The sequence below is a fragment of the Brachyspira alvinipulli ATCC 51933 genome, from assembly GCF_000518245.1.
GTDB classification, from domain to species: Bacteria; Spirochaetota; Brachyspiria; order Brachyspirales; family Brachyspiraceae; genus Brachyspira; species Brachyspira alvinipulli.
Genome location: NZ_KI912403.1, coordinates 57,672 through 115,342 on the forward strand (window position 1 = coordinate 57,672; position 57,671 = coordinate 115,342).

The window sequence follows — 57,671 nt, forward strand, 5'->3', positions numbered from 1 at the left end:
CATTTAAAAGCGGTAAATAAGATGCCGCTATCTGCATAGGAGTAACACTTAAATCATATCCTATAGCTAAATAACCTCTTGAGAATCTGTGCCATTTATTTAAAGGATGATATATTCCGCTCCATTCATTCTTATAAGGTCCAACTCCTGTAGGTTCTCCAAATCCGAATCTCTTTAAATAATCATAAAAAAACTGTTTATCTATTCTCTCAGCTATAGTTACAATAGCAAAATTACAACTGTATTTTAATATGTCATTAAAAGCCACATCTCCATGAGGATAATCGCAATGTATGCGTGTTTGTTTGCTATAATCATAATACCCTTTACAATGAAAAATTTCATCGCTATTAACAACACCCTGTTCTATAGCAGCAAGCTCTGCAAATATCTTCATTGTACTTCCTGGATATATTGTGCTCATTATACTTCTATCCATTCTTTCATTATTAACATAGTCAAAAGGATTATTCGGGTCAAAAGAAGGATAAGAATAATTTGCTATTATAGCCCCTGTATTTACATCAGATACTATAACAGTTACAGACTGAGGAGATTTCTCAGCAACCGTTTTCAATACTTCATTTCGCACTATTGTTTGAACATCTCTGTCTAAAGTTAATACTAAGTCTTTAGGATTATCATTTTCAGATGAAAGCATATATTCATATGTAGCTTCAAGTCCAGCATATCCTTCCGTTTCAGTTTTATTCATATAACCTATAACATGAGCAAAAACATCCTCATAAGGATAAAATCTCTTATAACTTTCTATGCCGTATATACTTCTAACATTATATTTATCTTTAATATTCTTTATTTTTTTATATGAATCTAAATTAATGTTTTGTGATAACATTATAGTTCTTCTTTTAGTTTTAAGAAGTTCTGCAAATTTTTCTTTAGTTATGCCTATAATATTAAATATTTGACTATAAGCCTCATTTATATCTGTTTCTTCATTTCCATCCAATGAAACAGATTCAGTATCAAGATATATTGTATATGCTGGTATATTTATTGTAAGAGGACGCATTTTTGAATCATATATAGTTCCTCTTGGCTTATCAAGACCATTTAATGAAGATATTGATTTCCTATTTTTTATAGTTAAATTAAATAATTGTATGAGTATTGCTATAGTTCCTATGACAAAACAAATAAGAAACAAATATAATCTTTTAACTCGGCTATCATTCATAGTTAGAAAATGAGGCGGCGAACGGATTTGAACCGATGATAAGAGTTTTGCAGACTCCTGCCTTACCACTTGGCGACGCCGCCATATTTATAGATGTCATTAATAATATATCAAAATAAATAAAAAGTCAATATGTTAACAATTTAATTTAATTTAATAATAAAATATTTATTTTTTTCAATACATTTAATATTTACATACTCAAGTTCATAATTCAATATATTTTTATCTAGTATAAAAAATATAATTATATTTACACATAAATATTGTCTTTACAAATAATATATTTCTTATATAATATAGGCGTTAAAATTACTTATAACAAAAGGAATAATATGTATATAGATAAGTTATGGGGAGAATATTTCGGTGACTGTGATGACTCATTAGTATTATTAGATTATTTTGATGAGAATGATAATACTCAATATAGCGTTAAGCAAATATTTACTGACTTTAATGTATATAATGAATATTCTCCAATAGAAGTTGATTCATTTAGAAAAAGTAAAGATATAAAATATGTTTGTAATGGTATTGAACATAATATAGATATAGTAATAGATTTAATATTAGATTTATCAGTATTAATTTTAGAATGTCTTCATAACAAAAAAATATATTTAAAAGATTTATATAGTAACTCTGAAAAAGATAAATATATATCAATAAATGCTGATAAGGAAGATATAGAATTATTTATAAATATATTAAATGACTTTTCTGTTAATGGTTCTAAGTATGATTTAGCTGATATGTGTGATGATGAAACTATTAATAATATTGCAAAAAAGACAAAATATATAGCAAATGAAATGTCAAAATTTACATATTAATAAATTGATAAAAAATAAATAAAAAAATATTAATAACTTTACATAATTTTTTTATAAAAAGTTTTATTTAAATATATTGAGATTTTTACATTTAAATATACAATATATATATATAATAAAATCAGGAGTATATATGAGTATAGGCTCTAGCAGAAGCAAATTAGAAGATGGAATAAAATTTTTTAGAAATGAAAATTATAAAGAAGCTATAGATTCACTAGAAAAAATTTTCTCAGAAAAAAATGATGTGGAATCAGGATACCATTTAGCATTAGCCTATGCCCAAATTCAGGATTATGATAATACTCTTGAAGTATTTGATAAAATAATGAGAAGATTAGATAATCCGCTTAGACTCATGCAGGCACATATTATTGTCGGATATATTTATGCAGTAAAAGAAATGTATGATCTTGCCGAATTTGAACTTATAGATGCATTATCATCTGGAGTGGAAAATACTCAAATACATGCGGCATTAGGATATGTTTATTATAAAAAAGGAAATATAAGAAAAGCTATAGAACATCTAAAAAAAGCAGTAACTCTTGATCCTAAAAGTGCCAATGCTAGAAACTCACTTGGATTTATTTTAGCAGATACTGGTACAGACATAGATGAAGGAATAGAAGAGATAAAAAAAGCTATAGCAATAGACCCTACTAATCCTGCATATTTAGATTCTTTAGGATGGGCATTTCTCAAAAAAAATGATTTGGTACATGCTAAAGAATTTTTAACTAAAGCATTTGAATTGGCTCCAACAAACAGAGATATTAAGGAACATTTACTTCAGTTGGATCAAGCATCATATAAAAAATAAAATCTTAATTTAAAGGAAGTTTATGAAATACATCATTACAGTTATTTTTTTAATTTCAATATCTTTATATGCAGAATATGATTTTCAATATACAGGCAGCATTATAGTAAAAAGAGATGGTAAAGATATTAATACAAAAGGATTAGATAAAGTAAATGACAATGACATTATAGAAACTAAAAAAAAGACATCAGCAGAAGTGAAAATAAAAAATAAATATTATTATATAGCTCAAAACAGCAAAGTAAAAATTACTGAAAAAGGTGCTGAACTTATAAATGGAGCGGTTTATACTAGAAGCAGCAGTTTTGATTCTTTAAAAGATTTTGAAGTTTATGACAACAATTTACAAATATATGCTGACCCTTTCCCATTTTATGCAGGAAAAGTTTCAACTATATTTATAACATCTAAGGATGATATAAAAATAAAATCTTCAAAACTTTTAGGAAGTGCAAGACCAATAGTAAAATTTTTTGAAGTTAAAGATGCTGATGAAAAAATGAAAGTATATAAAAGTATATTCGGAATATATGTAGGTGCTCAGGATGAAAAATATCAATTTGTTTCAAATATTGAATTAAATGATAAAACAATACTTGATGTAGCTTTAAACATAAAATTAGATTTTACTCCTCCCCCTCCTAAGCCTAAACAAATACCAGGTGTTACTTCAACTATGAAAAATATTATAAGTAATCCACAAAAATCAAGAGAAGAAAGAGAATTATTAAACGGCAAAATTTATGTAAGCTATACGCCTACTAATTATGCTGATAAAGTTTATATAATGCCTTCTCAAGGAAGATATTCTTCAGGTTTCGGAGCATTCAGAGGATATACAAAAGACTATGCTAGATATCATCAAGGATTTGATATAGCAAATACAAATGGTACTCCTATAATTGCTGCAAATAATGGAGTTGTAAGAGTATCAAGAGAATTATTTGTACGCGGAAATTGTGTTGTTATAGATCATGGAGAAGGAGTATACAGCTCATACTTCCACATGTCAAAACTAATAGCAAAAGAAGGACAGTATGTTAAAAAAGGAGAAGTTATAGGACTTATAGGTTCTACAGGAATGTCAACAGGTCCTCATTGTCATTGGGAGATGAGAGCTGGAAACATGACTTTTGATCCTTTAAGCATATTGGAAAAACCTGTTTCATTTAATACTAAAGTTCTAACTAAAATAAAATAGCTAGGATAAAAAATAATAAATGAAAATAAAAGATAAGCCAATAATAAATTCAGAAAATGTACATCAAATAGAGCCTTTTTTTATTAGGTATTTAACTATTATAAGTTCTATTATTCTTATAATATTGTTTATTTTTTTCTTCGGTACAAACAGATTAAATGAAGAATATAATATTATAAATATTTGGAATAAATCTGTTTCTTCAATAGAATCTCCGTCGCATGATAATAATTTTAATATAGACGGAATATTCAAACATAATTTTTTCACTCAGCCGGAAGGAATTATACATTATTTCGATTTTAACGGAGATACAATATACAGCACAAATTTATCCAGAGGTGAATTAGCAACATTAAATAATGAAAATTTCATTATATATAAAAGGTATGGTAATTATATAGATGCTTATAATAATATGGGTATTATTATATGGCGTACAAATACATCCGTTTATCCGGAAATAGCTCCTTATGCTAAAAGAACTATATACCATTCAAGCGACAATTCAAAAATACAAATGTTTGACTTTAACAATAATCCATTAAGCAAACATATTCAATATGGAGAAATTATAACAGATGGTGCATTTGCCCTTAATACAGGTGATTATATAGCAGGATTTTCAAGCGGAGATATTGCATATATAAATAGAAATGGAAATTTAGATTTTGCTATATCTACAATACTAAGCGAAATAAATATAGTTAAATCTGTAGCCATAAGCGAATACGGAAGTTTTGCCCTATCTGTAAGCGGAATAAGACCGGAATATATTACACTTTATGACGCTAAAGGAAGCACAATATGGTATTCAGATACACAATTAAATAGAAGACGTCATGTATCATCTTATGTAAGCGAAAGATCAATGACTGCATTTATGCTTGCAGATAGAGATATTGTTTTATACTCTTTAAATAAAGGAAAAGAAATAGATAGAATTAATTTAGAAAAATATAATATGCAAAATGCTATTAATATGAAATTAAACAGTGAAACTAATTCTACAATTATGAGTATATCAAAAGATTCTAAGAGTATAATTTTCATATATGATAATAAATCTAAAGAAATAATATTTGAAAAACCTGTAAGCGGATGGGTTTATTATCTTGATATATCAAGCATACAAAATGAATATATGATAGTAAGCGACAAAATGATTTATACATATAAGAGGATAAAACTATGAAAAAATATATATTTTTATTATTTATTCTATCATCAATTTTATTTGCAAGAATTCCTATAGATAATACAAGAATAAGAATAACAAGTACATTTGGAGAATTTAGAACAGATCATTTCCATAACGGTGTAGATTTTGGAGGAAACGGTATGGAAATTTATCCTATACAAGATGGAGAAATAGTTTATTATCATGATGAATATGAAGACCCTACAAGACCTATATACGGAGTTGGAAACATACTTATGATAGAACATCCGGATAGCGTTAGAAGTTACTATTATCATATAGAACCAGGTACAATAGAAAAATCTTATGCAAAAGTAACAGAAAAAGATGTTGTAGCACTTACAGGAAACAGCGGAAGATCTGGAGGAGCTCATTTGCATTTAACTATAGAAAATATGAAGGAAGGATTAGTTGTAGATCCATTAGAATATTTAAATATATCTAAAGGCTCAGACCAAGCACCTTTAATTCATGGTATATATTTAAGAACAGAAAACAGATTAATACAAATAAAAGATCAAATGTCTATGAGATACAATGGAGAAATAAAATTATTTGTTAAAGCTTATGATTTGCTTGGAAGCATTCCTATGGGGCTAAAAAGGGTCAAAATATATATGAATGATGAATTATTGCGTGATTATGATTTTACATACTTTATAAAAAGAGATAATATTTATTATATATCTCCGAATTACACTTTTGAAGAGGTTTATGGTGTTGATTCACATTTTTATAGAGGTGGTACCTTTATCCCTAAAAGAGGAAAATATACATTCACAACAGAAGTAACTGATTTTGACAATAAATCTGTTATTTTAAGCAAAACTGTTAACTTCTATTAAAAATATTTATTATACATTAAATAGCATTTCCATTTATTATTGCTTTATATTAAATAACTACTTTGAAATTTATAATTTAAATAAATTTGCTAATATTTCCATTTTTAGCTTTACTCAAAGTTAGTTTCTTACTTTATTGTTCGTACTTGTTTTTTATAATTAATAAATTATCATATAAAATTATTTTGACACAAGGAGCATTTCATGGAAAAAATAAATTTGGCTAAAGTATCAAAAATAACTTCTCCAAATCCTGTTGCAATAGTATGCACTAACAAACCTGATGGAAGTACTAATCTTGCAACAGTATCTTGGTATACTTATCTTTCTTATAATCCCAATATGATAGCTTATGCAATGGCAAAAACTTCTTATAGCGGAGAGATGGTTCGTTTAAACAAAAAAGTTATAATTACAATTCCAAGCAAAAATATTAAAGAAGCTGTAATGGGTTGCGGAATGTATAGCGGAAAAGATACTGATAAAATAGAAAAATTTTCAATAGCAATGCAGGAAATTCCTACAAGCAATATAAAAATTCCACTCCATAGTGCGGCTGCAATACAATGCAACTTAAAAGAATTTATTGAAACAGGAGATCATTATTTATATATATGTAATGTAGAAGAAGTATATTCCAACAGTAAAGAAGAAGCAGTATTTGCATGGGAAAGTTATAGCAAGATAGCAGCAGCTAAAGAGGCATAATTATTATAACATTTTATGAATATTTTTTATTATTATATTGCTTAATAAATATAATGCCATTAGTAATATTTCATACTAATGGCATTACCTCAAAACTATATAAAGTAATTAAACTAAACCATAAGGAATCATTATATCAGCAACTTTAACAAATCCTGCTATATTGGCACCTTTCAAATAATCACCTTTGAATCCGTACTCTTCAGCAGTTTGATAACAAGTATTATGAATATTAGCCATAATATTTTTAAGTTTGTTATCAGTATAATCAAACTCCCATTTATCCATAGAAGCATTTTGCTGCATTTCTAAAGCAGAAGTAGCAACACCTCCGGCATTTGTAGCCTTTCCTGGTGCGAATAATACTCCGGCTTTTTGGAAAGCTTCAACGGCTTCAGGAGTAGCAGGCATATTAGCTCCCTCAGTAACAGCAATACATCCGTTTTTAATAAGAGTTTCAGCACTTTTAGCATCAAGTTCATTTTGAGTAGCACAAGGCAAAGCAATGTCGCATGCAATATCCCAAATATTTCCATTTTCTATATATTTAGCAGAAGAATGAGCATTAACATACTCTTTAATTCTTTTTCTTTCTACTTCTTTTAATCTTTTTACAGTATCTAAATTGATACCGTTTTCATCATAAACAACACCATTAGAGTCAGAACAAGCAACTACTTTAGCACCTAACTGAGAAGCTTTTTCCATAGCATATATAGCAACATTACCAGAACCTGAAACTACTACTTTTTTACCTTCAAAACCATTTTTACCATTAGTTTTAAGCATAAGATCAGTAAAGTATACAAGTCCGTATCCTGTAGCCTCTCTGCGTACTAATGAACCGCCATATCCTAAACCTTTACCTGTTAATACACCAGGTTCAAATCTATTTTTTAGTCTTTTGTATTGACCGAATAAATATCCAATCTCTCTAGCACCAACTCCTATATCTCCAGCAGGAACATCTATATCATATCCTATATGTCTTTGAAGCTCTGTCATAAAGCTTTGGCAGAAACGCATAACTTCATTATCGCTTTTTCCTTTAGGGTCAAAGTCAGAACCGCCTTTACCTCCTCCTATAGGGAGTCCTGTGAGTGCATTTTTAAATATTTGTTCAAAACTTAAGAATTTGATAATTCCTAAATAAACAGATGGGTGAAAACGAAGTCCACCTTTGTATGGTCCTATAACACTTGAGAACTGTACACGGAAACCTCTGTTTACATGTATTTCTCCTTTATCATCCATCCAAGGAACTCTAAACATAATTTGTCTTTCAGGCTCGCATATTCTTTCTATTATTTTCTGTTCAATATAATGAGGCTTTTTCTTCAATACAACTTCTAAAGTACTTAACACTTCTTTTACCGCTTGATGAAATTCTGCTTCACCAGGGTTTCTTTTTACTATTTTGTTGTAAATGGCTTCTAACTGTTCATTCATTTGAGAAGACATAAATTAATCTCCTTTTTTTATTTTTTGTTTGTTGGAAATATTATATATCAAATAGTATTATTGTCAATAGTAATATTTTAAGTTTTTTAATTGAAATATAATTAAAAACATTATAGATTTTATATATAAACAATAAGGAAATTTTATGGCAAAAGAAAAATATAAACCAGAAACAAAAGATGAACTAATAGATTTGATAGAAAGAAAAATAAAGTTTAACAAAATAGATACAAGCCTTATAACAGATATGTCAAGTTTATTTGAAAATTCTATCCTAAGAAATTTCAGAGGTATTGAGACTTGGGACACATCAAAAGTAACAAATATGAAGAGTATGTTTGAAGGAGCTAAAAGTTTTAATCATGATATATCTAATTGGAATGTATCTAATGTTAAAGATATGAATAGTATATTTTGGAGTTGTAAAAAGTTTAATCAAGATTTAAATAATTGGAATGTGTCTAATGTTGAAAATATGAGTTTTATGTTTTATGGGGCGGTATCTTTCAATCAGTCATTGAATAATTGGAATGTAGGCAATGTTAAAAATATGTATGGAATGTTTAATGGATGTAAGGTATTTAATCAGGATTTAAACAATTGGAATGTATCTAGTGTTGAAAATATGAGTACTATGTTTTTTGAAGCAGAAAATTTCAATCAGCCTTTAAATAACTGGAATGTAAGTAATGTTAATAAGATGTATAGTATGTTTGGAAGATGTAAGAATTTTAATCAAAGTTTGAATGATTGGAATGTATCTAATGTTACCGATATTAATAGTATGTTTAAAGGTGCAGAAAGTTTTAATCAGCCATTAAACAATTGGGATACTTTCAATGTTGAAAATATGTCTGGTATGTTTGAGGAAGCAGTGAATTTTAATCAGAGTTTAAATGATTGGGATACCGGCAAAGTAAAAGATATGGCAAATATGTTTTGTAAATGTAAAAATTTTAATCAGCCATTAAATAATTGGAATACTTCAAATGTTACAAATATGCGATGTATGTTTTTTGAGGCAGAAAATTTTAATCAGGATATTAACAAATGGAATGTAACAAATATAGAAAATATGCTTTCTATGTTTGAGAATGCTTATAGTTTTAATCAGCCTTTAGATAATTGGGATACATCTAATGTTTTATATATGAATCGTATGTTTTTTAATGCAAAGAATTTCAATCAGCATCTTAATAATTGGAATGTGTCTAATGTTAAAAATATGAAAGATATGTTTTCCGGCTGTGAAAGTTTTAATCAGTCAATAGGGGATTGGAAAATAAATAAAACTTGTGTTATTGATAATATATTTGAAAATGCTGTTTCTTTAAAAAATGTTGAATCAATACTTAATATTTATTTTCTTGCTAGAGGAAATCATAAAAAAAGACTTTTATCTATGCTTGAAGAATGTGATATTAAAGAGGTTTATACAGAATCTATAAAATATACCAAATTAAAAGATTTTGTAAAAAAGCTTGAAAATGTATATTATGATGAATTAAAAGAATTGATTGATAAGAAAGAAGATATTATAAAATAGCATAAACAGAAGAATAAAAAATAAATAGTTAATATATTTATTATATTATACTATACTATTACAATATTTATATATTTGTAATAGTATAATTGTTTTATGTATTTAAAATATTTATATTAAACCTGAATACTTTTCAAAGAAAGACATCAATTTTTCTACAACAATTTGTTTTTTCTCAATTTTATTTCCCTGCTTGCTGAATCTTGATATTGGAGGAAGTATTTTATCAATGTCTGTTCCGGAAGTTCTTATTTCTCCATATTCAAAACAGCTAGTTATAAAATCATTTGTTTCTTTTTCTTTTAAATTTTCCTCTTTAATTATTTGTATTAAATCTTTTTCTTTTTCTTCTTTTACGTATTTGTAGAATTCATCTTGAATATCTGTGTCGGAAGCATTCATTTGATTAATAAAGTTTTCAATCAATTCTCTTTTGCTTCTTAATTCAATACCTGCATTAATTAATTTTCTAACATGTTCTATTATAGTATCTTTGTCTTTATTTTCATTTTTGTATCTTGCCACTATTAGAAGTATATAATCAATATTTACTTCAACTTGTTTAATGAGTTCTATTTCAAATACAACATCATCTTGAATATTTTCTATTTCAGAATTATTTTTATCTTTTTCTTTGCTTTGAGTAATCTCTGTATATAAATCAGAATATTTTCCGCTGTAATCCTGAAAATCTATATCAGACAGTATTTTTTCTCTGTCTTCTCTAAAACTATCGAAAGCAGAAAGAGTGTTTCTTATTTTTAATAAATCACCAAATAATTTAATAAATAATTTTTTGTCTTCTTCTGTAACAATAGCTTCATTAATAGGGAATTTAGTTTTTAGTAAATCAACAATTTCTGTGTATCCTAAAACATGTTCACCGTTTTCATCGTAGCCGTTAAAATAATCTTTATAAGTTTTAAGTAATGCTATAGAGTTGGCATCTTTATCACCGAAAACAGAAAGAGCTTTGTTTGTATTTTCTTCTAAGTTCATGAAAGAAACTATATTTCCGAAAGTTTTAACAGAGTTCAAAATTCTGTTCGTTCTAGAAAAGGCCTGTATAAGTCCATGCATTTGTAGTCTCTTATCAACCCATAAAGTATTTAAAGTAGGTGCATCAAAACCAGTTAAAAACATATTTACTACTATTAAAATATCAATTTGATTATTTTTCATCTGCAATGAAACATCTTTGTAGTAATTTTCAAATTTCTCATCAGATGTATCATAATTTGTTTTGAATATTTGATTATAATCTTTTATAGCACTTTCAAGAAACTCTCTTGAATCTTCATCAAGATTTTTAGGTTCAAAATTTTCTTCTTGAATTGTATCATCATAATTGTCATTGTTATCATTTTGTACAAAACTAAATATTGTAGCAACTTTTAAATTGCTTGAAGTTTCGCTTATTTGTTTTTGAAACTCTTTATAATATTTCTTAGCTGCTTTTATTGAAGATACGGCAAAAATGGAATTAAATCCTTTAACTGTATCTTTCTTCTTTATTTCTGCAACAGTATTATGCTTTGATTTAGCCATATCCTCTACATTTACAATAATATCATGACTATAAGCGGCATTATTGGAATTTCTGTAAGTTTTCTGATCAAAATGTTCTATTATGTATTTTACTATTAATCTTATTCTTTCATCATTTAAAAGTACATCATCTGTATTTATGCCTTTAACTTTTTTATCTTCAAAATCTTTAGCTTCTTTCACAGTATTAATATAATCTATTCTAAAAGGCAAAACATTTTTATCACGAATGGCGTCAACTATAGTATATGTGTGAAGTTTTTCTCCGAAAGCATTTTCAGTAGTTTTTAGATTCGGATATTTTTCATCGTCTTTTTCTTTTTTGAAAATAGGCGTGCCTGTAAATCCGAATATATTATAATTTTTAAAAGCCTTTTTTATTTTTTCATTCATCTCGCCAAATTGAGAACGATGACATTCATCAAAAATCATAACAATATGCTTTTTATAAACTTCATGATTTTCATTTTTCTGAATGAACCTTGATAATTTCTGAATGGTAGTAATAATTATTTTTACATCATCTTTTTCTAATTGCTCTTTCAATATTTTTGTAGAAGTGTTACTGTTGGCTGCACCTTTTTGAAATTTATCATATTCTTTCATAGTCTGATAATCTAGGTCTTTTCTATCAACTACAAAAAGTACTTTATCTACAAAATGAAGCGATCTAGCTAAAGTGGCAGTTTTAAAACTTGTAAGAGTTTTTCCGCTTCCTGTGGTATGCCAAATATAACCGCCTGATTCTTTTTTTGATCTTATTTTATGATTTTCAGATAGTATAATTTTGTTTATAATCTTCTCTGCTGCTGCAATCTGATAAGGACGCATAACTAAAAGTGCTTTGTCTGAAGTAAATACACAATATTTAGTTAATATATTTAATAGAGTAAATTTTGAAAAGAAAGTTTTAGTAAAATCCACCAAGTCTGGAATAATTTTATTTCTAGCATCAGCCCAAAAACTTGTAAACTCAAAAGTATTTGAAGTTTTTACTTGACGTTCACTATTCTTTATATGTCTATATCTTGTGGTATTTGAATAATATTTTGTATTAGTACCATTTGATATAACGAATAATTGTACATATTGATAAAGTCCAGAACCAACCCAGAAATTGTCTTCTCCGTATCTGTTTATTTGATTGAATGCCTCTCTTATATTAACGCCTCTTCTTTTCAGCTCAATATGAACCATAGGCAAGCCGTTTATTAAAATAGTAACATCGTATCTGGCTTTTTTCGCTGAACTTTCTTCTTTATATTGATTAATAACTTGTAAATTATTATTATATATATTATCAGCATCTATTAAATAAATATTTTTAGTTTCTCCATTGTCCTGTTTTAATATAAAAATGCGTTCTTCCTGTATCTTAAAAGTTTTATGTTCTATCTTCTCATTACCGTTTGCTATAGTGTTATGAAAGAAATTATCCCATTCATTTTCGGTAAAAGTATAATCGTTTAATTTTTCTAATTGCTTTCTAAGGTTTTTAATCAAATCATTTTCATTTTTTATATTTACATATTCATAACCCTGTTCGGTAAGCTGTTTGATAAATCCTTCTTCAAGTTCTTCTTCTGTTTGATATTTAGTTCTTGTTCTCTCTATAGGTGTATATTTAGCGACAACAGTACTTTCCTCAGACATTTTAATGATATCAATGTTTTCTTTATTTTCCATAAAATAACCTCTTATTTGTATTTTTATTATTACAAATCTATTTAATGATGTGTTCTTTTTTGCCTACACATACGCTCTGCGGACTTCATAAAAGAACCAAAAAATTTTATTTAAATAAAAAACGCAGGCTAAAGCCTTTTGTATAGAAATAAAAGTTTTACTAATACTTTCTACTTTTAGTATATAATTAAACTTTCTTCTCCTTAAAGTATTCGCCATACGGGCTTCCCGCACGGTAACGCTTTATATTATCAAATGTCAACTATACGCGACCGAACGAAGTGAGGAAGTACCCGAAGGGTATGCGGCTGATTACTTTTCATTTTTCAAAATTAGGGTATCCCGCCCGCCCACCCTTTAAAGTTAAACAAACATTTTTAAAGAATAAGCCTGCAAATCTAAATTTTTTAAAAAATAATTAAACTTTCTTCTCCTTAAAAGTTAATAACTTATCCCTATAATACTCATACTGTTTTTTACGCATTTCAATTTCCGCAGGCAGCCCTGAACTAATGTCATTACATAAAGCGTCAAAACGGTCAAGTATTTTAACGATTTGTTCCTGCTCCTTTAAATCTATAATAGGAAATTCAAATTTATTAAATTTAGTCATATCAACAGAAGCAAAATTTCCTTGATTCAGGCAATTTAAACAATATTCTTTTAATTTAAAACAATAATAAAATAGAAAAAATATATTAAATTTATTTTTATATTCATCTTTTAAAATAAGATATGTAAAACGCTGATTGGCTAATGATTCACATGTTATTAATGCATGCTCTCCAATAGTTGCTGAAGTTGAAACGATAATAGAATTTTTAGGGAATACATTTCCTTTAATAGCCGAAAAAGAAACTTTTTGTATAGCTTCTTTTAATATTCTTCCATTTTCTCTAATATCTTCCATTCTAAACCAAGAGACATCATCTGAACACCAAAATTCTGGATTACTTTTTGAAGGAGTATAACCATTTTTTGTATAAAATAAATCTTTAAGTTGTATTTTAGGTACATTATCGCCAAAAGTAAGAATTTTATCTCTATAATACTCATACTGTTTTTTTCTTGAAATATATTCTTTATGCAAAAGATTTTGTAATTCTGCAGTCTTTAATGTGAATTCATCTAATATACGCACTATCTCTTTTTGTATTTCTATTGGAGGGATTGGAATAATAATATCAAGAACCCTTGACATATCAGGGTGTTTAATTCCTGCTCCTCTATAAAATGAAGATATCAAATCTAATTTATTAATTAATACATAATATAAAAATTTATTATCTAATTTATTTACATCTATTGAAGTAGCTATTCTATTATCACTTGTAATAAACTTACCTTTATAATATTGAACTATTGGGTTTCCTCCCCAAGGAATACATACTACTTCGCCATCAGTTAAAGTGTCATTAACTAATTCTTCTAAAGTAAATAAATCACTACAATTTGTAGTTAATATTTTTACATTTCCATTTGGTACTATTAGCTGCTTTAATTCATCTGCTAAATAATATTTATATTTAATGGTATTACTTTGTTTTTCTTTATCAACTGAATTAAATTTTTTATCCCATATTGTAACTGACCATAAAGGAACATATTCCACGCCGTCGGGACAGTGTTTTTTTATCAAGTTTTCTAGGGTACTCATAATAGTTTTCAGCCCTCTATTTCTTTGATAATTTTATCTATTTCTTTACGTAGTTTCTCTTCCTTCAAAACTATTTCTTCAATTTCTTTATTCAATACTTTTATATCTACTTTTTCCCTTGTGTCTTTCTGCTCTACATAAGTGGATACTGATAAATTATAGTCCTGTGCTTCTATCTCTTCCTTTTTCGCTAAATAGCATTTATGTTTTTTAGTTTCTCTTTTTGTAAAATAAGATAAAATATCTTCTATATTCTTATCGCTTAATTTGTTATTATTAGTTGCCTTTTCATAATCTTCGCTTGCATCTATAAATAAAGTTTTGCCGTCTATCTTTGATTTTGATAATACCATTATACAAGTGGCTATTGATGTGCCGTAAAATAAATTGTCAGGAAGCTGTATAATGCATTCTATAAAATTATTGTCTATTAAATATTTTCTGATTTTCTGTTCTGCTCCGCCTCTGTACATAATGCCAGGGAAACATACTATTGCCGCAAGTGCTGCAGTATCAAGCCAAGAAAGAGAATGAAGAATAAATGCAAAATCTGCTTTTGATTTTGGTGCCAATATTCCAGCAGGAGCATAACGCGGATCATTTATTAAAAGAGTATTGTCTTCGCCTGCCCATTTTATAGAGTAGGGAGGATTTGAAACTATTGCATCAAAAGGTTCATCGTCTACATGTTTGGGTTCTGTTAAAGTATCTCCATGAGCTATATCAAATTTCTCATAACCTATATCATGCAGAAACATATTTATTCTGCATAGGTTGTATGTGGTGATATTTATTTCCTGTCCGAAATAAAATATTTCGTCCTTATCTTCTTGTAATATCTTTTTGAATTTTAAAAGTAATGAACCGCTTCCGCATGCAGGGTCGTATACTCTTCTTATTTTGCTTTTTCCAGTAACTGCAATTCTTGTGAGAAGTTCAGAAACTTCCTGAGGCGTAAAAAACTCTCCTCCGCTTTTGCCTGCATTTGATGCATACATACCCATCAAATATTCATAAGCATCACCGAATGCATCGATTGAATGATCTTTAAAATCTCCAAGTTCTATATCAGCAATACCGTTTATAAGTTTTATTAATCTTTCATTTCTTTTTATTACTGTAGGGCCTAATTTGTTGCTGTTTACATCTATATCATCAAAAAGCCCTGCAATTTTTGTTTCGCTTCTTGTTCCTTTAGCTGAGTTTTCTATATCTTTAAATATTTTCTGAAGTCTTTCGTTAAGATTATGTTTATCTTTGCTGTCTTCTTTATTGATTTTATTATTAGCTTCTTTTCTTATATTTTCAAAAAGTTCGCTAGGATATATAAAAAATCCTTGTTCTTCTATAGTATATTCTTTTATATGTTCAACATCTTCATCTTTTAAATCTGCATAATTAAAATCTTTATAGCCTGCCTTCCATTCGTTTTCATTCATATAGTTGGCAAGATGTTCGGAAATATATCTGTAAAACAGCATTCCAAGTACATACTGTTTAAAATCCCAACCGTCAACGCTTCCTCTTAAGTCGTCCGCTATTTTCCATATTTTGCTGTGAAGCTCATCGCGTTCTATTATGCTTTTATTATCTGCCATTTCTTACTCCAAATTATACAAATCCATATTATTTTAACATATTAAATGATTTTCTCAACATTTTTATATATTTTATTGAATTATAATTAATGTTTAATATAAATTAACAATATAAACTTTGGTATTATAATATGAAAATAAACTTCTTTTTTATATAGAAAATTTATACGATATATATTATACTATAAATCCGTATTATAATTATGTAAACTTATTATGAGGAGAAATTGATGAAGAAGTATAAACCTGAAACAAAACAAGAATTAGAACAATTAGTGTATACTGACGGAATAAAACTCTATGATGTAGATACAAGCCTTATTACAGATATGAGCGAGCTTTTTCATAACAGTACCAGAAAAGATTTTGAAGGCATAGAAGATTGGGACGTTTCTAATGTTGAAGATATGTCATATATGTTTGCCCATATGAGTTATGATAGTTTTGAGAACCGTTCTAAAGCTAAGTTTAATCATAATCTTAATAATTGGAATGTATCTAAAGTTAAGCATATGAGTTTTATGTTTTATTATTGTCAGGATTTTAATCAGCCTTTAGATAAATGGGACGTTTCTAATGTTCAAGATACGTTTAGAATGTTTGATAATTGTAAAAAATTCAATCAGCCTTTAAACAGCTGGAATGTATCCAATGTTACAAATATGAGCGGTATGTTTCAGGTAGCGGAAAGTTTCAATCAGCCTTTAGACAAGTGGGACGTTTCAAAGGTTACAACTATGAGGGCTATGTTTAATTATGCTAAAGCTTTTAATCAAGATATAAGTAATTGGAATGTTAGTAAAGTTGAAGATATGGGTTATATGTTTAGTATATGCGTCAATTTTAATCAGCCTCTTAATGATTGGGACGTATCTAAAGTAAAAACTATGGAAGGTATGTTTAGAAATGCTTTCAAATTCAATCAGCCTCTTGATAAATGGAATACTTCAAAGGTTGAAAATATGAATCAGATGTTTAATGAGGCTTTAAAATTTAATCAGCCTTTAAATAGCTGGAATGTTTCCAATGTAAAAACTATGGAAGCTATGTTTCAAGGCACTGAATCTTTTAATCAGCCTTTGGATAAATGGGATACAAAAAAATTAAAAACAATGTTTGGAATGTTTGACTTTGCTGAAGGTTATAATTGTTTTGACTCATTAGCAAACTGGGATTTGAATAAAGTATCAGAAATGAGTAATTTATGTTTTAAAAGGTATGAAGAACTGCCTTTAAGAATCAAAGCATATCTTCAGGCATTTTATGGTTCTTATAAAGATTATTTAACTGTTACAAAAGATAATGTCAAAGAAATATATGATCTTATTTCAAAAGACACAAATAAAAAAGTTTTGTCATTTAAAAAGAGATTAGAAAGCGAGTTTAGCGAAGAACTTTCATCTGTTACAGATAATTACAATTTTAATACTATAGAAGAAGCAGAAAAGTATGTTGAAAATAATTATAATAAAAAAGATGATAAGAAAGTAAGCTTTATAAATGATTATAAGGTTTTAATAAAAGATAAATCAAGAGAAGTTGACACTAAAGTTTTAAAATATATATATTTGGAATACTTGCTACTTAAAAGAGATGTTAAAAGATTATTGCAGATTGATAATATAGTTAATTTACTTGATAAAGAATCATTTATAAATTTTGCTAAAAATATTTATGATGAAACTAATAAAGAAACAGCTGCTTTTATTTATGGAATATATGGAGGAGATGAGGCAGTAAAAAATATATATAAAAAAGAACATGATACAAAACTTTCGCTTTTAATAATTAAATTAAATATAGAAAGTAAATATGCCCTCAGATTATTATATGAAATATATTCAAATACAAAAAAATCTGAAGTCAGTTATGAAGCTGATAAATTGATTGATGAAGTTATTAAAAAAATGAATATTAGCTATGAAGAGTTTGAATTAAGATTTTCCCCTGATTTCAGCTTTAATTCTAAAGGTGAAAAAGTATTAAATGAAGATTATAAATTAATTTTGAATAGCGATTATTCTTTGAGTCTTTTTGATATAAAAAATAATAAGGAACTTAAAAAAGCTCCTCAGAACCTTCCAGAAGATTTAAAAGAAGAAATAACAAAATTAAGAAAAGAAATTCCTTCCTTTATGAAAAATACTGCTTCTCTTTTAGCTGTTTTATTAGCAAGCGGAGAAAAATACAGTTACGATTTGTTCAAAGAGATTTTTATTGATAATGCCATGATGAATAGATTTGCTTCATCTTTAATATGGAATCTATATGACAAAGATGATAATTTTGTAACAACTTTCAGATATTCAGGTGACGGAAGTTATTCAAACTGTGAAGATGAAGAAGTAAAAATAGATGATAATAGTTTTGTAAGTTTAGCGAGTCCTATAGAAATGGACGATGAAACTATCAATAAATGGAGAAAACAGCTTGAAGATTATGAAATAGCACAGCCTTTACAGCAATTAACTATTATAAAATTAGATAAAGATAATTTGAAAAGCGAAGTAGAAAAAATAGATAATTCAGAAATAGCTTATGGTACTTTCAAGGCTTTCGGTGCAAGATATGGAATGTATACTGAATATATAGGCTATGATGTAGTTTCAAGTTATTCATTAAAATCAAAGAATGGAGATACTTTTAGTATATATGCTAATGTTAATTCAAAAACTGATTTTCATGACAGAGTAAAAATTGATATTTATTTTACTAATGAAAATGATGATGGAGTAAGTAAAAGATTTATTTATACTTTGTTAGTATTAATGATTTGGGATTTTAGATTGACAGATTTATTTTAATTAAACTAAAAATTTTTAAGTTTGTCAATGTTTTTGTTGTTCTTTTTCCCGCCGCACGCCACAGGCGGACAGCGTCAAAGAACCATACGAAGTACGCCTGCGGCGAAAGTGCAAGTGTAAAATTAGTACTAAATAATACTAAAGTTGTCTTACATGTAAGATAACTTTATTAAATTAAAGCCCAAATGTAGCTTTTTTGCTTCTTTGTGGCAATACCACAGGTACTTCCTTCGGTCGCAAAAGAAGTAGGGTTGCCGAAGGCACGCACAGCGGGGGCAAAGCCCCAGATATCAAAACAAAAATATAACTTTACTTTTGACAAAATATAATTGTTTAGGTATAACCTAAAATTTATACTAAAAAATGTAGTTTTTTTGGTTATTTTATACCAATACCGAAAGGTACCTTGCCTACGGCACGCAGAGCATCGGTAAAAGAACTGGGGGGCGGGGGCTAGTCCCCGCAAATAATTAAGATAAAAAACGAATTTTTGACGGAACGTAAAATTTTCAATGTATATCAGTATTAAAATCAGGAGGAATTAATGGAGAAACACAAGCCATCAACAAAAGAAGAATTAAAAAATTTAGTATTTACAGACGGTATAAAACTTAGCGATGTAGATACAAGCCTTATTACAGATATGAGCGAGCTTTTTCAGAAAAGCCAAAGAAAAGATTTTGAAGGCATAGAAGATTGGGATACTTCTAATGTTGAGAATATGTCATGGATGTTTAGAGAATGTTTTAGTTTTAATCAGCCTTTAGATAAATGGGATACTTCTAATGTTATAAATATGAAAGGTATGTTTAGTCTTGCTAAAGCTTTTAATCAGAATATAAATAATTGGAATGTTAGTAAAGTTGAAGATATGAGTTATATGTTTAATGCATGTGATTTATTTAATCAGCCTATTAATGATTGGGATGTATCCAATGTAAAAACTATGGAAGCAATGTTTCATTCTGCACTTTCTTTTAATCAGCCTTTGGATAAATGGAATACTTCAAAAGTTGAAAACATGCATGAAATGTTTTGCCGATGTAAACAATTTAATCAGCCTTTAAATAGTTGGAATGTATCTAATGTAAAAACTATGGAATCTATGTTTTATTCTGCCGATTCTTTTAATCAGCCTTTAGATAAATGGAATACAAAAAAATTAAGTAAAATGTACTCAATGTTTAAATATACTGACAGCTATGATTGTTATGACTCATTAGCAAATTGGGATTTAAATAAAGTATCAGATATTAGTGATTTCTGTGCTAACTATGAAAGATTCTATGAAAAATTACCTTTGAGATTTAGAGTATATATGCAGGCATTTTATGGTCCTCACAAAGTTTATGTACCTATCGAAAATAATGAAGAATATGATGATGATGATTTTATATCAGAAGAATATGATTTAGTATCAAGAGATTATATAACTATTACAAAAGAAAATGTCAAAGAAGTATATAATGCAATATCAAAAGACACAAATAAAAAAGTTATGGCATTAAAAAAGAAATTAGAAACAGAGTATAGCAAAGAGCTTTCATCTGTTACTGATGATTATAATTTCAAAACTATAGAAGAAGCAGAAAAGTATGTTGAAAATAATTACAATAAAAAAGATGATAAGAAAGTAAGCTTTATAAATGATAATTATAAGGTGTTGATAAAAGATAAATCTAGAGAAGTTGACACTAAAGTTTTAAAATATATATATTTAGAGTATTTGGTTCTTAAAAGAGATATTAAAATATTAACACAAGTTGATAATATAGTTAATTTACTTGATAAAGAATCATTCATAGAGTTTATTAAAAATATTTATAATGAAACTAATAAAGAAACAGCCGCTTTCATTTACGGTATATATGGAGGAGATAAGGCTATAAAAAATATATATAAAAAAGAAAAAGATACTAAACTTTCACTTTTAATAATCAAATTAAATATAGAAAGTAAATATGCACTTAGAATATTACATGAAATATATTCAAATACAAAAAAATCTGAAGTACGTTATGAAGCTTATAATTTGATTGATGAAGTTATTAAAAAAATGAATATTAGCTATGAAGAGTTTGAATTAAGATTTTCTCCTGATTTTAGCTTTAATTCTAAAGGCGAAAAAGTATTAAATGAAGATTATAAATTAATTTTGAATAGTGATTATTCTTTGAGTCTTTTTGATATAAAAAATAATAAGGAACTTAAAAAAGCTCCTCAAAATCTTTCGGAAGATTTAAAAGATGAAATAACAAAATTAAGAAAAGAAATTCCTTCATTTATGAAAAATACTGCTTCTCTTTTGGCTGTTTTACTAGCAAGCGGAGAGAAATACAGCTATGATATATTCAAAGATATTTTCATTAATAATGCTATTATGAATAGATTTGCTTCATCTTTGATATGGAATCTATATGATAAAGATGATAATTTTGTAACAACTTTCAGATATTCAGGTGACGGAAGTTATTCAAACTGTGAAGATGAAGAAGTAAAAATAGATGATAATACTTTTATAGGTTTGGCAAGCCCTGTAGAAATGGACGATGAAACTATCAATAAATGGAGAAAACAGCTTGAAGATTATGAAATAGCACAGCCTTTACAGCAATTAACTATTATAAAATTAGATAAAGATAATTTGAAAAGCGAAGTAGAAAAAATAGATAATTTAGAAATAGCTTATGGTACTTTCAAAGCTTTCGGTGATAGATACGAAATGTATAGTGAGTATGTAGGATATGATGTTGTAAAAAGTTATTCGTTAAAATCAAAGAACGGAGATACTTTTACTATAGATGCAGATGTTAATTCAAAAACTGATTTTCATGACAGAGTAAAAATAGATATTTATTTTACTAATGAAAATGGTGAGGAAGTAAGTAAAAGATTTATTTATACTTTATTGGTATTAATGATTTGGGATTTTAGATTGACAGATTTATTTTAATTAAATCAAATAATATTTTAATTAAGATGCTTTCTTAATAATATAGATAATAGTAAAAATAATTTAATTTTGACAATTTATATTTATTTTAGTATAATATATTTATGAGAAAAAAAATTAATACTAAGAAAATAAAATATTTTAATCCTTTGAATGACTATTTTATACGTTACCTTTTTACTGATAAAGGAAGCAGTGAAACTATACTTTTAGATTTTATCAATTCTATAATGCTCAATGCTAATATGAAAACTTTTCGTTCCGTTGAGATTTTAACACCTTTTAACTTGAAAAAAAACAGAAATTTAAAGGAAACTATTGTTGATGTAAAATGTATTACTCAAAATGGTTCAGTAGTCATAATAGAAATACAATTGCAAGGCAATTCAAGATTTCCAGAGCGTATATTATATTACTGGGCAGCTAATTATAGCAAGTTATTAAAACATGGTGAAAGATATGATGAACTAACTCCAGTTATAAGCATCAATCTATTAAATTTCAATTTAGATAAAACAAGAAATATACATTCTTGTTATATGCTTTATGAGATGAATAATAAAAAATTACTCACTGACCATTTGCAAATACATATAATAGAGTTAAAAAAATTCAAAAAAAATATATTAACTAAAGATTTAAATTGCTGGTTAAAAATATTTACAAGCAAAAATTTGGAGGTTTCTATGTCTGAAATAGTAAAAGAAAAACCTATAATGGAAGAAGTACAGAAAAAATATAATAATTTTGTAAAAAGTAAGTTAATGATGATGGAATATGAAAAGAAAGAGGCATATTTATATGGCAATCAAATAATGCTTGATGAGGAAAGAAGATTAGGCAAAGAAGAAGGTATAAAAGAAGGTATAAAAGAAGGTATAGAGCAAGAAAAATACTTATTAGCTAAAAATATGAAAAAGGAAAAGATAGATGTTAATGTTATAAGTAAAGTAACAGGGTTAACTAAGGAAGAAATAAATAAATTATAATAAAGATTTGCAGAATCTGACATTACTAAAAATCTATAAACTATTTGGAACAAATTTATTTTTAATAAAATATTTAATTTAATAAATTTGCATTCATTTTTAGTTTTCTAGAATTATTTTTGATATTTTTTATAATTGTAAACTTTATGCTAGGAGAAATTGATGAAAAAATATAAACCAACAACAAAAGAAGAATTAAAAAGATTAGTATTCACCAACAATGGTATAAAACTTGGTGATATTGATACAAGTCTTATTACAGATATGAGCGACCTTTTTAATAAAAGTGAAAGAAAAGATTTTGATGGCATAGAAGAGTGGGATACTTCTAATGTTGAGAATATGGCTTATATGTTTGCATATATGGACTACAATGTTTTGGGACAATATTCAATGACAGAGTTTAATTCTAATTTAAATAATTGGAATGTATCAAAAGTGAAAAACATGATTTATATGTTTGCTTGTTGTACATATTTTAATCAGCCTTTAAATAAATGGGACGTTTCAAATGTGGAAAATATGTCTGGCATGTTTTTGGGTGCTAAAAAGTTTAATCAGCCTTTAAATAATTGGAATGTATCTAAAGTGAAAGATATGAGCGATATGTTTCATAGCTGTGAAGCATTTAATAGACCTTTGGACAAATGGGATGTTTCTAATGTTAAAGATATGTCTAATATGTTTAATGTGGCTTTGAAATTTAATCAGAATATAAATAATTGGAATGTATCTAATGTTGAAGATTTATCAAAGACGTTTCGTTATTGTAAAGCTTTTGATCAGCCTCTTAATGATTGGGACGTATCTAATGTGAAAAATATGCAACATATATTTGCGGACTGTGAAAATTTTAATCAGCCTTTAGATAAATGGGATACTTCTAATGTTGAAAGTATGGAATTTGCATTTAGAGCATGCGGTAAATTTAATCAGCCTTTAAATAGCTGGAATATGTCTAAAGTAACAAATATAGAGCATATGTTTGCTTTTACAGAAGAATTTAATCAGCCTCTTGATAAATGGGATACAAGAAATGTCATTAGTGTAATGTTGTTGTTTTCCTATGCACGCAAGTTTGATCATTATGAATCTTTAGCAAATTGGAATTTAGACAGTTTACAAGCTATAAATATAATTTGTGATGATAAGGATATGGATAAATTACCTACAAGAATTCAAGTATATAGGCAGGCATTTTTTCCTAAGGCCGATATTATAAGTATAACAAAATTTAATGTTAAAGAAATATATGAGCTTATTGCAGATGATAAAAATAAAAAAGTTGTAAGATTGAAAAAAAGACTTGAAAGTGATTTCTCATCAGAGCTTTCATTTGTTACAAATAATTATAATTTCAAAACTATAGAAAAAGCAGAAAAGTATGCTGAAAGAAATTACAATGCTAAAAAATATGATAAGAAACTTGAATTTATACAGAATTGCCATGTATTAATAAAAGATAAATCAAGAGAAGTAAATATCAATCTTATAAAGTATATATATTCAGAATATTTGTCTTTAAAGAAAACTATTAAAAAATTAGAAAAAATTGATAATATGGTTAATTTACTTGATTTAAAATCATTTGTAAATTTTACTAAGGAAATTTATTTAAAAAATCAAGATGAAGTTATCACTGCTTTTGTTTATGCTATGTACGGAGGAGATGAAGCTTTAAAGAAAATAGAAGAATTAATTTATACTATTGAATCAAAAAATCTACTTACAATGATAAGCTTCAATATAGAAAGCAGATATGCTCAGAGTTTATTATATAAAATATATATAAATTCAACTAAAAGTGCAATTCGTAAAGAAGCAGAGGAAATGATTAATGAGTTACTTGAAAAAATTAATATAGGTTATACTGAATTTAGATTAAGATGTATGCCTAATTTGGAATTCAATTCTAAAGGTGAAAAAGAGTTGAATGAAGATTATAAATTAATTGTCAATAATGATTATACTTTAACTTTATTCGATATAAAAAATAATAAAGAATTAAAGAAAGTACCTCAAAGTATTGATAAAAAATTAAAAGATAAAATAAAAGAATTGGGTAAAGAAGCAGATAAGTTTATTAATCATAGTTCACATATTTTAGGTATTATGTTAATAGACGGTGATATATTGAGTTATGACTTGTTTAAAGAAGTTTTTATTGATAATTATTTGATGAATAAATTTGGTTCTGGTTTAATATGGAATTTGTATGATAAAGATAAAAACTTTATAACAACTTTCAGATATACAAGCGATGGAAAATATTTAAACTGTGATGATGAAGAAGTAAAAATTAATGCTGATAATTTTATGAGTTTGGCAACTCCTATAGAAATGGACGATGAAACTATAGATAAATGGGTAAAACAGATTGAAGATAATCAATTATCACAGCCTATAAATCAATTTACAGTTATAAAATTAAATAAAGATAATCTAAAAAAAGATATAAAGAAAATAAAAAATATAGATACAAGCTATGGAGCTTTTAAATTCTTTGCTCAAAAATATGATATGCATACCAATGATGTATTAGGAGATAATGACACTATAACATATACATTCACATCAAATGACGGAGATATTTTTACTATGTCTGCAAAAGTTGATGAGGAAGTAGAATATGATGATTTAATCAATATTAGTATTGATTTCAAAAAGGGTGAAAATAAAAAAGAGATAAGTAACAGATTTATTTATACTTTATTAGTATTTATAATTTTGGATTTTAGGTTGACGGATTTATTTTAAATAAACTGAAATAATTTTATACTTACATTTTCTTAAAGTGTATTCGAGTTTATTGAGGATATAGGTTATTTGATGAAGTTTTTAGAGTGTATGGTCAGAAAAATAACAACATGTAAAATATAACCTAAATTAGACTAAAAAATGCAGTCTTTCGCCGTAGGCGGACTTTGTCTGCTTCTTTTGGTCACAAAAAGAACTGGTGGTTCGGGGCTAGTCCCGAAAATAATTAAAAAAATTAGTATTTGATTTTGTCATATAATTTTTTTATTCAACTTTTTCCCGCCGCAAAAAGTTGCAAAAAATGCAAGTTTTTTAGCTTTATATGTATATAATATGTATTATATATAATAAAATCTAAATTTAGATTAAAAATGCAGTCCTTTTGCTTCGCCTGTGGCAACAAAAGAAGTGGTGGCTTACCCTACGGATACGCAAAGCCCCAGTTATTAAAACAAAATATAGTTGTTTAGGTATATACTTTTTTAGTATTTATAATTTAGGATTTTAGATTGACAGATTTATTTTGATTATATAAAATAATATAAGTTACTCAGTTGCCTACATTAAATCTAATGATTAAAATAAGCTATAGTAAATTAGCAGTGTAGATATTTGGGAGAAAATTATGAGAAAATATAAACCAGCAACAAAAAAAGAATTAAAAAAATTGGTATTTACTGACGGAATAAAACTTTATGATGTTGATACAAGTCTTATCACAGATATGAGCAAACTTTTTCATGAAAGTAAAAGAAAAGATTTTGAAGGTATAGAAGATTGGGACGTTTCTAATGTTACCAATATGGATATGATGTTTGCATATATGGACTATCATATGATGGGAAGATACTCAAGGACAGATTTTGATCCAGATTTAAGTAATTGGAATGTATCCAAAGTTAAAAGTATGAATAATATGTTTGCTTACTGTTCCAATTTTGATCAGCCTTTGGATAATTGGGACGTTTCAAATGTTGAAGATATGGCATTTATGTTTTATGGTGCGAAAGAATTTAATCAGCCTTTAAATAGTTGGAATGTATCAAAAGTTAAAGATATGAGAGGTATGTTTCAGCATTGTGAATTTTTTAATCAGCCTTTAGATAAATGGGATACTTCTAATGTTGAAGATATGTCTTGTATGTTTGCTTGGGCAAAAAGGTTTAATAAGTCTTTAAATACTTGGAATACATCTAAAGTTAAAGATTTATCAACTATGTTTCGTTATTGTCATGCTTTTAATCAGCCTCTCAATGATTGGGACGTATCTAATGTTACAAATATGGAAGATTTATTTAGAGAATGTGAAAAATTTAATCAGCCTTTAGATAAATGGGACACTTCTAATGTTGTAAATATGGAAAATACATTTTTCTCATGCGGTAAATTTAATCAGCCTTTAAATAATTGGAATGTATCTAATGTGGAAAATATGGACTGTATGTTTTATTTGGCTGAAAAATTTAATCAGCCTCTTGATAAATGGAATACAGAAAAACTAAACACTGCAGCAGGATTATTTAGATTTGCCTACGGATTTGATAATTACGAATCTTTAGAACATTGGAATTTAGATAATTTGCAGGAAGTTGGCACTTTTTGTGATGATGAGGAGAAATTGCATACAAGGCTTAAAGTATATATGCAGGCATTTTATCCTAAAGAAGATTATATAACTATAACAAAATTTAATGTTAAAGAAATATACGAGCTTATTGCAAAAGATAAAAATAGAAGAATTGTAAGATTAAGAAAAAAACTTGAAAGTGATTTTTCATCAGAACTTTCATTCGTTACAAAAGATTATAATTTTAAAACTATAGAAAAAGCAGAAAAGTATGCTCAAAAAAAATACAATGCTGAAAAAGAAGATGAAAAACTTACATTTATAAAAGACTGCCATGTTTTAATAAAAGATAAATCAAGAGAAGTAGATATTACGGTTATAAAATATATATATTCAGAGTATTTATCTTTGAAAAGAGACATTAAAAGATTAGGAAAAATTGATAATATAGTTAATTTGCTTGATTTTGAATCATTTTTAAAGTTTATTAGAGAAATTTATTTAGAAAATCAAAACATGGAAATTGCTAATTTTGTTTATGCTATTTATGGAGGAGAAGAAGCTTTAAAAGAAATATCTGAATTAATATTATTAGGTATTGATTCACAACTTTTCCTTATAATAATAAAACTCAATATAGAAAGCAGATATGCACAGTATTTATTATATAAAATATATTTAGAGACAACTATATATGAAATTCAGCAGGAAGCAGGAAGAATGATTAATGAAATACTTGAAAAAACGAAAATTGGTTATACTGAATTTAGATTAAGATGCACGCCTAATTATGGATTTAATTCTAAAGGTGAAAAAATATTAAATGATGATTATAAACTCATTGTTAATGAAGATTATTCTTTGAGTTTATTTGATATAAAAAGTAACAAAGAATTAAAAAAGATTCCTCAAAACTTTGATGAAAATTTAAAAGAAGAAATAAAAGAATTAAGAAAAGAAGTACAAAAGTTTATTAATCATAATGCTCATCTTTTAGGTATAACATTAATAGACGGAGATATTTATAGTTATGATTTGTTCAAAGAAGTTTTTATTGATAATTATTTAATGAATAAATTTGCTTCTTCTTTAGTCTGGAATTTATATGATAAAGATAAAAACTTTATAACAACTTTTAGATATTCAAGTGATGGAAGATATTTAAATTGTGAAGATAAAAAAGTAAAAATTAATGCTGATAATTTTATCTCTTTGGCAACCCCTGCTGAAATGGACGATGAGATTATAGATAAATGGATAAAACAGCTTGAAGATCATAAGTTAGTACAGCCTATAAATCAATTAACAGTTACAAAATTAGATAAAAATAATTTGGAAAAAGAAATAAATAAATTAAATAATATAGAAGCAAGTTACGGAGCTTTTAAGTTTTTTGCTGAAAAATATGATATGGATACTGATGATGTATTAGTAGATAACGGTACTGTAACATATACATTTCCAGCAAATGATGGAGATATTTTTACTATCTCTGCAAAAGTTTATGCTGATATAGAGTATGATGAGCCTGTAAACATTACTATTGATTTTAAAAAAGCTGAAAATAAAGAAGAAATAAGTAAAAGATTTGTTTATACTTTTTTAGTATTTATGATTTTTGATTTTAGATTGACTGATTTATTTTAATTATATATAAATAATAGAGTAGATATCATTTTTTGTTATCTACTCTATTAAAAAATAATAAATTTTAGAAATTGTATTTAATGTGGTATATGATGAAAATTTTTAAGTTTGTCAAAATTTAGATTTTTAATTTTATTCTTTGTGGTGGCTTTGCCCCCACACCCCCAGTTCTTTTGCCGATTAGGCACCTACTCGGTGTTGACACAGGCGAAGCCCGCCTGCGGCGAGAACCAAAAAGACTGTATTTTTTAGGTATATCTTATATTTAATATGAATGTTTTTAATATAAAGTTATAGCAATTGCGTTTTTTGCCACTTTGACGAAGTCGCAGAGCGTGTGCGGCAAAAAAGTAGATAAAATTTATATAAAGTGAATCAGTTGACAAAGTTAAAAATTTTTAGTATATATAATCTACATAATTGAAATTAGGATAAAATTATGAAAAAATACAAACCAGCAACTAAAGAAGAATTGAAAGAATTAGTATTTACTGATGGTATAAAGCTTGATTGTGTTGATACAAGTCTTATAACTGATATGAGTTATCTTTTTCATGAAAGTAAAAGAAAAGATTTTGAAGGCATAGAAGATTGGGATGTTTCTAATGTTGAGGATATGTCTTATATGTTTGCATATATGGATTTTAATTTTATTTTAGATTTATCAAGAATAGATTTTAATCCTAATTTAAATAATTGGAATGTATCTAAAGTTAAAAAGATGAATAATATGTTTGCATATTGTTCTCATTTTAATAAGCCTTTGGATAAGTGGGACACTTCTAATGTTGAAGATATGTCATTTATGTTTTTGCAGGCAAAAGTTTTTAATCAATCTTTAAATGATTGGAATGTATCTAAAGTAAAAGATATGAGAGGTATGTTTAAGTTAGCAGAAAGTTTTAATCAGCCTTTGGATAAATGGGATACTTCTAATGTTGAAGATATGTCCTTTATGTTTAATCTGGTAAAAAACTTTAATCAGCCTTTAAATAATTGGAATATTAATAAAGTTGAAGATTTATCAAATATGTTTAGTTATTGTACATTTTTTAATCAGCCTCTTAATGACTGGGACGTATCTAATGTAAAAAATATGGAATCTTTGTTTAATAGTTGTGAGAATTTTAATCAGCCTTTAGATAAATGGGAGACTTCTAATGTTGAAAATATGTCATTTATGTTTGATGATTGCAAAAAATTTAATCAGTCTTTAAATAGCTGGAATGTATCTAATGTAAACTATATGAACTGTATGTTTCTTTCAGCAGAAAGTTTTAATCAGCCGCTTGATAAATGGAATACAAAAAAAGTAACTAACATAGAGTTTATGTTTAGATATGCAGAAAAGTTTGATCATTATGAATCTTTAGAAAATTGGAATTTAGATAAATTAAAAGATATAACTTTAATTTGTGATGATGAAAATAAATTGCATACAAGACTTAAAATATATATGCAAGTTTTTTATCCTAAAGAAGATTATATAACTATAACAAAAGATAATGTCAAAGAAATATATGATCTTATTGCAAAAGATAAAAATAGAAGAGTTGTAAGATTAAGGAAAAAACTTGAAGAAGAATTTTCATCAGAGCTTTAATTCGTTACAAATGATTATATTATGTTAATAGAGGTGGGTCGTTAGATGGAAGTCATTCAAACGCAGATGATGTATAATATGATAATTTAGTAAATATTAATTTTGATTTCAAAAAAGGTAAAAATAAAGAGAAAATCAGCAAAGGATTCGTTTATAATTTTTGATTGTCTTAGAAAATTATAATAAAAAGCATTTGCACATAAAATATGATGCTTATATGCAAATGCTTATTAATATATTTATTTAATTTTAGCTATAAATATATTGTCTATTTTTTCAACTTTTTCTATAGACTCTAAAATAGCATTAATGTTTGAATCCTTTAATATAAACATAAAGTTTCCGTTTCTTTCAATACTCTTCTCAATATTAATATCATAAAAAGCCTCATTAAAAGTAAGCAGATCATTTTTTTCTGATTTAAACCTTACATAGAAAGTTTCATTCTTTTCTTTAAAATCTTTTACTTTAACATTTTTATTTTCATTAACAAATCCAAGTATAGGTACTCTAAGTTCATCTGTAATAAGAGTATTTCTAGCCAAAGTAACAGCATCTGAAACTATAGCACTGCTTGTAGGTCTTCCACCTGCTCCTGAACCATAAAATACAGTATCACCTGATCTGTCTCCAACAACTGTTATAGCATTGAAAGCATAATCAACTTTTGAAAGCATATTATTTGAATTAAGCATTGTAGGTATAACATATATATATGCATTATCATTCTCATCCAAAACAGCCTCAGCTATTAACTTAATAGTAAGCTCAAGCTCTGAAGCAAATACAATATCATCCAATATAATATTTCTTATACCTCTAATAAATATTTTATCAAAACTTATAACATTACAAAAAGCTATAGAAGAAAGTATGCAAAGTTTATGTGCAGTGTCTATTCCGTCAATATCAAATGTAGGGTCAGCCTCAGCATAACCTTTATCCTGAGCATCTTTAAGCACAACATTAAAATCTAAATTATTTTTAGTCATATTAGTTAAAATATAATTACAAGTACCATTTAATATACCATAAACACCTTCCATTCTATCAGAAACTAAACTTTCTTTCATAGCCTTTATTATAGGTATAGCACCTGCCACAGAAGCCTCAAAAGCTATATCGGATTTTCTATTCTTTATAAGCTCGCCAAAACAATTAGCAAGCAGAGCCTTATTTGCTGTAACTACAGGCTTTTTTGTTTTCATAAGTAATTCTTTAGCAGTATCCATTCCTCCTAAAACTTCTATTACTATATCTATATCATCATCATTTAATATATCATTTAAATCTTTAGTTTTTACTTTTACAGTTTCCAAAAATTTATCATCTTTCACTTTATCAATATTTCTGCTAAAAATGGTTTTAACGGTTAATTTTATTCCTGTTCTGCTTTCCATAATAGAATTATTTTCTATAATAGTTTTTAATGTGTCCTTACCAACATGACCATAACCTGCTATTGCGACTTTAAATTCTTTTTTCTTATCCATTTTTAACTCCTTAAAAAATATAAAATTAACCTAAAAATTATTACAAAAGTTAGTAATATTCCAGTATATTTTAACATTTATCAAAAAAATTTACAAGATAATAGTTTTTTATAACATATATAGAAATCACTTTATTTTAACAAATAAAACATATTATAGTACAAATTAATCATTAATATATACTTATACATAACAAATAAATATAAATAATAGATATTGATTTCATTATTTATTTATGTTATAATTATAATACAGTTTATTTTTTATGGAGGTCAATTATGCCACGTGTTATAAATGATGATTGTGTAGCTTGCGGATCATGTCTTCCTGAGTGCGCATTCGATGCTATTAGTGAAGGAGATATCTACAAAATCGATCCAGACAAATGCACTGATTGCGGTGCTTGTGAAGCTGTTTGTCCAAGCAACGCTATACATCAAGCTTAATTGCTACTGATGGCATAGCAGGGGCAGGTTATACAATATAGCCTGCCCTATTAATTTTTTATTATAAGGAATAATATTGATAAAAAATAATAAAGCATTTTTACTTTCATATAATCAATATAAAACCTCTTCAATAATAGCATCATTTCTAACAGATAATTCAATACTTCAGGCTATATGTTATAAAGCTAAAAAAGATTCAAAAGCATTCGGTTCAGATTTAGAAAGTATATCCAAGCTAAGCATAAGTATTTATGAAAAAAAACAGCCTCAATTATCAATATTAAAAGAATCATCAATTATAAAAAATTATTCAATATTAGAAAAATCCATATATTCATCTCTAGCTGTATTCTATATAAGAGAAATTATGCTTTATTGCGGCAAAGATTTTGACAGCAGATATTTTATTTTAATGGAAAAGATTTTAGATGCATTAGAAAATTTAGAAGAAACATTTAATAGCGATGAAGGAAGAAAAAAAAAATATATTGATATTTTAATTACAGCATTTGAAATGAAAATTCTTTATATAGCAGGAATATCTCCTCATTTAGATAAATGTGTTTTATGTGAAAGTGATAATGCTTTATTTTATTCTATAAGTGAAGGAGGACTAATATGCAATAAATGCAAAAACATAATAAGAGACTCTATAAATATAACAGAAAATGATAGAAATTTTATGAGAATTATAAAGCATACTGCATTAATAGAGCTATTTCATAATAATGAGATAGAAAATATATATGACAATTCAAAAGATAATGTTAAAGATATAATGAATAAATCATTGTTTAATCATATAAATAGAAATATAAAAAGTAAAAAAGTATTGGAAGAAATTTTATTTAGTTAATATGCTCAAAATTTCTTCAGAATTATTAACTATATAAACAGCATTTTCAAACTCTTCTTCACTTCCGAATCCATATCTTACAGCTATAGAATCTATACCAACATTTTTGGCAGCATCAATATCATCAATTCTATCCCCTATCATAATTGTTTTACTCTTATCAAAATCTTCTTTTTCAATGGCTTCTTTTAATACATCCAATTTATTTTTTATTTGTCCGCCTATAACAGGAGCATAAAAACCGCTAAAAAATTTTATAATATCAAAATGATCTATTATTTTTAATGCTAATTCTTTAGGCTTAGCAGTTGCTAAAAATATTTTATAATCATTTTCAAAAAGTGTTTTAATTAAATCATATATTCCATCATAAAGAGTGCAGTTGAATAATCCTCCATTATCATTATAATCTTCTCTATAAAATTTAATAAACTCAATAGATAATTTTTCATCATTATAGCAATATTTTATAAAACTATCGCTAAGAGAAGGTCCTATAAATTTTCTAAGTGTATCATTACTTGGAATATTAATATTTAATTTATATAATTCATTAAGTTTTTTAATAGAATATACAACAGCATTGGTTATGGATAAAGCCGAATTTGTAATTGTGCCATCAAGATCGAAAAGTATATTATTATATTTACTCATAATTATTTGTTAACAAATATGTACCCAGAAGCAGGAATTATTTTGAAATCTTCTTTCGTTTTTTCTTTCACAGCTTTAAATAATAAATTAATACCTAAACTATCGCTTGACATGTGACCAGCACATACTACATTAATATAATATTTTCTGCATTCATCAAGAAGTTTATCAGATATATTCATTACAATTATAGTTCCTACACCCGCTTTAGATAGAGCTTCTATCATAGTAAAATCAAAAGAAGCACCTCCTGTCATATCTACAATAATTTTACCAACTTTAGAATTATTAGATCCATTGAATATTTTAGGAGGATTATAACGCATAGCAGATATTTTATATTCTTCTATTGTATATAAAATATCAATTATATCAGATAATTTATTTGGTTTTTCTATTTTCATTTTTTCAGTTAAAAAACTTTCAACAAAATTATCAGCAACAGTATGCATGCACATATAATTTAATTTAAGAAGTTTCGCAGCATCAACATCCCTAAAATGATTTGCACCGAAAACTGAACGGCTTACTTCATTAAGTCTTTTATTACTTAAAGCCTCAGATACATTTATAGGCACATCATGTAAAGCATTCTTATCCGACTGCATAGATATAACATCATAAAAATTAACAAAACCATAACCGTTAGGATGATGACTAATAACCAAATCTATATTAGTGTTTTTTTCATTAAGCCTATCAGCAAGTAAAAGCTCCGGCGTCTGCATGTCTATACCGCATAAAATATTATTGATATTTTTATCTTCTGCAATATTTAATACTCTAGTATCAGAATATGGATTAAAAAGCTTATCTTTATCAAAGTATTCCTTTTTCTTATCATCTAATCTGTCATATTCTTTTTTTACACTTTCTAATTCTTTTTCTACTAAATTTCTTCCTCTAGGATCAGCATCAATACCGCATTCAATTACCGAAATATAAAATTCTTTTATACTTAAAGACATATAAACCTCTTAATTATTCCTCTCCATCAACTTTTTTATCATTTTTAGGTTCGCCTCTATATTTTTCTGTTTGAATCATTCCGCCTTCTTCAAAGAAAGTAATAGATTTATAGCTTTGTCTTATAGAAAACTCAGCACTTCCTATAGTTAATTGTACTCCAGGAAGCATCTCTTTACCCGCACTTACAGTAGATTCAACTTTTTCAACTTCCATTTCCTGAACCAAAGCCTCTCTATTTAATACAACTTCTTCTCTTCTGCTTATAGCCTGTTCTAACTGCTCTTTGTAACTTTGTAATTGTTCTTTTTTCTCATCGTCCAATTTCTTGAGTTTAGCAGCTTGTTCTATAGACTTAATATTTCTTTCCGTTTCTTCAATAGAAATATCAAGTTCTTCTTTTTCTTTATCTAAATCATCAACAGCACGTCTTTTAGCAGGACTAATACCTGTTTCAATTAAAGTTTTAGCACCGGCTTGGGAACCTAATACCTTACCATTAACCTCAACTAAAGCTCTAAGTCTTCCGCCGCTTGCAGAAGCTCTCTTACCTATAAGTATTATTCTATTATCAGAATCAATATTAGAATTAAGTATCGCCTCAGTAACAACAACATTATTTCCAGCTTGAACATTAGAGAATTGTATAAATTTGGCAATAACATCTCCTCCAGCTTTTACGAAACTATTTTCATTACCTTGTATACCAAGTTTAACCATAATGTCACCCTTAGCTTCCAAGTCACATTTTCCAACTGTTCCATGAACATCTATATTTCCTTCTGCTTTAACAGAATAATTATCACTTACACTTCCTTTAACAACAACACTTCCTATAAAATTGATGTTTCCTGTTTCAGGTCCAACATCTCCAGATACTTCAAATATAGGTTCAACACTAAGAAGTTTTCCTTTTAGAACAACCTGACCGTTTATAGAAGAAATTATAAACTCTTTATCATCTGATAATTCAACATTATCACCTAAAACTTCTTTAATATCTATATCTTTACCAGGTTTTGTCTCTATTTTTAGACCAAGTACTGTTCTTCCTGTTTCTCCGTCTGTTGCAGGTAATTTTCTAGCTAATTTTTGTCCCTGCTCAACATTTTCAACTATACTTAAATCTTTATAGTCAATACTTTGATCCTCAGCTATATATTTAGGTATAACTTTCTTATTTACATTAACTAAATATTCTATCTTAGCATTCTGACCATTAACAGGAGGACGTCCTTCAGCAGCAAGTATTGGTACATTAAAAGTTCCTTCTTCTAAACATCTTGCAACATTTTCTTCTTGGAATCCAAAAGTAATACTGCTGTTTTCCAACAATTCTTTTACATCCTGCAAATCCATTTCCCTTCCGCCTCTGGTAGGTTTTGTAACTGTAACATAAGCACGCATTTTATCATCACTGATAGTATAACTTATCTTAGCATTGTTGGCAGACTTTGATACATCCCATTCAGCAATTTTTTCATATACCCCAGTTTGTTCATGAAGCATTTTTTTGGCAAGATGTGAGTCATATTCTTTTATACCAGCATCTATCAATTTTCTTTCCAAGTCCATCATATCCTCAACTCTTTTGCCTTCAGCAACCGGAGGTACAACTTTTAAGAATACTCCATCTCTCTTAACTCTTACAACTATTTCTGTATCTTTATTAAATACCATTTTCTCCTGAGTATTCTCTCCAACATCTCCTGTTGTATAATCAACTCCTGAACCAAAAGCAATATTGGATCTTTCATATATAATATGAGTATATCTTACAAGGAAAGGTTTAGCCCCTATATTAAAAAATCCTTTGCTTCCCTCTTCAAGTACTTTATAGCTTAATTCATATATAGGGCATTGAAATATAGCAGCTGCTTCCTGCATACCTCTCTCTAAAGAACTAACATATAAATCAACAGAACGTGTATTTTTATTATTATAAACTTTCTTATAAAAATCACTTTCCAATATTTTTCTTTTTAATTCATTCATAAAAATCACCTATATTATAATAATTGTTTTTTTATCTCTGAAAGAGAGCATCTTAATTCCTGTATAGCTTTAGTATGCAGTTGTGATATTCTACTCTCTGAAACCTCTAAAACTCTGCCTATTTCTTTTAATGTAAGATCATCATAATAATATAATATCAAAACCTGCTTTTCTTTTTCAGGCAGTCTCTTTAATGCAGCAACTATCTTATTTTTAACATCTTCTCTTTCTGCTAAATATTCAGGATTAGTTTTATCATTAGATTTCAAAGTATCTATAACAGATATTTCATCGGAATCATCTCCTACATACCAAACATCGCTTAAAGAAGTAGGAGAAGCCTCTATATATCTTTTCATAGTTTCATTATATTTACTCATAGTAATGCCTAACATATCTGCTATCTCCTGCGGTTTTATATTTCTGCTAAGTCTAGCTTCAAGTATTTCTCTTGCTTTTTCTATTTCTTTTACATCTTTACGTATAGATCTAGGGAGATAATCTAATTTTCTAAGCTCATCATATATAGCTCCCCTAATCCTAGTAACAGCATAAGTTTTAAATTTAATATCCCTATTGGGATTATATTTATCAATAGCATCCATCAAACCAAAAGTACCAAATCCTACTAAATCTTCAAATTCAATATGTTTATGAGAGCCCATCTTTACAGATACCTTGCTAGCAACATACTTTACCAATGGAGAATACTTAATGATCAATGCTTCCCGTATAAAAGGTGACTGAGTTTTTTTAAACTCCACCCAGTGTTCCTGCTCATTTTCATTAGTAATATTTGGTATTTTATCTTTGTCTTTCTTATTCATTTTCATAATAATTCACTCTATTATCAATTAATTTACTTATTCTCTTTCTCATCTTTCGCTATCATAGTTCTAACAGCTTTAGCTACTTTTTCAGGATCCTCATGAACTTCTTTAATTATTTCACTATCTTTTACCTTTTTATCTGGGAACATACTGCTGCTTGAAGAACTATAACTTGTTGGTGAAGTATTTGTGTTTGAACTTCCAAAAACAATACTTCCTATATCATCAGTGGAATTATGATAATCCACTTTCTGATTTTTATCAATATTAGGAACAGTATTTGATATAGGGTCAGTATTAATGTTTATATCACTGTTACTTGAAGCATCATTTGGCAAAATAGTATCATTAGGATTTTCATATCCTGCCATAGTATTATCATCTATAGCACCATAATCTATATCTGAATTTGATGAAGGAGCTGCTGATTCATTTATAACATCTCCTAAATACTTTTTTAATACCATTCCAATTAAAAATAATATTCCTGATGTTATAATAGCAGAAATAATAGCTTTCACAATAGAAATATCCACTCTATTTTTATAAAGAATAGAAAGTATAAGTGTTATTATAAATGATAAACCTATTATTATTCCAGCCAATTTACCAAAATTAGTAGAAAAATACTGTTTAACCTTTTCAACTATATTATTCATGATTACCTCTAATATTTTATAACAATTGCATTATTATTTTTTACTAACAAATGATAATAAAGATTCAACAAAACCGCCAAAACCTTTTATATCTCTGCCGTCATCATACTCCATATCTATTATCTTTTTAGCAATATTATATATAGATATAGATGCATGACATTTATTATCATATTGATAAAAAGGAAGCTGCTGCGAAACAGCATAAGGTATAGTTTTATCCTCTAAAATATGTCCTAAATATTTAATATCCATATCTAAATATTTTTTGCTAGTCATTATAATTTTATCACCAACTTCCTTACCTTCAGAAGCCTTAGTAACTCTATTAACTAATATTTTTATATCAGCATTGGCATTTTCAGGAGCTATTGATTTTATAACTCCATAGGCATCCAATATAGCTGTAAGCTCAGGAGTTGTAACAACAATACTTTCATCTGATGAAAGTAAAAAGTACAAAACTGTATCCGATATTCCAGCTCCTGTATCCACTATAACTATATCAGCATCATTCAAAGAATCCATACTATTAACTAATTTGCTTAAAGCTCTTCCAGAAAGATTGGCTAAAGAAGAAAATCCCGAAGCACCAGCAATATATCTTATTCCATAATTAGTTTCAAGTATAACTTCATGCAGTTTTTTTACACCTTTTATCACATGATATAAATTATATTCAGGCATATTTCCAAGTATTACATTAACATTACCTAGTCCAAGATCTGCATCTATTAAAAGCACATTTTGTCCCAATTGCTGCAATGCTATTGATAAATTAATTGCAATATTTGTTTTACCAACACCGCCTTTGCCGCTGGCTATACTAATGATACGCTGAGGACGTTTATCTTTAACACCCATCATCTTTCTTAATTCATCTGCTTGATCTTTCATAACATACCCTTAATGTTGTTTATCATTTTTTAATAAAATCATTTTATATTTTTCCAAATAATCCTTCAATTAACTTATATCCATATTTCTTAGCAGTAGATATATCTTTAGGAACACCCTGACCATGTGTAATATAAGTAATAGGCAATTTCTTTTTAATTATAGCACATATCGATGAAGCCAAATAATCTGTTTCATCAACTTTTGTTAATATAACACCTTTATAATTTGTAGGTTTAAATGCATTCAATATTTTTACCGCATCTTTATATTTAGCTGTAGAACTCATAACAAGCTGAATATCCATGTCAAATCTTCCTACTGTAGTAAAATATTTTGACATAGCAACTATATCCTCAGCACCTTTAGGAGAACGTCCCATAGTGTCTATAAATAATAAAGATGAATTGTCCATTTTTCTAATTTCAGCCCTTAATGCTTCAGGAGTACTTGCACTTGTAAATGGAACTTTCATTATGCTGGCATACCTTTGAAGCTGATCAACAGCAGCTATTCTGTAATTATCTATAGTTACAAATGAAACTTTTTTACCAGATTTCATATGCTGAGCTGCTATTTTAGGTATTGTTGTAGTTTTTCCAACTCCTGTAGGTCCTACAAATACTATAATTTTCTTTTTTACTCCTATGTCTATACCATTTGATAATATCAATCTCTCAGAAAAATATTTTTCAACCTCTTCTAAAATTACATCTTTTGATTGAAAAAATCTGGCATTGCTTGAAGTTAATAAATATTCTCTTAAGTCTAATAAAATCTCTTCAGGGAATTCTCTATTTCTTAAATAGTTAAAACTCTCTTCCATTCCATCAGCAACATTAACTTCAGAATCATTTTCCATATTATTTTCAAAATAATTTCTTATTCTATTGCTGCTTTTTTTATCTCTAGGTTCTCTAGTTAAATTATTTTCTTCTCTAAACTCTTTTATCTCATCTATAGAATCTTGTATATCATTTTCTTCATCGTTGAATGCATTGTCATTATATTCTGTTTTCTGATGATATGCATTATCATTAAATCTATCATTTATATTATTGGAGTTATAATTTTTGTTTAAATTTATATTTGGTATACTATTTTCCAAATATTCTTTTACCATATCTTTTATTTGTTCTTGAACTAATCTCTTAACATTTTCATCTATAGAACTATTAAGCTGAGAATTATTATATGTATTATTCACAGCATTATTAATATTACTATGAACATTAGTATTCATACTGTTCATAAAACTATTGCTAGAAAAATTACTGTAATTATTGATTGGAGAAAAGCTATTATTAGTATTATTGGAAGTATAAGCAGAATCAGCCGACATTCCATTTCCCATATTTGCAAATATAGAATTTGAAAATGCAGAATTAGAATATTGAGAATTATTAAAGTTAGGCAAAGGAGTAAAATTATCATTACTTCTTTCAATACTGCTTCTTTCTATATTATTGTTATTTCTATCTAAATTATTAGCACTATTAATATTAAAACTTGTATTATTATTTTCTGTATATGCAGAAGTATTGCTAATATCTGTATTATCATTTTTATTAGAAAACTCATCAGCAAAACCTAATTCCTCTGCATTTTCTTCTTTGTTATTAAAAGCAGGTGTATCCAATGCAGGAGAAGTATTTGTATTTACCTTGTTTGCATTTCTCTTTTTTAAATCCTCTTTTAATCTTCTGCTTATTGAAGCTATTCTATCAGCCATTTCACTTGCATCAATAGCTTCTGTACCATGCTTTTTCATCTCTATTCTATCACTTAAAAGTTTGCTTCTATGCATACCATCATCTTCTTCGTCATAAGAAGATCTATTTTCATCAGAATTGTTATTTTTTCTATCATATATAGAGTTGTTAAGCATTATTCTAAGTTCATGCTCTGTTTTCATTCCTAAACCCAAAAAACCGCCCACTTTAATATCTCTGCTTGTCAATATAACAAAATTACCGCCATACTCTACCCTAGCTTTAGCAAAAGCATCAGTTTTATCCTTCCCTCTAATAGTGCGTATGTCTACCATTTTTTTACTCCTGTAATCATCTTATAAAATTTTATATCTTAATAATTTATCTTAATAATATTTAATACTGTTCCAATACGCCGATAGATACTTCAAACTCTTTTTTAATCATGCCGAAAATATTTTTTCTTTTGCTTTCTCTCACGCTAATGATAAAATAACTTTCACCATATTTATCTCTAGCCTGTTTTTCAATTTCTTCTCTGTTTTTTCCAAATATTTTAATAGTTTTCATAGTTATAACTCCAAATATTAATATTTATATCTTAATTACTCTTTAAAAGAGATATTTTATTTTATACTTGCAATTCCCTCTACTTTATACCCTTGTGCTATTTCAGTAGTAGCTATAACCTTATACTTTCCAACATTCTTAGATATAAATTGGAATAAAGGTCTTCTGATTATAGGAGAAGTTAAAAATACTATATCATCAACTCCATTATCATTAACAAGTTTAACTGCATCTTTTATATTTTTAATCAAGTTCTGCATACTTTCAAAACTCATAGCAATCATTTGAGAACCCTGTATATTTCCAGTATTTGCCAAATTTTGTGCTATATTATTTTGAAGCTGCTGACTCAATGTAATAACTCTTATATTTTTATTTTGGTCTGCAACCATCTGCGATATCTGAGGAGCTAACCTGCTTCTTACAAGTTCTGTAGCCTGTTCACTACCCATCATAGATATAGCATCAGCAACACCTTCTAATATTGCAACGCTGTTCTTAATAGGAACTTCCTCTTGAAGAAGATTCTGCAATACTTTCTGTATGTATCCAAGAGGACTTTCATTATGAGGCTTAGCAGCAAGTACTTCAGATACAAGAGCTTTGTGATCATCTTTAATACGATCAAGCATATTCTGAACTTCTTCACGGCCGATAAGAAGATTAGCATTTCTCTTAATTGTTTCACTAAAATGAGTTGCTATAACTGCTGTTGGGTCAAATAACATAAATCCTTTCTTAGCAGCCATATCCCTCTCATCAACATGTATCCAATAAGCAGGAAGTCCGAATGAAGGATCTTTAACCTTTTCACAATCTGGAGATGGTTCTTCCTGTAAATTAGAGTTCAAAGCTAAAAGCATCTTAGGTCTTACGAAACCTTTAGCCACTTCTGTACCGTTAATACTGATAGTATATTCATCTTGATCTATTACTGTGTTATCAAGAATTCTTACTGGAGGAACAGCCAAACCAATCTCTAATGCCAATTCTCTTCTAACCTGAGTTATTCTATGTATTAAATCGCCGCCTTGATCCTCTAATGCCAAAGGTACCAATGATGTAGCTATAGAAAGTTCTATCTTCTCAACTTTCAAATACTGACTTACATCTAAAGGACCTCTCTGTGTCTGTTCAGCATCTGCAGTTTTAGTACCATCTTCATTAAGACCAAGCTCCTGCTGTTCTTTTCTTAAAGCATAACCTGCTAGGAATAATGCCAATGCTATAACAAATAATGCTATTTTTGGGAATCCAGGTAAAAGCATTAAGAAGAATGCAAAACCTGCACCTATAAATAAGTTTTTAGGCTTAGCAAAAACCTGTACAGCAATCTGAGTAGACAAATTATCCTCACTGCTGCTTCTAGTTACAAGCAAACCAGTAGCAAAACTCATAAAGAATGAAGGTATCTGACTTACCAAACCATCACCAACAGTAAAACGAGTATAAGCATCAGCAGCCTGAGCAAAAGGCTCACCTCTCATAGTCATACCAATAACAAGTCCGCCTACTATATTTATAACTGTGATTATGATACCGGCTATAACGTCACCTTGTACAAACTTTGAAGCACCGTCCATAGTACCATAAAAATCACTTTCGCTTCTTATCTTTTTTCTTTTATCTTCAGCTTCTTTATCTGTAATAGCTCCCGCCTGCAATTCGCTTTCAACTGCCATCATCTTTGAAGGCATACTATCCAATGCGAATCTTGCTGCAACTTCTGATACCCTTGTTGCACCTTTTGTGATAACAACAAACTGTACTATTATAAGTATTATAAATATTACAACACCTACAACTATATTATTACCAACTACAAACTCAGCAAATGATGTAATAACTTTACCATTAAAATTAGCACCTTGTGTTAGAATTGCTCTAGTTGTAGATACGTTTAATGCTAATCTGAATGCCGTCATAACAAGCAGAACAGAAGGGAATACACTAAACTCACTGGCACTTTTCAAACTTAATACCATAAGAAGTATTAAAAGAGATATTACGATATTTACTATAAGCAAAAAGTCCAAAATCATTGAAGGTAATGGTATAATGAGCATCATTATTACCATAACCGCACCAACTGCAAACATTATATCGCTATGTCTGCTTATATTAGCAGGCAGTTTTATCGAATCCAAAATTGATTTAGCACCATTCATTGTTGCCACTGTTTATTCCTCCTATATAGCCCTTGCCATTTTTTCATTACGCATTCTATATACCTCTCCAAGTATTTTTGAAACAACATGAAATAATTTTTCAGGTATATACTGCCCTATTTCAACATTATAAAATAGCTCGCGGGCTAAAGGTTTATTCTCTACTATTTGAACATCATTATTCTTAGCTATTTCTTTTATCTTTAAAGCTATATTATCAGCTCCCTTAGCTGTTACTATAGGAGCATAATCACCATTTTCATATTTCAAAGCAACTGCAAAGTGAGTCGGGTTTGTAATAACTACATCCGCCTCAGGAACAGATTTTAACATTGTTCTGCTTACTATTTTTCTAGCCATATCCTGCAATTGGCTTTTTACCAAAGGATCTCCTTCCATCTCTTTGAACTCTTCTTTCATCTCATGCTTTGTCATTTTCAAACTATTAATATACTGTCTTCTTTGAAAGAAATAATCGAAGGCAGAAACTATTATCATAAATATAATAACCTTAGCTAGCATTTCTAAGACTATAAAGAAAAATACATGCATTGCCTGTGCCAATTCCATATTGGTCATATTAAATAATTCAGTACTTTTACCATATATAGTGGTAAAAGTTAATAATGATATTACAATCATTTTGAAAAGTATTTTTGCTAAGTTCATTAAATTCTGAGGTGAAATAAATACTCTTTCTTTAAAGTTTGACCAGCTTGGAGCTATTCTTTTAAAATTAGGCTTTAATTTTTTAGTTGTAAATAAGAATTTAGTTTGTGCTAAATTAACCCCTACACCAACTATTAAAGCAACTGCTAAAACTATTCCTGCTGTTTTAGCAATCAATTCAAATATTTCAAGCATCATATCAGGCATAGCATTCATATTCATAGTAGTATCAGCTGCAGAAATCTTATTCAATATTTTAATAAAAAATTGAGAAACTGTATGAGTTAAATATGTTGTAAGCAATGCTATAACTGCTATTGTTACCGCTAATACTAATGTTTGATTTATTTCAACTGAGTTTACAACACGACCCTCTTCTTCTCTTGCCTTTCTTTTCTTTCTCTCTGTAGGAAGTTCTGTTCTTCCTTCATCTTCAGGAGATGCAAATAATGTTAATATGTAACCCTTACCTGTTATATGTAAATATTTTCTGTAAACTCTTGCTTTTAATATAATTAATATTTCTAATATTGAAGATATTATATTTTTCATATAGTACCTCCGGATAAGAAAGTAATTACATTATTTACATCAGATATAGTGTATTCCAATATTTTCATAAAATTAGATACTAAAACCGGTATTAATATATAATAAGTTATTATTCCAACAGCTATCTGCATAGGAAAACCAAGCATCAAAATATTCATTTGAGGTGCAGCCTTTGCCAATAATCCCAAACTTAATGATAATAAAAACAATGTAAGCATTATAGGCAAAGCAAGTGAAAGTGCTATAGAAAATAAAGAACTCATATAATATATCATTTTATCTATAACTCCATTAAACGATGACATAAAAACAGCTTTAGAAGCATCGCTTAATACCGGAACAGATTTGAAACTATAAAACAAAGTTCTTACAACCCAACTAGGTCCGTCTATAGCTATAAATATTAATATTACTATTAAAGACTGAAGCTGTCCCAATACAGGAACAGTTACTTGGGATATAGGATCAACAGTTTCTGATATACCAAATCCCATTTGTATTTCAAAAAAATTCGCCATAACTTGATAAGCAGCAAATATTATTGACATTAAGAATCCAATCAATATACCAATAAGAGCCTCATTTACAAGAGTTAAGAAATACTCAACAAATGTAGGAGCAGCCTGAACTGTGATGTCAGCAACCAATGGAAATATAGTAGCTGTAGCTATAAATGCCAATCCCATCTTTATACTATTAGGTATAACATTAGAAGAGAATAATGGAGCTACCATAAGAATAGCTATGAATCTTACCATGATGAGCAGGTAAATCTGAAAGAAATTAACAAAATTATCCATTATCCTTAACCTAATATGTTTATAATTATCTTGCTATAGTTGGCAATATACTAAATAATCTTACCGTAAATGCACTAGTATAATTAAGCATCCAAGAAGCCAATACATATATTACAGCAAGCATCGCTATCATTTTTGGAACAAAAGTTAATGTTTGTTCCTGAATACTTGTAGTAGCCTGAAGTATTGATATTATCAAACCTACTATTATTGATATTCCTAAAACAGGAGCAGAAAGCAGCATAAACACCCATAAAGTTTCCTGAACCAAAACTATAATCGAAGTATCACTCATAATATTTCCTTACAATATATTACCCATATAAAATTGCCAAATAATTTTTATCTAAAACTTTGTACTATTTGAAGTATCAAAAGTTTCCATCCATCAACTGCCACAAACAATATTATTTTAAGCGGCAAAGATATCATAATAGGCGGAAGCATTATCATACCCATAGCCATAAGAACAGAAGCAACAACCAAGTCTATAACAATAAATGGGATAAACAAATATATACCCATCTTAAATGCTATAGTAAGTTCATTTATAATAAATGCAGGTATGACGACTATTGTTGGAATTCTGTTCAAATCATCAACTGTTTGAATCTCTCTTAGTCTTATATCAGTATTACTTATACTTAAAAATAAATCCAAACTCTTCATACCATTCTCACCTCTTAAAGAGTTGAACATAAACATTCTTATAGGCTGTATTCCTCTACTATATAATTCATTAACACCTATAGATCCATTTAAATAAGGCTGAAGTGCTTCATTATTTACCTGCGTCAAAGTGGGCATCATTATAAAAAATGTTAGAAATAAAGATAACCCCATTATTAATGCCCTTGGAGGAGTCTCCTGTAACGACAATGCTCTTTGTACAAAACTTAATACTATCGATACTCTTATAAAACTTGTTGTCATTATTATAATAGATGGAGACAACGACAATATAGTCAAAAGAAATAATATCTGAAGTCCTAAACTCACCTGCTGAGGAGTCTGTGCCTGAGCCACATTTAAACCTATAGTTGGTATCGGTATCTGAGTATTATCTTGAGCATAAGCTACTACAGGCATAAGTAAACATAATACCAAAAATACCGTAATAAACTTTCGCATTTGAGAACTCCAATCTTATAATTTTTTTCTAATCTTTTTTCTTCTAAAAACGATAATCCTTATAACTGGAAATAAAGTTAACATATTATCATAAAATAGTCAAGTATTATGTTAACTAATTTATATTCCAAATATCAAAATTAACATCCTTTACAGTAACAATACAGTATACAAAAATTTTTTATACAGCATTTATTTCAAATAAACAAAGCCATCATATAACAATTATAATAAACTCCATCTATACAAAAAAAATCTTTTAACTCACCTTCTGTTACAAATCCGATATTTTTATACAGTTTAATTGCTCTTTCGTTATCAGTTCTAACAGTTAATTCTATTTTTTTTATAGAATTCTTTTTACAATAGTCCGCAGCATTAAGAATTAATTTCTTAGCAATACCTCTTCCCAATATTTTTTTAATACGCTTATGCCAAGATTACTCTAACCTTATCAATACCTCTTAAATTACATATTGCCGCTATTTGAGTATCAATTTCATACAAAAACATCTTTGTAGTTATGCTTTTTTGTATACTTTGTAAAAATTCCTCCTCTTTTTTTACATCTAACTCTCTTTCATCAGATCCTGATAGCATAAAATTGGTTTCATCAGATACTTTTATTATATATTCTATTACTTTTTCAGCATCTTCTATATGAGCCTCTCTTATGTTATCCATAAACTTAAACCTGCAATATAAATTATCGGATTTTATTATGTAAACTGTAATATGATAACTTATTTTTTCTTTTTTGCAAATAATTTTTTTCATATTTTTTTAATATTAATACACACGTAATAAATTTTATATTTTACCATTAAACTTCTTAACTAGTTTATTATAAAAATAAATATTATTCAGGATAACATTTGATAGATGATAAAAAAATTACTATTGATTAACATTATTTTTTTATTTATTACTTCTATAATGTATGCAAATAACGGACATAAAGAACACTATATAGATATACTAGATAAAAAAATATATGTTTTAGATAATCTATTCAAAAATGAAAACATAACTATTATATTTGAAAAAAACACAATAAGCGGAAAAAGCACCGTAAATAAATATAATGCATCTTTTTCTTTAAATGACAAAGATATACAAATAAAAAATGTTTCAACTACTAAAATGGCTGGTCCTGATAATTTAATGAAAATAGAAAATGAATATTTAAATATGCTGTCAAATGCTAAAAATATTGATATCAAAGGAAATATTTTAAGTATAAAAACAAAAGACCATAAAGAATTAATATTTAGGGAGAAAATTGATTTATCAATACATTATTTAAATGGCAAAGAATTTACATTAAAAAATGCATTTAATGATTCAAATATAACTATTTGTTTTACTAAAAATCATATATATGGTTATAATAATAGTAATAGATATTATTCTTCATACACAATAAATGATGACAAAATATCTATTAAAGATTTAAAAATAGAAAACGGTAATGAAAATATTGAAGAGGATAAATATATAAACTTATTTAATGATGTATACAAAATAAATTTGGAGGGTGATAATCTAATTTTAATTACTAGGGATAAAAAGAAAAGGTTAATTTATAAAATGAAATTTTGATGTTTAATTAAGAAAGCAATTATTCATTATTATCAGACTCCTAACACTATTATTGATGGGCTTGTGATTTAATCATAAGCCCATTGTTTATAATACAACATATTTAAATAGGAAAGGAAATAAAATGAAAAAAACACTATTATTAATTCTATCTACACTAACATTTTTTATATCATGCTCTACGGCAAAAACACAGACCCAGAATAATATTTTTGAAGCTATTAACGGCAAAGGATACTATTTGGTAAGCAATCCAAAAATACAAATTAATTTTGAAAATGGGAATGTATACGGACATTCAGGCGTGAACAGATATTTTACAACATTTATAGTCACTAATAACAATATAGTTATAGGAACTAATATAGGATCAACTTTAATGGCAGGTCCTGAAGAAGATATGAAAAATGAACAAACTTTTTTAAATGATTTAGTAACAATTGATTCTGTATCTATTAATAATGGAGAAATAATTATGAAAACATCAGAAAATAAAGAATTGGTATTTAAAGAAAAAGATATAACTTATGCTGATCTATACGGCAGAGAATTTATACTTGAAAATAAGTATACAAACATTGGAATAACAATAGGTTTTGATACCAACAGTATTTATGGATTTTCCGGTGTTAATAGATATTTTGGAGGATACACTCTTACCAATGGAAATACTATAACAATAGGAACATTGGGATCAACAATGATGGCAGGTCCTGAGGAAAATATGAATGCTGAAAGAGATTTTACAGCATTGCTTTCTGAAGCATCCAATATAACATTATCTATAACAAATTTAGAGATAACAACAAAATCCGGAGAAAAATTGATATTTAAAGATAATTCTATTTCTGACAATAAACTGCTTGGAAAAAGTTTTATACTTCATAATTTTTACAAATACCCAAATGTACAGATAACTAAGTCTTTTTATGGTACAAATAATAATGTTAATGGATTTTCAGGAGTTAACACATATAGAAGCTCTTATACTAATATAAACGGATGCGAAGTTAAATTTAATGGTTTGGCAATGACTAGAATGGCTGGTCCTGAAGAAAATATGAGAGCTGAAGCTGAATTTGCTAATTATATAGAAAATGCAAAATATATGTATCTTAAAGGAAAAGAATTACACATAATAGCTAATGACTCCACAATATTAAAATTTATAGAAAATTATTTTGATGTTAATGAGCATGCAGGAAAAAAATTCAAATTATCAAATATGTTTGAAGGTACGGAAATAACTTTATCTATAACTAATAATTCATTTGTAGGAAAATCAGGAGTTAATAATTACAGTATACCGTTTGAAATAAAAGATAATAAATTAATAATAAGTAAAAAAGGAATATCAACATTAATGGCAGGTCCTGAAGAAGATATGAAAGCTGAAGATAAGTATATGGAACTTCTTAATAAAGCTAATTACATATCTTATAATAAAAATACTTTATGTATAAAAACGTCAGATAATGAGGTATTACTTTTTAATTTAGTAGATTAATATATTTTACAGTTTTTGCTATACTATGTTATATATAGTATAGCTACAAACGTCATTTGTTGCACTCTTAAGATATATATACAAACCCATTACTTTCACTCTATGAAATATCCTAATTTCATAGAGTGTTTTTGTATATAGAGGAATTCAAACATTCACAAAAATAAAAAAAATATATTGATTAATTAAATGATTGTTTGTATAATATAAAAAAATATATAGTATATAGGATAAATAAATTGAAATTTTTAAAAACAATCTCAGAAAAATACAATAAAATAAATATAGAACAATTCAAAAAATTTTATATAATAGTAATAGCTGTAATATTTGTAATCAATACATTTGTATTGGCATTTCTAGTATCAGATATTATAATTCAGCCTGATGTACAAGCTGTTGAATTATACAAACCAACAATACCTACAAAAATATATGATATAAAAGGTGAAGTTATATCTGAATTTTTCACAGAACAAAGATCTTTAGTAGAATATAAAGATTTGCCTCCTCATCTAATAGAAGCAATAATATCTATGGAAGATAATAATTTCATGAAACATTTTGGAATTGATATTATTGGTATATTTAGAGGAACTTTAGGTAATATGATTACAGGCAGAAGAGTTAGGGGGGCAAGTACATTAACTCAGCAGGTAGCAAGAAATATAGTATTGAAATCAAGTGAAAGAACTATAATGAGAAAATTAAAAGAAATATGGGTTACTTTTCAGATAGAAAAAAGACTTACAAAAGAAGAAATAGTAACTTTATATTTTAACCAAATATATTTCGGGCATTCTGTTTATGGGGTACAGGCAGCAAGCAGATTTTACTTCAATAAAGATGTTCAAAATTTAGATTTGGCAGAATGTGCTATGCTTGCTACACTTCCGCCAGCACCTAATGCCTATTCTCCTATAAATAACCCTAATATATCAATAGCTAGACATAAAGTTGTACTTAATAGAATGGCTGATTTAAAATTTATAAGCAGAGATGAAGCTCAAGAAGCTCATAAAGAATTTTGGGAAACATACACTGGAAAGATAGGAAGAAGAGGATCAACTGCATACAGTGCATCAATAGATAGAGCACCTTATGTAACTGAATATGTAAGAAGACAGCTTGTAGATATATACGGAGAAAAAGCATTAAAAGAAGACGGACTTAAAATATACACCACTATAGATATAGATAAACAGGAAGCAGCACAAAAATTATTAACTGAAGCATTAGAAGAATATAATAACAAATATGAAGGCGGATCTATGGATGTAATAAAGATCTATGATAGAGCAACCATAGATAAAGTGGAAATGCTTTCTATATTATTTAATTTGCCAGAAGACAGTGCATATAATAAATTTAATATTGCTGTAAGAGATATATTGAATAAACATACTACCCCTCCTTTAGCATTATTCTCAGATATATTCGGTATGGAAGAAGTTAATGATATAACTATGGATGTTATGAGAGCTGATGAAGCAGAACTTTCAAGACAAATAGAAGGAGCATTAGTAGCAATAGATCCTAGAAACGGATATATAGTTTCTATGGTAGGAGGTTCCGGATTTACAGCAAGGAATCAGTTTAACAGAGCAACTCAAGCTAGAAGACAGGCTGGAAGCTCATTTAAGCCTTTTGTATATGCAGCATCTATGGATGTTACTAATTATAGCCCATCAACTATAGTAAGCGATGCACCTATTGGATTTGTTCCTGAAGAAGGAGAAGAAGGAGATGTTTGGATACCTAAAAACTATTCCGGAAATTTTAAAGGAGATGTTACTTTAAGATATGCATTATCAGCATCATTAAATATAGCAACAGTAAATGTTTTAAATTATGTTGGTATTACAAATGCCATACGATATATAGAACCAATATTCAAGGCGGAACCAGATTCTGAAAAATCTAAAAGAATGTTTAACCCTGATTTGACATTAGGGCTTGGTACTGGATTATTTACTCCTCTTGAACTTACAACAGGTTTTGCTGAATTTGCCAATGAAGGAAAAGAAGTTGAACCTATACTTGTAAGATATGTTACTGACAGATACGGAATAGTTATTGATAATTTTGAAGATGAATTAAAAAAGAAAATAACATTAAGAGGCGGCCCGAAACAAGTTATTAGTAAAGAAGTTGCCTATATGATAAGCGATATATTAACAGGAGTTTTAAGAGGTGGTACAGCCACAAGTGCAATGTATGAGGCAAAATTTACTAGAATGGGTGCTGGAAAAACTGGAACATCAAATGATTGGAAAGATGCTTGGTTCGTAGGATATACTCCAGAACTTACAACTGGTATATGGATTGGTTTTGACTCATTCAAATATTCTTTAGGTAATAATCAAGTTGGAGGAAGAGTTGCAGCTCCTATATGGGGTAAATATATGGTGGAAGCATTAAAAGAAGTTAAGCCTACTTGGTATAAAAGACCCGAAAATGTTATAAATGTGAGAGTATGTGCTATTAGCGGAAAACTTCCTGGACCATCATGTTATTCATTTACAACTGATTTATTTATTAAAGGAAAAATACCTTCTGAAACTTGTGAAGTATGTTCTCATTATTTACAAGATTCAACCGATCTTGATAATATAATAGACTCATTCCTTAACTATTAAAGGAATTAAAATAATGAATAAACCAATAGCGGTGGATATAAATTCAAATATTTTAAGATATAAAAATATATTAGCTATTCCATCAATACATTCAAGAGTATATTTTTCTATGGCTGTAAGGGAAGCTTTTGAGAAGTTTAAACCGGATATTATAGCAGTTGAGCATCCTGCTAATTTTACAGATTCATTGCGTGAAGCTGTAAGCAGACTGCCTCTTATAAGTCTAATTATAAGAGAAATCAATAATGAAGCTGTTTATATTCCAATAGATCCATGCGATTCAATAATAGAAGCTGTAAGACTTGCAATAGATGAAGAAATCCCTTTTTTTCCTATTGATAAAGATATTACATCTATTAATTCCAATTCTCACTATCTTATGCCTGATGATTATATTATGAAAAATATTGGGCTTGAAAAATTTTATACAGAAGTAAAATCAAAATACATATTCCATAAAGATTATACCGATGAAGAAAGAGAGATTTATATGGCTAGAAACCTACATGAACTCTCAAAAAAATACAATAAAATTCTTTTAGTTATAGGTATGTCTCATTGGGAGAATATGGTTTCTATTTTGAAAAAATTAGATGAAAATAAAGAAATTAAAGAATATATAAATAATAATGATGAAGAATATGCAGACCCTAAAATATATAATGTACATAAAGAATCACTAAACAAAATGCTTGGAGAATTTCCATTTACAACCTATATGTATGAATTATACAGAAACGGCGAATTAGAAAATTTTGATAAAGTGCATATTATAGAAACAATATTTAAAGAAGCAAAATTAAGATACAAACTTCCTATATCAATGCTGCAGCAAAAAAATATGATGAAATATCTAAGGAATTTATGCCTAATTGACAATTATATAATACCAGATTATATAGATATGCTCACAGCAGCTAAATGCATGATAAATAATGATTATGCTTTGGAAGTAATGGAAGGCATGGAATATTATCCCCATTATATAGAGGAAGATGAAAACTATCCTACCATTAAATTAAACAGAGATCCAAGCACCAATGGTATGGAAGGATTATTAAAAGATAAAAAAATTAAACTTCATCAATATGATAATGTATGGAGAACATCTTTTAAAAAAGTCCATGTAACTACACGCCCAAGTGAAAAATATGAAGGTGAATGGGAAGATGTTTGGAATAAAAGAACAAATTTACTTTCTCATATACCTGAAGATATACTTATGGAAAAGCATATGAATATCTTAAGAGATAAAATAAGAAATATGCTTACAGAAGATAAAGCAAAAATTGAACCTTTCACAGTAAGCATAAAAGATGGTATTGATATGCGTGAAACTATAAGAAATTATTATAAAAATGAAATATATGTCAAAGAGATACCTAAAATTAAAGGCAATATAGGCCACATGGTAGTTATTTTTGATGATTCCCATGATGAAGAATATGATTGGAATATAGTATGGTATAGTGAAGCACATGATGACAGCGATTTAATATTATATTCAACAGAACCTGGAAATACGCTTGTAGGACCTGGAATATCAAAATGCTATTTTGGAGGATATGCTTCTTTAATGCCTCCTCAGGCTCCGCATGATGTTTGGAGAATATATCCTCAATTAAAAAGAGAAGGAACCGTTAGAAACTATGCTGACTTACTCTTATATACAGCTATAATATATTCTGTTGATAAGTATTTAGGTTATGTTGCTCCTACTCCTCCTTCATCTATATTGAAAGAATTTGCAAAACAAAACTCTGTTGAAATAGTTTATGTTCCTCTAACAACATTTTCAAGCGAAACTTTAAGAAAATTAAGACATTTTCATGTACTTGGTAATAAAAGACTTAGAAAAATTGCTGATGATTATATAATATAATATTTTATTTGATAAAAAACAAATTTATATATTAAAAAATAAAGTATACTTATACTAATCAAAATTATCTAATATTATTAACCTATAGTAACTTCGCTCGTAGGTAAATCTATTATTCCATATTTGCCTTGATCTATAGAACCTACACTCATAAATAATGTAAGATATCCAACACGTCCTATAAACATTAAAACTATAAGTATTAATTTACTCCATATAGTAACCGTAGGCGTTATTCCAAGAGAAAGTCCTACAGTACTTATAGCAGATACAGCTTCAAACAATATAGGAAGCATACTTGGAGATTTTTCTATATAAAACATTATAAATGAAGCTAATACAGAAATAGATATTGCAAGAGTAACTATGGCAACAGATTTATTAACAGTATTATCTTTTATTTTTCTTCCATTAACAACAATATACGGTCTATTAAAAACAGCTGTAATAACTGAGAAGAAGAATACGAATAATGTAGTAGTCTTTACTCCTCCTCCTGTACTGTTAGGAGAAGCCCCTACAAACATTAAAAATATTACAACACCTATAGTAACACTGCTCATAGAATTATAAGCTATTGTTTCAAAACCGGCTGTTCTAGGACTTACACTTTGAAATAATGAAACTAATATCTTTTCTTTCAATGTTAAATCCTTTAATGCATTTGAATATTCATTAAAAAATATAAATACACTTCCAACAATAATAAGCAAAACACTTGTATATATAACTATTCTAGCCTGAACATCGAATACATATCTTTTACCTTTTATTTTATTTATAAAAGCTCTTGATATAGTAAGCATTACAGGATAACCTATACCGCCTAATGTTATAAGAAGCATAACAGTTACATTAACTGTAATATTTCCATAATATCCATGAAGATTATCAGTATAAAGTGAAAATCCTGCATTACAGAATGCACTTATAGAATGGAATATCGAAGAAAATATACGCATTGATAATTTAGAATCAGTATCCATTACTGTAAATAAAGAAACTGCCCCTAAAAGTTCTATAATAAATGTGGATAAAAAAATGACTTTTACAGTGGATTGTATAATATCTTTATTTTGAGTATTAAACATTTCCAAAGTTCTAACTCTATCCTGTACACTTCCCTTATTAACAGAAAATAATAGTACGATAGCAGAAATGGACATAATACCGAGCCCGCCTATTTGTATAAGCGTTATCAAAACTATTTGTCCGAATAAAGTAAACTCTTTAGATATATCTATAACACTAAGCCCTGTAACACATACAGCACTTGTAGCTGTAAATAAAGCATCAACAAAAGGCAGTCTCCCGCTTACTGTACTTAAAGGCAAATACAAAAGCAAACTTCCTAATGTTATTACAAATATAAATGAAGCTATAATCATTTGATATAATGTAAATTTAGAATATGACAATCTAAGCCAATTTATAACTATAATAAGGAAGAAAAGTACCGATCCTGCTATTGTCCATATTACCCTATTAGAATATAAATCATAATATTTTTTACTGAAAAAATTAAGCAGCAATAATCCAATTATTTGTATGATTGGAACTATTATATATAACCTTCTTGGTGCTATCCTTATTTGATCTATAAGAATAAGCACAAAACATACAGTAATTACATTGATTATCTTATCATAATTGTATATATAAAAATTGTATATACTTATTTGTCTTACCTGCATAAGTAAAACAAATATTGCAAATATTGATCCTGTTATAGCAACTAAATTTGATATCCTTCTAAGTAATTCATCTATAGATTGTATAATTGATTTATTAGGATTATTTTTTGTGTTATCTTTATTAAAAATATTTTTCATAATTAATCTTACCCCTAGTATCTTAATATTTTAATATAAATTAGAGTATATGTAAATATATAATTTTATTTTTATAAATATATGTTATTATTTATTAATAAAGCAAAAATATTTTTTATTACTGTATTTTTTAATATTTCCGTTAATAATAATAAGGATTATAATATATGGCGGGTACTTTATATGGCAGTAAAAAAAACAAAAAAAGATGATAAAAAGTCTAAAATAACTTCAAAAACGGATGATACTAAAATGGGAAGAATATCATACAAGGAATTATCTGAAGAATTAAAATTAAAATTAAAGCAATCTGAAGAAAAAATAGCTGAACTCAATCAAAAATATAAAAAAGTAGTAGATATACAAAAGAAAAAAATAGAAGATAAATATAAAAAAATAATAGAAGATTTAGAATCAAAAAAATCTATCCCTGCTAAAACATCATCTGCTTCTAATAATGCTGAAATTAATAAACTTCAAAAAAGATTAGAAAAACTAGAAAAAACTAATCAAAAATTAGAAGAAGAAAAGAGAAAAATAGAATTAAAAAATGAAGAGTTAAAACAAAAGGCAAAAGAAGCATTAAAATCAAAAGCTGAAACTGCATCAAAAACTGTAAAAACAGATAAAGAATCATTAAAAGAAATTAAAGCATTAAAACAGCAATTACTTGAATCAGAACAAGAGAAAAAAGAATTAAAAGCGAAATTAAAAGAAGCTGTAACAGATTTAAAAAATGCTAAGAAAAATACAAATAAATTATCAAAAGAAGATAAAGAACAATATAAAGAAAATCTAAAAATATTAAAACAAATAGAAAAAGAATCTAAAGCATTAGATAGAAAAAGAGAACTTATAAAAAAAGAAGAAGAAAAGTTAAAAGAAATAAGAGGAGATATAAAAAGTTCAGCTAAAGATATAGCATCAACAATGAAAAAAAGCCATGTTTCTGATGACTATGAAGATGATGAATTATCCTCAAAAGAAAGCGGAAATTTATTATCAAATATGGATTCTTCAACAGAAGAAGGAATAACAAAATTAGCTACCCTCTTATGTGCTGCTATGGACGATTACAGAGAACAAAAAGAGAAAGAGAGAGAAGAATTAGAAAAAGCTAATGAAGAAATAGAACCTGAAGTAAGACCTATAATATCAGAGGGAGAAGATAGAT

Annotated in this window: 41 protein-coding genes, 1 tRNA gene and 1 pseudogene (2 of these 43 cut by a window edge); 20 read left to right on the forward strand and 23 right to left on the reverse strand. The window is 27.6% G+C overall.

Going from position 1 to position 57,671, the window contains the following annotated elements; translation table 11 throughout:
* A protein-coding gene (locus T324_RS0107745; protein ID WP_028329717.1) for a penicillin-binding protein crosses the window boundary here: on the reverse strand, positions 1 to 1,201 show its 5' portion. The gene continues 698 nt to the left of window position 1, outside the view; only the first 1,201 of its 1,899 coding nucleotides appear in the window; the start codon lies at positions 1,199 to 1,201; its stop codon lies beyond the left edge, outside the window.
* Positions 1,202 to 1,213: 12 nt separating this feature from the next.
* Positions 1,214 to 1,284, reverse strand: a tRNA-Cys gene (locus T324_RS0107750).
* A gap of 252 nt (positions 1,285 to 1,536) precedes the next feature.
* Here T324_RS0107750 and T324_RS0107755 point away from each other — a divergent pair.
* From T324_RS0107755 to T324_RS0107780, 6 genes are all read left to right on the forward strand, one after another.
* Complete coding sequence (locus tag T324_RS0107755) at positions 1,537 to 2,037, forward strand: imm68 putative immunity domain-containing protein (RefSeq protein ID WP_028329718.1); 501 nt, start codon at positions 1,537 to 1,539, stop codon at positions 2,035 to 2,037.
* Between the two features lie 133 nt (positions 2,038 to 2,170).
* Positions 2,171 to 2,860 carry a tetratricopeptide repeat protein gene (locus T324_RS0107760; RefSeq protein ID WP_028329719.1) on the forward strand — a complete coding sequence of 230 codons (690 nt, stop codon included), beginning with the start codon at positions 2,171 to 2,173 and terminating at the stop codon, positions 2,858 to 2,860.
* A 22-nt stretch (positions 2,861 to 2,882) separates the two neighbouring features.
* Positions 2,883 to 4,064, forward strand: a complete 1,182-nt coding sequence (locus tag T324_RS0107765; RefSeq protein WP_028329720.1) for a M23 family metallopeptidase — start codon at positions 2,883 to 2,885, stop codon at positions 4,062 to 4,064.
* A gap of 19 nt (positions 4,065 to 4,083) precedes the next feature.
* On the forward strand, positions 4,084 to 5,259 hold the full coding sequence (locus T324_RS0107770) for a hypothetical protein (RefSeq protein WP_028329721.1): 1,176 nt from the start codon (positions 4,084 to 4,086) through the stop codon (positions 5,257 to 5,259).
* Positions 5,256 to 6,110: a M23 family metallopeptidase gene (locus T324_RS0107775; protein WP_028329722.1), complete on the forward strand. Its 855-nt coding sequence runs from the start codon at positions 5,256 to 5,258 to the stop codon at positions 6,108 to 6,110. The genes T324_RS0107770 and T324_RS0107775 overlap by 4 nt, the downstream gene beginning before the upstream one ends.
* Before the next feature lie 204 nt (positions 6,111 to 6,314).
* Positions 6,315 to 6,818, forward strand: a complete 504-nt coding sequence (locus tag T324_RS0107780; RefSeq protein WP_028329723.1) for a flavin reductase family protein — start codon at positions 6,315 to 6,317, stop codon at positions 6,816 to 6,818.
* Between the two features lie 108 nt (positions 6,819 to 6,926).
* On the opposite strand, the gene gdhA is transcribed toward T324_RS0107780, so the two are convergent.
* Positions 6,927 to 8,267, reverse strand: coding sequence for an NADP-specific glutamate dehydrogenase (gene gdhA, locus T324_RS0107785; protein ID WP_425387432.1), 1,341 nt, complete (start codon positions 8,265 to 8,267; stop codon positions 6,927 to 6,929).
* A 157-nt stretch (positions 8,268 to 8,424) separates the two neighbouring features.
* Here gdhA and T324_RS17010 point away from each other — a divergent pair, with 157 nt between their 5' ends.
* Positions 8,425 to 9,825, forward strand: a complete 1,401-nt coding sequence (locus T324_RS17010; protein ID WP_038375137.1) for a BspA family leucine-rich repeat surface protein — start codon at positions 8,425 to 8,427, stop codon at positions 9,823 to 9,825.
* A gap of 111 nt (positions 9,826 to 9,936) precedes the next feature.
* On the opposite strand, the gene T324_RS0107795 is transcribed toward T324_RS17010, so the two are convergent.
* From T324_RS0107795 to T324_RS0107805, 3 genes are all read right to left on the reverse strand, one after another.
* On the reverse strand, positions 9,937 to 13,059 hold the full coding sequence (locus T324_RS0107795) for a type I restriction endonuclease subunit R (protein ID WP_028329725.1): 3,123 nt from the start codon (positions 13,057 to 13,059) through the stop codon (positions 9,937 to 9,939).
* 418 nt (positions 13,060 to 13,477) lie between these two features.
* Positions 13,478 to 14,716 carry a restriction endonuclease subunit S gene (locus T324_RS0107800; protein WP_028329726.1) on the reverse strand — a complete coding sequence of 413 codons (1,239 nt, stop codon included), beginning with the start codon at positions 14,714 to 14,716 and terminating at the stop codon, positions 13,478 to 13,480.
* Positions 14,717 to 14,724: 8 nt separating this feature from the next.
* Positions 14,725 to 16,314 (reverse strand): type I restriction-modification system subunit M, encoded by a 1,590-nt coding sequence (locus tag T324_RS0107805; protein ID WP_028329727.1) that lies wholly within the window; start codon positions 16,312 to 16,314, stop codon positions 14,725 to 14,727.
* 230 nt (positions 16,315 to 16,544) lie between these two features.
* Between T324_RS0107805 and T324_RS0107810 the strand changes: the two genes are divergently transcribed.
* From T324_RS0107810 to T324_RS0107835, 6 genes and pseudogenes are all read left to right on the forward strand, one after another.
* On the forward strand, positions 16,545 to 19,118 hold the full coding sequence (locus T324_RS0107810; protein ID WP_028329728.1) for a BspA family leucine-rich repeat surface protein: 2,574 nt from the start codon (positions 16,545 to 16,547) through the stop codon (positions 19,116 to 19,118).
* A 544-nt stretch (positions 19,119 to 19,662) separates the two neighbouring features.
* Complete coding sequence (locus T324_RS0107815) at positions 19,663 to 22,071, forward strand: BspA family leucine-rich repeat surface protein (RefSeq protein ID WP_028329729.1); 2,409 nt, start codon at positions 19,663 to 19,665, stop codon at positions 22,069 to 22,071.
* A gap of 104 nt (positions 22,072 to 22,175) precedes the next feature.
* Positions 22,176 to 23,060: an Rpn family recombination-promoting nuclease/putative transposase gene (locus tag T324_RS0107820; protein WP_028329730.1), complete on the forward strand. Its 885-nt coding sequence runs from the start codon at positions 22,176 to 22,178 to the stop codon at positions 23,058 to 23,060.
* 162 nt (positions 23,061 to 23,222) lie between these two features.
* Positions 23,223 to 25,817 carry a BspA family leucine-rich repeat surface protein gene (locus tag T324_RS0107825; protein WP_028329731.1) on the forward strand — a complete coding sequence of 865 codons (2,595 nt, stop codon included), beginning with the start codon at positions 23,223 to 23,225 and terminating at the stop codon, positions 25,815 to 25,817.
* A 625-nt stretch (positions 25,818 to 26,442) separates the two neighbouring features.
* The gene (locus T324_RS0107830; RefSeq protein WP_028329732.1) at positions 26,443 to 29,031 is read left to right on the forward strand and encodes a BspA family leucine-rich repeat surface protein; all 2,589 of its coding nucleotides are present in this window, start codon (positions 26,443 to 26,445) and stop codon (positions 29,029 to 29,031) included.
* Positions 29,032 to 29,470: 439 nt separating this feature from the next.
* Positions 29,471 to 30,631 (forward strand): annotated as a pseudogene (locus T324_RS0107835) (BspA family leucine-rich repeat surface protein); the annotation flags it as partial.
* A gap of 242 nt (positions 30,632 to 30,873) precedes the next feature.
* Here the strand turns inward: T324_RS0107835 and T324_RS0107840 are convergent.
* Positions 30,874 to 32,127: a homoserine dehydrogenase gene (locus T324_RS0107840; protein ID WP_028329734.1), complete on the reverse strand. Its 1,254-nt coding sequence runs from the start codon at positions 32,125 to 32,127 to the stop codon at positions 30,874 to 30,876.
* 278 nt (positions 32,128 to 32,405) lie between these two features.
* Here T324_RS0107840 and T324_RS0107845 point away from each other — a divergent pair, with 278 nt between their 5' ends.
* Positions 32,406 to 32,573, forward strand: a complete 168-nt coding sequence (locus T324_RS0107845) for a DUF362 domain-containing protein (protein WP_028329735.1) — start codon at positions 32,406 to 32,408, stop codon at positions 32,571 to 32,573.
* Positions 32,574 to 32,649: 76 nt separating this feature from the next.
* Positions 32,650 to 33,432 (forward strand): DNA repair protein RecO, encoded by a 783-nt coding sequence (gene recO, locus T324_RS0107850; RefSeq protein ID WP_028329736.1) that lies wholly within the window; start codon positions 32,650 to 32,652, stop codon positions 33,430 to 33,432.
* Here recO and T324_RS0107855 read toward each other — a convergent pair.
* From T324_RS0107855 to T324_RS18480, 15 genes are all read right to left on the reverse strand, one after another.
* Positions 33,421 to 34,086, reverse strand: coding sequence for an HAD hydrolase-like protein (locus tag T324_RS0107855; protein WP_028329737.1), 666 nt, complete (start codon positions 34,084 to 34,086; stop codon positions 33,421 to 33,423). The genes recO and T324_RS0107855 overlap by 12 nt on opposite strands.
* Positions 34,087 to 34,088: 2 nt before the next feature.
* Entirely contained in the window at positions 34,089 to 35,054 is a 966-nt protein-coding gene (locus T324_RS0107860) for a hypothetical protein (protein ID WP_028329738.1), read from the reverse strand.
* Positions 35,055 to 35,067: 13 nt separating this feature from the next.
* Positions 35,068 to 37,047 carry a FapA family protein gene (locus tag T324_RS0107865; protein ID WP_028329739.1) on the reverse strand — a complete coding sequence of 660 codons (1,980 nt, stop codon included), beginning with the start codon at positions 37,045 to 37,047 and terminating at the stop codon, positions 35,068 to 35,070.
* Between the two features lie 14 nt (positions 37,048 to 37,061).
* Entirely contained in the window at positions 37,062 to 37,880 is an 819-nt protein-coding gene (gene whiG / locus T324_RS0107870) for an RNA polymerase sigma factor WhiG (protein ID WP_038375138.1), read from the reverse strand.
* A 26-nt stretch (positions 37,881 to 37,906) separates the two neighbouring features.
* Positions 37,907 to 38,536 (reverse strand): hypothetical protein, encoded by a 630-nt coding sequence (locus T324_RS0107875; RefSeq protein WP_028329741.1) that lies wholly within the window; start codon positions 38,534 to 38,536, stop codon positions 37,907 to 37,909.
* Positions 38,537 to 38,569: 33 nt separating this feature from the next.
* Complete coding sequence (locus T324_RS0107880) at positions 38,570 to 39,433, reverse strand: MinD/ParA family protein (protein WP_028329742.1); 864 nt, start codon at positions 39,431 to 39,433, stop codon at positions 38,570 to 38,572.
* A 43-nt stretch (positions 39,434 to 39,476) separates the two neighbouring features.
* Positions 39,477 to 41,480, reverse strand: coding sequence for a flagellar biosynthesis regulator FlhF (locus T324_RS0107885; RefSeq protein WP_028329743.1), 2,004 nt, complete (start codon positions 41,478 to 41,480; stop codon positions 39,477 to 39,479).
* Between the two features lie 61 nt (positions 41,481 to 41,541).
* Complete coding sequence (locus tag T324_RS18120; protein WP_169730108.1) at positions 41,542 to 41,715, reverse strand: hypothetical protein; 174 nt, start codon at positions 41,713 to 41,715, stop codon at positions 41,542 to 41,544.
* A 56-nt stretch (positions 41,716 to 41,771) separates the two neighbouring features.
* Positions 41,772 to 43,883 (reverse strand): flagellar biosynthesis protein FlhA, encoded by a 2,112-nt coding sequence (locus T324_RS0107895; protein ID WP_038375185.1) that lies wholly within the window; start codon positions 43,881 to 43,883, stop codon positions 41,772 to 41,774.
* A gap of 21 nt (positions 43,884 to 43,904) precedes the next feature.
* Positions 43,905 to 45,104, reverse strand: a complete 1,200-nt coding sequence (flhB, locus tag T324_RS0107900) for a flagellar biosynthesis protein FlhB (protein ID WP_028329745.1) — start codon at positions 45,102 to 45,104, stop codon at positions 43,905 to 43,907.
* Entirely contained in the window at positions 45,101 to 45,904 is an 804-nt protein-coding gene (gene fliR / locus T324_RS0107905) for a flagellar biosynthetic protein FliR (RefSeq protein ID WP_028329746.1), read from the reverse strand. The genes flhB and fliR overlap by 4 nt, the downstream gene beginning before the upstream one ends.
* Before the next feature lie 25 nt (positions 45,905 to 45,929).
* Entirely contained in the window at positions 45,930 to 46,199 is a 270-nt protein-coding gene (fliQ, locus tag T324_RS0107910) for a flagellar biosynthesis protein FliQ (protein ID WP_028329747.1), read from the reverse strand.
* A gap of 47 nt (positions 46,200 to 46,246) precedes the next feature.
* The gene (gene fliP / locus T324_RS0107915) at positions 46,247 to 47,035 is read right to left on the reverse strand and encodes a flagellar type III secretion system pore protein FliP (RefSeq protein WP_028329748.1); all 789 of its coding nucleotides are present in this window, start codon (positions 47,033 to 47,035) and stop codon (positions 46,247 to 46,249) included.
* A gap of 197 nt (positions 47,036 to 47,232) precedes the next feature.
* Positions 47,233 to 47,448 carry a GNAT family N-acetyltransferase gene (locus tag T324_RS18475; RefSeq protein ID WP_245580664.1) on the reverse strand — a complete coding sequence of 72 codons (216 nt, stop codon included), beginning with the start codon at positions 47,446 to 47,448 and terminating at the stop codon, positions 47,233 to 47,235.
* 16 nt (positions 47,449 to 47,464) lie between these two features.
* Positions 47,465 to 47,719, reverse strand: coding sequence for a hypothetical protein (locus T324_RS18480; protein WP_245580665.1), 255 nt, complete (start codon positions 47,717 to 47,719; stop codon positions 47,465 to 47,467).
* Between the two features lie 198 nt (positions 47,720 to 47,917).
* Here T324_RS18480 and T324_RS0107925 point away from each other — a divergent pair, with 198 nt between their 5' ends.
* The 4 genes from T324_RS0107925 to T324_RS0107940 all read left to right on the forward strand — a co-directional run bounded on the left by T324_RS0107925 (position 47,918) and on the right by T324_RS0107940 (position 54,665).
* On the forward strand, positions 47,918 to 48,637 hold the full coding sequence (locus T324_RS0107925; RefSeq protein WP_028329749.1) for an META domain-containing protein: 720 nt from the start codon (positions 47,918 to 47,920) through the stop codon (positions 48,635 to 48,637).
* 124 nt (positions 48,638 to 48,761) lie between these two features.
* Entirely contained in the window at positions 48,762 to 50,144 is a 1,383-nt protein-coding gene (locus T324_RS0107930) for an META domain-containing protein (RefSeq protein ID WP_028329750.1), read from the forward strand.
* Positions 50,145 to 50,383: 239 nt separating this feature from the next.
* A complete protein-coding gene (locus T324_RS0107935) occupies positions 50,384 to 52,783 on the forward strand; it encodes a penicillin-binding protein 1A (protein WP_028329751.1) in 2,400 nt (799 codons plus the stop codon).
* A 13-nt stretch (positions 52,784 to 52,796) separates the two neighbouring features.
* Positions 52,797 to 54,665, forward strand: a complete 1,869-nt coding sequence (locus tag T324_RS0107940; protein ID WP_028329752.1) for a TraB/GumN family protein — start codon at positions 52,797 to 52,799, stop codon at positions 54,663 to 54,665.
* Positions 54,666 to 54,742: 77 nt separating this feature from the next.
* Here the strand turns inward: T324_RS0107940 and T324_RS0107945 are convergent, their stop codons facing one another.
* Positions 54,743 to 56,497 (reverse strand): TrkH family potassium uptake protein, encoded by a 1,755-nt coding sequence (locus T324_RS0107945; RefSeq protein WP_028329753.1) that lies wholly within the window; start codon positions 56,495 to 56,497, stop codon positions 54,743 to 54,745.
* 183 nt (positions 56,498 to 56,680) lie between these two features.
* Between T324_RS0107945 and T324_RS0107950 the strand changes: the two genes are divergently transcribed.
* Positions 56,681 to 57,671, forward strand: the 5' portion of a protein-coding gene (locus tag T324_RS0107950; RefSeq protein ID WP_028329754.1) for a hypothetical protein. 599 nt of this gene lie beyond the right edge of the window; 991 of the gene's 1,590 nt are visible here — the first part of the coding sequence; it begins with the start codon at positions 56,681 to 56,683; its stop codon lies off the right edge, out of view.

Coding starts and splice junctions, on each gene's coding strand:
- T324_RS0107945 (WP_028329753.1), bottom strand. CDS start 56,497: ATGAAAAATATTTTTAATAAAGATAACACAAAAAATAATCCTAATAAA.
- T324_RS0107885 (WP_028329743.1), bottom strand. CDS start 41,480: ATGGTAGACATACGCACTATTAGAGGGAAGGATAAAACTGATGCTTTT.
- T324_RS0107820 (WP_028329730.1), top strand. CDS start 22,176: ATGAGAAAAAAAATTAATACTAAGAAAATAAAATATTTTAATCCTTTG.
- T324_RS0107930 (WP_028329750.1), top strand. CDS start 48,762: ATGAAAAAAACACTATTATTAATTCTATCTACACTAACATTTTTTATA.
- T324_RS0107805 (WP_028329727.1), bottom strand. CDS start 16,314: ATGGCAGATAATAAAAGCATAATAGAACGCGATGAGCTTCACAGCAAA.
- T324_RS0107840 (WP_028329734.1), bottom strand. CDS start 32,127: ATGGATAAGAAAAAAGAATTTAAAGTCGCAATAGCAGGTTATGGTCAT.
- T324_RS0107860 (WP_028329738.1), bottom strand. CDS start 35,054: ATGTCTTTAAGTATAAAAGAATTTTATATTTCGGTAATTGAATGCGGT.
- fliQ (WP_028329747.1), bottom strand. CDS start 46,199: ATGAGTGATACTTCGATTATAGTTTTGGTTCAGGAAACTTTATGGGTG.
- gdhA (WP_425387432.1), bottom strand. CDS start 8,267: ATGAATGAACAGTTAGAAGCCATTTACAACAAAATAGTAAAAAGAAAC.
- T324_RS0107925 (WP_028329749.1), top strand. CDS start 47,918: ATGATAAAAAAATTACTATTGATTAACATTATTTTTTTATTTATTACT.
- T324_RS0107865 (WP_028329739.1), bottom strand. CDS start 37,047: ATGAATGAATTAAAAAGAAAAATATTGGAAAGTGATTTTTATAAGAAA.
- flhB (WP_028329745.1), bottom strand. CDS start 45,104: ATGAAAAATATAATATCTTCAATATTAGAAATATTAATTATATTAAAA.
- T324_RS0107895 (WP_038375185.1), bottom strand. CDS start 43,883: ATGAATGGTGCTAAATCAATTTTGGATTCGATAAAACTGCCTGCTAAT.
- T324_RS0107770 (WP_028329721.1), top strand. CDS start 4,084: ATGAAAATAAAAGATAAGCCAATAATAAATTCAGAAAATGTACATCAA.
- T324_RS0107875 (WP_028329741.1), bottom strand. CDS start 38,536: ATGAATAATATAGTTGAAAAGGTTAAACAGTATTTTTCTACTAATTTT.
- T324_RS0107765 (WP_028329720.1), top strand. CDS start 2,883: ATGAAATACATCATTACAGTTATTTTTTTAATTTCAATATCTTTATAT.
- T324_RS0107880 (WP_028329742.1), bottom strand. CDS start 39,433: ATGAAAGATCAAGCAGATGAATTAAGAAAGATGATGGGTGTTAAAGAT.
- T324_RS0107815 (WP_028329729.1), top strand. CDS start 19,663: ATGGAGAAACACAAGCCATCAACAAAAGAAGAATTAAAAAATTTAGTA.
- T324_RS0107795 (WP_028329725.1), bottom strand. CDS start 13,059: ATGGAAAATAAAGAAAACATTGATATCATTAAAATGTCTGAGGAAAGT.
- whiG (WP_038375138.1), bottom strand. CDS start 37,880: ATGAAAATGAATAAGAAAGACAAAGATAAAATACCAAATATTACTAAT.
- T324_RS0107780 (WP_028329723.1), top strand. CDS start 6,315: ATGGAAAAAATAAATTTGGCTAAAGTATCAAAAATAACTTCTCCAAAT.
- T324_RS0107760 (WP_028329719.1), top strand. CDS start 2,171: ATGAGTATAGGCTCTAGCAGAAGCAAATTAGAAGATGGAATAAAATTT.
- T324_RS0107940 (WP_028329752.1), top strand. CDS start 52,797: ATGAATAAACCAATAGCGGTGGATATAAATTCAAATATTTTAAGATAT.
- T324_RS0107855 (WP_028329737.1), bottom strand. CDS start 34,086: ATGAGTAAATATAATAATATACTTTTCGATCTTGATGGCACAATTACA.
- T324_RS18480 (WP_245580665.1), bottom strand. CDS start 47,719: ATGGATAACATAAGAGAGGCTCATATAGAAGATGCTGAAAAAGTAATA.
- T324_RS0107830 (WP_028329732.1), top strand. CDS start 26,443: ATGAGAAAATATAAACCAGCAACAAAAAAAGAATTAAAAAAATTGGTA.
- T324_RS0107810 (WP_028329728.1), top strand. CDS start 16,545: ATGAAGAAGTATAAACCTGAAACAAAACAAGAATTAGAACAATTAGTG.
- T324_RS18120 (WP_169730108.1), bottom strand. CDS start 41,715: ATGAAAACTATTAAAATATTTGGAAAAAACAGAGAAGAAATTGAAAAA.
- T324_RS0107755 (WP_028329718.1), top strand. CDS start 1,537: ATGTATATAGATAAGTTATGGGGAGAATATTTCGGTGACTGTGATGAC.
- T324_RS17010 (WP_038375137.1), top strand. CDS start 8,425: ATGGCAAAAGAAAAATATAAACCAGAAACAAAAGATGAACTAATAGAT.
- fliP (WP_028329748.1), bottom strand. CDS start 47,035: ATGCGAAAGTTTATTACGGTATTTTTGGTATTATGTTTACTTATGCCT.
- T324_RS0107825 (WP_028329731.1), top strand. CDS start 23,223: ATGAAAAAATATAAACCAACAACAAAAGAAGAATTAAAAAGATTAGTA.
- T324_RS0107800 (WP_028329726.1), bottom strand. CDS start 14,716: ATGAGTACCCTAGAAAACTTGATAAAAAAACACTGTCCCGACGGCGTG.
- T324_RS0107775 (WP_028329722.1), top strand. CDS start 5,256: ATGAAAAAATATATATTTTTATTATTTATTCTATCATCAATTTTATTT.
- fliR (WP_028329746.1), bottom strand. CDS start 45,904: ATGGATAATTTTGTTAATTTCTTTCAGATTTACCTGCTCATCATGGTA.
- T324_RS0107845 (WP_028329735.1), top strand. CDS start 32,406: ATGCCACGTGTTATAAATGATGATTGTGTAGCTTGCGGATCATGTCTT.